General features: G+C 61.5%; 50 protein-coding genes and 1 pseudogene (2 of these 51 cut by a window edge). 27 read left to right on the top strand and 24 right to left on the bottom strand.

Annotation, left to right across the window (positions count from 1 at the left end; translation table 11 throughout):
* Together E5E97_RS02715 and E5E97_RS02710 are read left to right on the top strand one after the other, a co-directional pair.
* Positions 1 to 140, top strand: partial view of a GNAT family N-acetyltransferase gene (locus tag E5E97_RS02715; RefSeq protein WP_118880219.1) — the 3' portion only. The gene continues 346 nt to the left of window position 1, outside the view; 140 of the gene's 486 nt are visible here — the last part of the coding sequence; its start codon lies off the left edge, out of view; the stop codon is at positions 138 to 140.
* Positions 137 to 994, top strand: coding sequence for a GyrI-like domain-containing protein (locus E5E97_RS02710; protein WP_118880220.1), 858 nt, complete (start codon positions 137 to 139; stop codon positions 992 to 994). Before E5E97_RS02715 ends, E5E97_RS02710 begins: the two co-directional genes overlap by 4 nt.
* Positions 995 to 1186: 192 nt before the next feature.
* Here E5E97_RS02710 and E5E97_RS02705 read toward each other — a convergent pair whose 3' ends face one another.
* Positions 1187 to 2086 carry a DMT family transporter gene (locus E5E97_RS02705; RefSeq protein ID WP_017410781.1) on the bottom strand — a complete coding sequence of 300 codons (900 nt, stop codon included), beginning with the start codon at positions 2084 to 2086 and terminating at the stop codon, positions 1187 to 1189.
* A gap of 148 nt (positions 2087 to 2234) precedes the next feature.
* Complete coding sequence (locus E5E97_RS02700; protein ID WP_011707672.1) at positions 2235 to 2675, bottom strand: DUF2214 family protein; 441 nt, start codon at positions 2673 to 2675, stop codon at positions 2235 to 2237.
* Between the two features lie 109 nt (positions 2676 to 2784).
* Between E5E97_RS02700 and E5E97_RS02695 the strand changes: the two are divergent.
* A pseudogene (locus E5E97_RS02695) lies at positions 2785 to 4394 on the top strand (diguanylate cyclase).
* 15 nt (positions 4395 to 4409) lie between these two features.
* On the opposite strand, the gene E5E97_RS02690 reads toward E5E97_RS02695, so the two are convergent.
* Genes E5E97_RS02690 through E5E97_RS02665 form a run of 6 tightly spaced genes read right to left on the bottom strand, consistent with a single transcriptional unit; the run spans position 4410 to position 9681 of the window.
* A complete protein-coding gene (locus tag E5E97_RS02690; protein ID WP_039215951.1) occupies positions 4410 to 5069 on the bottom strand; it encodes an HAD family phosphatase in 660 nt (219 codons plus the stop codon).
* Between the two features lie 39 nt (positions 5070 to 5108).
* Entirely contained in the window at positions 5109 to 6116 is a 1008-nt protein-coding gene (locus E5E97_RS02685; RefSeq protein ID WP_171279845.1) for an ABC transporter ATP-binding protein, read from the bottom strand.
* A gap of 6 nt (positions 6117 to 6122) precedes the next feature.
* Positions 6123 to 6899 (bottom strand): ABC transporter permease, encoded by a 777-nt coding sequence (locus tag E5E97_RS02680; protein WP_171279844.1) that lies wholly within the window; start codon positions 6897 to 6899, stop codon positions 6123 to 6125.
* The gene (locus E5E97_RS02675; protein ID WP_171279843.1) at positions 6892 to 7791 is read right to left on the bottom strand and encodes an ABC transporter permease subunit; all 900 of its coding nucleotides are present in this window, start codon (positions 7789 to 7791) and stop codon (positions 6892 to 6894) included. Before E5E97_RS02675 ends, E5E97_RS02680 begins: the two co-directional genes overlap by 8 nt.
* Entirely contained in the window at positions 7791 to 8624 is an 834-nt protein-coding gene (locus E5E97_RS02670) for an alkaline phosphatase family protein (protein WP_171279842.1), read from the bottom strand. The genes E5E97_RS02675 and E5E97_RS02670 overlap by 1 nt, the downstream gene beginning before the upstream one ends.
* Before the next feature lie 10 nt (positions 8625 to 8634).
* Positions 8635 to 9681, bottom strand: a complete 1047-nt coding sequence (locus E5E97_RS02665; RefSeq protein ID WP_171279841.1) for an ABC transporter substrate-binding protein — start codon at positions 9679 to 9681, stop codon at positions 8635 to 8637.
* Between the two features lie 212 nt (positions 9682 to 9893).
* Between E5E97_RS02665 and E5E97_RS02660 the strand changes: the two genes are divergently transcribed.
* The gene (locus tag E5E97_RS02660) at positions 9894 to 10715 is read left to right on the top strand and encodes a UTRA domain-containing protein (RefSeq protein WP_171279840.1); all 822 of its coding nucleotides are present in this window, start codon (positions 9894 to 9896) and stop codon (positions 10713 to 10715) included.
* A 69-nt stretch (positions 10716 to 10784) separates the two neighbouring features.
* Here the strand turns inward: E5E97_RS02660 and E5E97_RS02655 are convergent, their stop codons facing one another.
* Complete coding sequence (locus E5E97_RS02655) at positions 10785 to 11549, bottom strand: helix-turn-helix transcriptional regulator (protein ID WP_011707663.1); 765 nt, start codon at positions 11547 to 11549, stop codon at positions 10785 to 10787.
* A 451-nt stretch (positions 11550 to 12000) separates the two neighbouring features.
* Entirely contained in the window at positions 12001 to 12915 is a 915-nt protein-coding gene (locus tag E5E97_RS02650) for a LysR family transcriptional regulator (protein WP_011707662.1), read from the bottom strand.
* 257 nt (positions 12916 to 13172) lie between these two features.
* On the opposite strand from E5E97_RS02650, the gene E5E97_RS02645 reads away from it, so the two are divergent.
* The 8 genes from E5E97_RS02645 to E5E97_RS02610 all read left to right on the top strand — a co-directional run bounded on the left by E5E97_RS02645 (position 13173) and on the right by E5E97_RS02610 (position 25658).
* Entirely contained in the window at positions 13173 to 13505 is a 333-nt protein-coding gene (locus tag E5E97_RS02645) for a hypothetical protein (protein WP_171279839.1), read from the top strand.
* A 30-nt stretch (positions 13506 to 13535) separates the two neighbouring features.
* Positions 13536 to 14222 (top strand): pirin family protein, encoded by a 687-nt coding sequence (locus E5E97_RS02640; protein WP_016352232.1) that lies wholly within the window; start codon positions 13536 to 13538, stop codon positions 14220 to 14222.
* Between the two features lie 40 nt (positions 14223 to 14262).
* A complete protein-coding gene (locus E5E97_RS02635; RefSeq protein ID WP_016352231.1) occupies positions 14263 to 14655 on the top strand; it encodes a DoxX family protein in 393 nt (130 codons plus the stop codon).
* Between the two features lie 226 nt (positions 14656 to 14881).
* Positions 14882 to 18235 carry an exodeoxyribonuclease V subunit gamma gene (gene recC, locus E5E97_RS02630; protein ID WP_171279838.1) on the top strand — a complete coding sequence of 1118 codons (3354 nt, stop codon included), beginning with the start codon at positions 14882 to 14884 and terminating at the stop codon, positions 18233 to 18235.
* Positions 18235 to 21843 carry an exodeoxyribonuclease V subunit beta gene (recB, locus tag E5E97_RS02625; RefSeq protein WP_171279837.1) on the top strand — a complete coding sequence of 1203 codons (3609 nt, stop codon included), beginning with the start codon at positions 18235 to 18237 and terminating at the stop codon, positions 21841 to 21843. Before recC ends, recB begins: the two co-directional genes overlap by 1 nt.
* Positions 21840 to 23903 (top strand): exodeoxyribonuclease V subunit alpha, encoded by a 2064-nt coding sequence (gene recD / locus E5E97_RS02620; protein WP_171279836.1) that lies wholly within the window; start codon positions 21840 to 21842, stop codon positions 23901 to 23903. Before recB ends, recD begins: the two co-directional genes overlap by 4 nt.
* Positions 23904 to 23991: 88 nt before the next feature.
* Positions 23992 to 25035, top strand: coding sequence for a DUF262 domain-containing protein (locus E5E97_RS02615; protein WP_171279835.1), 1044 nt, complete (start codon positions 23992 to 23994; stop codon positions 25033 to 25035).
* Between the two features lie 92 nt (positions 25036 to 25127).
* Positions 25128 to 25658: an MAE_28990/MAE_18760 family HEPN-like nuclease gene (locus E5E97_RS02610; protein ID WP_253265136.1), complete on the top strand. Its 531-nt coding sequence runs from the start codon at positions 25128 to 25130 to the stop codon at positions 25656 to 25658.
* Positions 25659 to 26129: 471 nt separating this feature from the next.
* Here the strand turns inward: E5E97_RS02610 and E5E97_RS02600 are convergent, their stop codons facing one another.
* Entirely contained in the window at positions 26130 to 26528 is a 399-nt protein-coding gene (locus E5E97_RS02600) for a VOC family protein (RefSeq protein WP_171279832.1), read from the bottom strand.
* Positions 26529 to 26603: 75 nt separating this feature from the next.
* Here E5E97_RS02600 and E5E97_RS02595 point away from each other — a divergent pair, with 75 nt between their 5' ends.
* The 3 genes from E5E97_RS02595 (at position 26604) to E5E97_RS02585 (ending at position 29280) form a co-directional block, all read left to right on the top strand.
* Positions 26604 to 27512: an AraC family transcriptional regulator gene (locus tag E5E97_RS02595; protein WP_171279831.1), complete on the top strand. Its 909-nt coding sequence runs from the start codon at positions 26604 to 26606 to the stop codon at positions 27510 to 27512.
* 187 nt (positions 27513 to 27699) lie between these two features.
* Complete coding sequence (locus E5E97_RS02590) at positions 27700 to 28701, top strand: sensor domain-containing diguanylate cyclase (RefSeq protein ID WP_171281192.1); 1002 nt, start codon at positions 27700 to 27702, stop codon at positions 28699 to 28701.
* Between the two features lie 159 nt (positions 28702 to 28860).
* Positions 28861 to 29280 carry a hypothetical protein gene (locus E5E97_RS02585; protein ID WP_016352223.1) on the top strand — a complete coding sequence of 140 codons (420 nt, stop codon included), beginning with the start codon at positions 28861 to 28863 and terminating at the stop codon, positions 29278 to 29280.
* A gap of 58 nt (positions 29281 to 29338) precedes the next feature.
* Here E5E97_RS02585 and E5E97_RS02580 read toward each other — a convergent pair whose 3' ends face one another.
* The 3 genes from E5E97_RS02580 to E5E97_RS02570 all read right to left on the bottom strand — a co-directional run bounded on the left by E5E97_RS02580 (position 29339) and on the right by E5E97_RS02570 (position 30496).
* Positions 29339 to 29689 carry a hypothetical protein gene (locus tag E5E97_RS02580; protein WP_076362781.1) on the bottom strand — a complete coding sequence of 117 codons (351 nt, stop codon included), beginning with the start codon at positions 29687 to 29689 and terminating at the stop codon, positions 29339 to 29341.
* A 219-nt stretch (positions 29690 to 29908) separates the two neighbouring features.
* Positions 29909 to 30235: a hypothetical protein gene (locus E5E97_RS02575; protein ID WP_076362780.1), complete on the bottom strand. Its 327-nt coding sequence runs from the start codon at positions 30233 to 30235 to the stop codon at positions 29909 to 29911.
* 81 nt (positions 30236 to 30316) lie between these two features.
* Entirely contained in the window at positions 30317 to 30496 is a 180-nt protein-coding gene (locus E5E97_RS02570) for a hypothetical protein (protein ID WP_146061144.1), read from the bottom strand.
* Between the two features lie 180 nt (positions 30497 to 30676).
* Between E5E97_RS02570 and E5E97_RS02565 the strand changes: the two genes are divergently transcribed.
* The 3 genes from E5E97_RS02565 (at position 30677) to E5E97_RS02555 (ending at position 34386) form a co-directional block, all read left to right on the top strand.
* On the top strand, positions 30677 to 31399 hold the full coding sequence (locus E5E97_RS02565) for a response regulator (RefSeq protein WP_011707648.1): 723 nt from the start codon (positions 30677 to 30679) through the stop codon (positions 31397 to 31399).
* A 4-nt stretch (positions 31400 to 31403) separates the two neighbouring features.
* Complete coding sequence (locus E5E97_RS02560) at positions 31404 to 32795, top strand: ATP-binding protein (RefSeq protein ID WP_017410798.1); 1392 nt, start codon at positions 31404 to 31406, stop codon at positions 32793 to 32795.
* Positions 32796 to 32898: 103 nt separating this feature from the next.
* The gene (locus E5E97_RS02555; RefSeq protein ID WP_171279830.1) at positions 32899 to 34386 is read left to right on the top strand and encodes a transporter substrate-binding domain-containing protein; all 1488 of its coding nucleotides are present in this window, start codon (positions 32899 to 32901) and stop codon (positions 34384 to 34386) included.
* A gap of 34 nt (positions 34387 to 34420) precedes the next feature.
* Here the strand turns inward: E5E97_RS02555 and E5E97_RS02550 are convergent, their stop codons facing one another.
* From E5E97_RS02550 to E5E97_RS02535, 4 genes are all read right to left on the bottom strand, one after another.
* A complete protein-coding gene (locus tag E5E97_RS02550; protein WP_171281191.1) occupies positions 34421 to 36367 on the bottom strand; it encodes a ligand-gated channel protein in 1947 nt (648 codons plus the stop codon).
* 408 nt (positions 36368 to 36775) lie between these two features.
* A complete protein-coding gene (gene cspA, locus E5E97_RS02545; protein ID WP_011707644.1) occupies positions 36776 to 36988 on the bottom strand; it encodes an RNA chaperone/antiterminator CspA in 213 nt (70 codons plus the stop codon).
* Positions 36989 to 37387: 399 nt separating this feature from the next.
* Positions 37388 to 37672 carry a DUF3811 domain-containing protein gene (locus tag E5E97_RS02540; protein ID WP_024946369.1) on the bottom strand — a complete coding sequence of 95 codons (285 nt, stop codon included), beginning with the start codon at positions 37670 to 37672 and terminating at the stop codon, positions 37388 to 37390.
* A 149-nt stretch (positions 37673 to 37821) separates the two neighbouring features.
* Positions 37822 to 38700, bottom strand: a complete 879-nt coding sequence (locus E5E97_RS02535) for a cation diffusion facilitator family transporter (RefSeq protein ID WP_044800976.1) — start codon at positions 38698 to 38700, stop codon at positions 37822 to 37824.
* A gap of 453 nt (positions 38701 to 39153) precedes the next feature.
* Here E5E97_RS02535 and E5E97_RS23660 point away from each other — a divergent pair, with 453 nt between their 5' ends.
* On the top strand, positions 39154 to 39276 hold the full coding sequence (locus E5E97_RS23660; RefSeq protein WP_011707641.1) for a hypothetical protein: 123 nt from the start codon (positions 39154 to 39156) through the stop codon (positions 39274 to 39276).
* An 80-nt stretch (positions 39277 to 39356) separates the two neighbouring features.
* On the opposite strand, the gene E5E97_RS02530 is transcribed toward E5E97_RS23660, so the two are convergent.
* Positions 39357 to 40115, bottom strand: coding sequence for an ABC transporter substrate-binding protein (locus E5E97_RS02530; RefSeq protein ID WP_011707640.1), 759 nt, complete (start codon positions 40113 to 40115; stop codon positions 39357 to 39359).
* A gap of 167 nt (positions 40116 to 40282) precedes the next feature.
* A complete protein-coding gene (locus E5E97_RS02525; RefSeq protein ID WP_011707639.1) occupies positions 40283 to 40861 on the bottom strand; it encodes a single-stranded DNA-binding protein in 579 nt (192 codons plus the stop codon).
* Between the two features lie 523 nt (positions 40862 to 41384).
* Here E5E97_RS02525 and E5E97_RS02520 point away from each other — a divergent pair.
* From E5E97_RS02520 to E5E97_RS02495, 6 genes are all read left to right on the top strand, one after another.
* Positions 41385 to 42044 (top strand): LuxR C-terminal-related transcriptional regulator, encoded by a 660-nt coding sequence (locus tag E5E97_RS02520; protein ID WP_011707638.1) that lies wholly within the window; start codon positions 41385 to 41387, stop codon positions 42042 to 42044.
* Positions 42045 to 42139: 95 nt separating this feature from the next.
* The gene (gene uvrA, locus E5E97_RS02515) at positions 42140 to 44968 is read left to right on the top strand and encodes an excinuclease ABC subunit UvrA (protein WP_118880238.1); all 2829 of its coding nucleotides are present in this window, start codon (positions 42140 to 42142) and stop codon (positions 44966 to 44968) included.
* 140 nt (positions 44969 to 45108) lie between these two features.
* On the top strand, positions 45109 to 46794 hold the full coding sequence (locus E5E97_RS02510) for a diguanylate cyclase (protein WP_171279829.1): 1686 nt from the start codon (positions 45109 to 45111) through the stop codon (positions 46792 to 46794).
* Positions 46795 to 47240: 446 nt separating this feature from the next.
* Positions 47241 to 47852 carry an OmpW family outer membrane protein gene (locus tag E5E97_RS02505; protein WP_011707635.1) on the top strand — a complete coding sequence of 204 codons (612 nt, stop codon included), beginning with the start codon at positions 47241 to 47243 and terminating at the stop codon, positions 47850 to 47852.
* A 218-nt stretch (positions 47853 to 48070) separates the two neighbouring features.
* Positions 48071 to 50050 carry a methyl-accepting chemotaxis protein gene (locus E5E97_RS02500; protein WP_171279828.1) on the top strand — a complete coding sequence of 660 codons (1980 nt, stop codon included), beginning with the start codon at positions 48071 to 48073 and terminating at the stop codon, positions 50048 to 50050.
* A gap of 8 nt (positions 50051 to 50058) precedes the next feature.
* Entirely contained in the window at positions 50059 to 51483 is a 1425-nt protein-coding gene (locus tag E5E97_RS02495) for an ABC transporter substrate-binding protein (protein ID WP_171279827.1), read from the top strand.
* A 63-nt stretch (positions 51484 to 51546) separates the two neighbouring features.
* Here E5E97_RS02495 and E5E97_RS02490 read toward each other — a convergent pair whose 3' ends face one another.
* Positions 51547 to 52338 (bottom strand): GNAT family N-acetyltransferase, encoded by a 792-nt coding sequence (locus tag E5E97_RS02490; RefSeq protein WP_171279826.1) that lies wholly within the window; start codon positions 52336 to 52338, stop codon positions 51547 to 51549.
* A 328-nt stretch (positions 52339 to 52666) separates the two neighbouring features.
* Between E5E97_RS02490 and metF the strand changes: the two genes are divergently transcribed.
* Positions 52667 to 53563, top strand: coding sequence for a methylenetetrahydrofolate reductase (gene metF / locus E5E97_RS02485; RefSeq protein WP_005306036.1), 897 nt, complete (start codon positions 52667 to 52669; stop codon positions 53561 to 53563).
* Positions 53564 to 53625: 62 nt separating this feature from the next.
* Here the strand turns inward: metF and E5E97_RS02480 are convergent, their stop codons facing one another.
* Complete coding sequence (locus tag E5E97_RS02480) at positions 53626 to 54690, bottom strand: DUF3103 family protein (RefSeq protein ID WP_011707631.1); 1065 nt, start codon at positions 54688 to 54690, stop codon at positions 53626 to 53628.
* A 150-nt stretch (positions 54691 to 54840) separates the two neighbouring features.
* Positions 54841 to 55992, bottom strand: coding sequence for a benzoate/H(+) symporter BenE family transporter (locus E5E97_RS02475; RefSeq protein WP_118880241.1), 1152 nt, complete (start codon positions 55990 to 55992; stop codon positions 54841 to 54843).
* Between the two features lie 121 nt (positions 55993 to 56113).
* On the opposite strand from E5E97_RS02475, the gene E5E97_RS02470 reads away from it, so the two are divergent.
* Complete coding sequence (locus E5E97_RS02470; protein WP_041217095.1) at positions 56114 to 56683, top strand: helix-turn-helix domain-containing protein; 570 nt, start codon at positions 56114 to 56116, stop codon at positions 56681 to 56683.
* Between the two features lie 8 nt (positions 56684 to 56691).
* Here the strand turns inward: E5E97_RS02470 and E5E97_RS02465 are convergent, their stop codons facing one another.
* Positions 56692 to 57281: the 3' portion of an NnrS family protein gene (locus E5E97_RS02465; protein WP_171279825.1), read on the bottom strand. The gene runs 607 nt beyond the window's last position; 590 of the gene's 1197 nt are visible here — the last part of the coding sequence; its start codon lies beyond the right edge, outside the window; the stop codon is at positions 56692 to 56694.

Genomic DNA, 57281 nt, shown 5'->3' with positions numbered 1-57281 from the left:
TCACCGTCTACACCGACAATCAGGGGGCGCTGGCGCTCTATCGCAAGTTCGGTTTCGTCGAGGAGGGGCTGGCCCGTGGCTACGCCTTTCGCCAGGGCGAGTATGTGGATGCCCTCTACATGGCGAGGATCCGGCCATGATCGACTACCATCGCCGGCTCATCCCGGTGCTGCGGGCGCTGGAGCAGGATCCGGATCTCTCCATCGAGGCGCTGGCGGAGCGGGCCTGCCTCTCCCTCTACCATTTTCACCGGGTGTTCACCGCCGTGGCGGGCGAGGCGCCGGGGGAGATGTGTCGGCGCTTGCGCATGCAGCGGGCCGCCTGGCAGCTCTGCTACACCGATGCCAGCATCACCGCCATCGCGCTGGGGGCGGGGCTAGGCAGCTCCCAGGCCTTTGCCAAGGCCTTTCGTCGCTACTATGGCTGCACACCGGGCGCGTTTCGCAGTGACAAGAGCAAGAATGGACACCTGGAGAGCAAGGATGGACACGCATGGGATGGCCCGTCCCCTTATGCTGAAGGCCACTCATCAGCAAGGAGCAACACCATGAAAACAGTCGAGATGGACGCCCGCACCCTGGCCTATATCCGGGTCACCGGTCCCTATGGCGAGGGTTATGATGCCGTCTGCGGCCGCCTGCACCAGTGGGCCGCTGCGCGCGGACTGGAGGGCGGGGAGTGGATCTTCATCTACCACGACAACCCGGAGGTGACGCCGCCGGCCCAGTGCCGCACCGATATCGGCATCACTGTGCCGCCCCAGACCCGGGGTGAGGGAGAGGTGGAGACCCAGCTCATCCCGGCCGGCCGTTATGCCCAGTCCCGTTACCTCATCACCGACCGCAACCAGTACGGACCGCGCTGGCAGGAGCATGTGGGTGATATAGTCGCGGCCGGGCTGGAGTTTGGCAGCGGCCCCTGCTTCGAGCTCTACCACAGCGTGAGCAACGATCCCCTGCGCGACGACGTGAGCTTCTGCTCCAGCGTACGCTAGGCGTGCTGCCATAAAACGAGGCGCCCTGGGCGCCTCGTTTTGTTTGGGGTGACTGGCGTTCCGGCATGCCCGCTGTATCAGGGCTGGCTCGGCACCTTGTCCCGCCGGGATTTCCACCACCAACGCAGCCTGATCTGGGAGATCAGGCATATGGGCCAGCATCAGACGACAGGCCGAAGCTGGCCCACTCGGCTAGGGCTGGCTGGGCACCTTGTCCCGCCGAGACTTCCACCACCAGCGCAGCCGGATCTGGGAGATCAGCATACCTGCCAGCATCAAGGCGCAGCCCACCATGGCCCGCTCGTCGAGGGTTTCCCCCAGCAACAGCACGCCACCGATGGCGGCGAACACCGTCTCCAGGCTGAGGATGATGGCGGCATGGGCCGGATGGGCGCCGCGCTGACCCACCACCTGCAGGGTGTAACCCACCCCGACCGACACCAGACCGGCATAGAGCAGGGCCTGCCAGCCGGCCACCGCGCCGCTCAGACTGGGGGTCTCGATGACCAGCGCCGTACCCAGGCTGAGCAGGCCGCACACCACGAACTGAACGCCGGCGAGGCGAATGGGGGCGACCCGGCTCGAGTAGTGATCCAGCACCAGCAGGTGTACGGCCCAGAACAGGGCGCCCACCACCTGCAGCAGGTCGCCGTAGCCGATGGTGAAATCCTCGGTGACGCTGAGGTAGTAGAGCCCCGCCATGGCAATGAGGGCGCCAACCCAGGTGTTGGCCCCTGTCTTGTGGCGCAGGGCGAGCCCGATCACCGGCACCAGTATGATGTAGAGACCTGTGATGAAACCCGCCTTGGCTGCCGTTGTGTAGAGCAGCCCCACCTGTTGCAGCGAGGCGGCGCTGAACAGCACGGTACCGGCGATGAGGCCGCCGGTCAGCAGCAGACGCCGATCACCGGGCTGGGCCCTGGGTTGTCGGGACTTGAGCCACCACAGTAGCGGCAGCAAGGAGGCGGCCCCCAGCAGAAAGCGCAGGCCGTTGAAGGTGTAAGGTCCCATGTGGTCCATCCCGAGTCGCTGGGCCACGAAGCCCAGCCCCCAGATGGCGGCGGCCATCAATAACATCATGTTCGAACGCATAGATTCATCCCTGAAAGACGGACGGGCAGGGCCGTGCCGCAAAACTCCAGCCTCCAAGATAACCGTGCGCGGGGGGATTTGTCTTTAGCTGTCGATGAGGTTGGCAGTGTGAGCGGTTATCCCACGGCCTTGCCGCAGCGCGTGCGGCTCAACCGTTGGCGATGCCGGCCAGCAGGGGGATGAGGGCGAGCAGCAGCAGGTTGCCGCGCAGGATCCAGATCACCCAGAACTGCTGCTGGATGGAGACCATGGGAGCGCGCCCCTGGCGCAGGGAGCGGCGCCAGCGGTAGAAGAGGCGGCTGGGGTAGCCAAAGCTGATGGCCATCACGCAGAACAGCAGCAGCTTGGTGCGGTAGCCCGGATTGGCGAGCAGCACGGACGGCTCGTCGGGGTGGGCGAGCACCTGCAACACCCCGGTGATGAAGATGAGCAACAGAGCCAGCGCCGCCAGGCCATCGGCCAGCAGCAGTTTGCGCACCTGCTCGATGGACATGCCGCGACGGAACAGAAAATATTCGGAGGTGATCGCTCCGGTCAGGGTGATCACGGCGCAGTAGTGCAGCGCCATCAACAGATCCGGGTTCAGCATCCTTGTCGATTACCTCTCGTTGAGCAGATGGTCAGCTTCCCTTTGGACGCCATCTCGTGCTGCTGATATTCTGACACTACGCGTTGTCTGGCAATAGCAGGAGTCAGGATTGGATAAACGAGCGGTCTCCAAAAAAACCTGGTCCCTGGTTGCCCGGATGCGTCTGGGCCTGCTTCTGCTGTTCATCCCGGTATTGATGCTGGGGGTATCTACTACCTGCACATGGAGCGCAGCCTGCAAAACGAGCTGCAACAGCGCCTGCTCGCCACCAATCACCAGCTGCGTCACGTCTTCATCGAACCCTATCTGCACGAGATGGAGCGCCAGTTCACCCTCATTTACGACCAGGTGCAGGTGGCGGACATCAGCGGCCCCCGTCTGCACAACACCGAGACCTATCTGAAGGAGTGGCAGCTCTACAAGGGGGTCATGGCCGATCTGGTCTACATCTACATCGGCACTGCCGAACGCCAGATGCTGATCTACCCCGCCTGGCAGGCGGATGCCAACTTCGATCCCAGGGTTCGTCCCTGGTATCAGCTGGCCAGCCAGCACGTGGGCAAGATGGTCTGGACCGAGCCCTATTACGACTATACCAACGGCAATCTGGTGATCGCCCTGGCGCGGGCCCTGACCGACAAGGAGGGCAAGGTGCGCGGGGTGTTTGCGATGGATGCCATCCTGGCCCCCTTTTCCGCCCAGCTGAATCGCCAGCTGGGGGATGGCTACCAGATGGTCGTCAACCAGTCCGGCAAGGTGCTGGCACATCCTGACACCGCCCAGTTGCTCAAACCCATGGCCCATCCCGAGTGGCTTTCCCGCTTCAGCCAGGAGGACGGCATCTTTCTGGACAAGGCATCCAGCCAGTTCGTGGCCTACAGCAAGCTGCCCGAGCGCAACTGGGTGCTGATCAGCGTGCAGCCGGCGGCCAGCGTGATGGCGGTGGTGGAGCGGGTCTCCCTCAACGTGCAGCTGATGGTGGCGCTGGCCTGCGTGCTCTACGTGATGCTGGCGCTGGTCTGGTCCCGCTATTTTCGCCGCATGCTCGACGAGATCTCCAGCATGATCCGGGCGAGCCGGATGCAGCCCGATGACGTGCCGCAGGGGGGGATGCGCGAGCTCAGACACGTCTATGCCGAGCTGGCGGAGGTGAGCAAGGATTATCACGAGGCGCGCCAGCAGGCCAACCTCGACAAGCTGACCGGCCTCTACAACCGTCGTTTCTTCGACGAACGCGTCAATCGTCTGCTGTTCGAGCATCAGCCGTTCTGTCTGGCCATGGTGGATCTGGACGATTTCAAGCGGGTCAACGACACCTTCGGCCATCAGACCGGGGACGTGGTGCTCAAACGGGTGTCCAAGCTGGGCATGCGACTGCTGGGGGATCACGGCTGGGTCTGCCGCTACGGTGGCGAGGAGCTGGTGGTGCTGTTGGTCAACCCGGATATCCACTTCTGCCAGATGCTGCTGGAGCAGTTCCGCAAGGGGGTGGAGTCACTGGACTGGCGCGAGCCCGAGCTCAGGATCACCTTCAGCGGCGGGCTGGTGGCCAGTCAGGCGGGGATGGATGGCAAGACGCTGCTGGATATCGCCGATGCCGAGGTGTACCGGGCCAAACGCGACGGCAAGAACCGCATCTATCTGGGCAGGCCGGAGGCGAAGAGGCAGGAGGATGCTCCCCCTGCCGACGATGCACTGCTGAGCAAGGAAGAGGCCTGAGGGCCTCTTCTTCATTCAGGAGGCCAGCTGCCAGTCGAGGGTCGGCCAGGCCTGCTCGATGGCGATCTGGCGCAGACCGGGCGCCGGGTTGACCGCATGGGGGTGGGTCACCGCCTGCAGCAGCGGCAGGTCGTTGTGGGAGTCGCTGTAGCCGTGGCTCTCCTGCCAGGGGTTGGCGCTGGCGGCAAACAGCTGGTTGATGCGGGCCACCTTGCCCTCGCGAAAGCTAAGGGTGCCGCGGGTCTGGCCGGTCAGCATGCCGGCCTCCTCGTCGAGCAGGATGGCCACGCAGTGATCCATCCCCAGCATCTGCGCCATGGGGGCCACCAGATGCTCGCCGGAGGCGGAGATGAGCACCAGTTCGTCGCCGCGCTGGCGGTGCCACTCGATGCGTGCCAACCCCTCCGGATAGATACGATCGCGCAGCACCTGCTCGGCAAAGCGGGCGCAGAGCGAGTCGAGCCACTGGCGCGTCTTGCCCGCCAGCGGTTGCAGGGTGAAGGCCATGTACTGGTGCATGTCCATCTTGCCCTGATGGTAGAGGGACATCATCGCCTGCTCTTCGGCGATCATGCTGGCGGGAGCCAGCTCCTCGGCCACCATGTACGCCAGCCAGAGGCTGGCGGAATCCCCGGCAATCAGGGTCTCGTCCAGATCAAACAGTGCCAGTGCCATGGGCGCTCCTCGCAGTAAAAATGGAAATGAAATGCGGTGTCATGCTACCTCACAGAGCTGATCCCGGGCCACCACCAGGGTCACGGCGCAGCCCACCGGCAGCAGATCACCGGCACAGCGGTTGAGGCAATCCACCGTCAGCAGGCCCGCCGCGCAGCTCACCTGATAGCGGATCACGTTGCCGAGCAGTTGCTGTCCGCTGATAACCCCCGGCAGGTGAGGTTCGTCACTGTGAGCGCCGGCCGGCAGCAGGGAGAGAGACTCCGGTCGCAGCGCCAGCTTGCCCTGAAAACGGGGGCCGAACAGGGTGCTGGCCTGCTCACCATCGAGCAGGTTGTAGTTGCCGATAAAGCTCGCCACAAACTCGCTAGCGGGACGGGTGTAGATCTCCTCCGGCGTCCCGCTCTGCACGATGGATCCCTTGTTCATCAGGAAGATCCGGTCCGACATGGTCAGCGCCTCCTCCTGATCGTGGGTCACGAAGATGGTGGTGAGCTCAAGGCGCTGCTGGATCTCGCGGATCTGCTGGCGCAGGCTGCGGCGGATGCGGGCATCCAGGGCCGAGAGCGGTTCGTCCAGCAACAGGATCCTTGGCCGCACCACCAGGGCGCGGGCCAGCGCGACCCGCTGGCGCTGGCCGCCGGAGAGCTCGCTCGGATAGCGGCGCTCGAAGCCGGTCAGCTCCACCAGCTCCAGCGCCTCCTGCACGCTGGCGGCCAGATCCCGCCCCGGCTGGGGCTTCATCTTGAGGCCGAAGGCGACGTTGTCCCGCACCGTCATGTTGGGGAACAGCGCATAGCTCTGGAACACCATGCCGATGCCCCGCTTCTGGGGTTCCTGCCAGGTAATATCTTCACCGGCTACCCGCACCTGACCACCATCCACCGGGGTGAGCCCGGCCAGCGCCCGCAGCAGGGTGGACTTGCCACAGCCGGAGGGGCCGAGCAGAGTCACCAGCTCCCCCTTGCGGATACCGAATTCAATCCCCTCGAACACTTTGGTGTCGCCGTAGAATTTGTGCAGTTGATTCACTTCTAGATGGAACATGTTGATTCACCGATGAAATCTGTTCGCCGCCCAGGTGAGCAGCAGGGTCAGCAGGAAGTAGCTCATCACCAGTGCGCTGGTGAAGTGGCCCGAAGTCGCGCGCATGTTGTAGAGGTAGACCTGCAGGGTCTCGTAACGGGTGCCCACCAGCATGTTGGCAAACACGAACTCGCCGAGCAGGAAGGAGAGCGAGAGAAACAGCGCCGCCAGCAGCCCCTTGCGCAGGCAGGGGATCAGCACCAGCAGGAAGGCGCGGGCGCTGCTCGCCCCCAGCAGGTGGGCGGCATCCATCAGATCTTTCAGCGGTACCCCCTGCAGGCTGTTGGCCAGCGCCCGGTACATGAAGGGGAGCACCACGGTGAACCAGGTGCCGATCAGGATCCACGGCGTGCCGATAATCGGCAGGGCGCCATCGGCGTAGATCTGCAGCAGCCCGACCGAGGAGACCACCGGCGGCACCGCGAAGGGGAGCAGGATCAGCAGGTTCATCCAGGGATCCAGCTTTGGGAAGTAGTAGGCCACCACCAGCACGGTGGGCACCAGCACCAGGGTGCCCAGCAGCAGGGTGGCGAAGCAGACCAGGAGGCTGCGGCCAAACGCCGCCAGAAAGCGCGGGTCACCCCACAGTTTGAGATACCAGTCGAGAGTGAAGCCGTCCGGCAGCAGGGTCGCCCCCCAGCGGGTGGAGATGGAGTAGAGAAAGGTGGCCAGCAGCGGCAGCAGCAGGGCGGCGACCAGCGCCCCCAGCACCCACTTGGGCCAGCGCGGCGTCAAATCATGCATGGGATTGTCCCTTGTTCACATAGCTCTTTTTCAGCAGCCACTGGTTGGCGGCCGTCACCACCCCCAGCAGCACCATCAGGATCACCGCCAGCGCCGCCGCCATGTTGGGCTCGAGGAAGATGTCGCCGGAGACCAGGCTGGCCACCCGGATAGTCACCAGGTTGAAGTTGCCGGTGGTGAGGGCGTAGGCGGAGGCATAGGCTCCCACCGCGTTGGCAAACAGGATGATCAGGGTGCCGAGTAGCGCAGGCGTCAGCACCGGCAGCGCCACGTGCCACACATACTGTCCCTTGCTCGCGCCGAGCAGTGCGGCGGCCTGCGGCCACTCATCCTGCAGCGCATCGAAGGCCGGGTAGAGCAGCAGCAGGGCGAGCGGGATCTGGAAGTAGGTGTAGATGAGGATGAGGCCGCTGCCCGAGTAGAGGTTGAAGCCATCGATGAGGCCCCAGGATTTCAGCAGCAGAGTCACCGCGCCGTTGATGCCAAGAATGATGATGAAGGCGAACGCCAGCGGCACCCCGCTGAAGTTGCCGGTCATGGTGACAAAGGCCAGCAGCACCCGCTTGACCCGCTCGCCGCTGTGGCGCAGCGAAGCCGCCCCGAGGGTGCCGATGGCAAGCCCCGCCAGACTGGCGATGCCGGCGATGCGCAAGGAGTTGCCGAACGATTGCAGGTAGAAGGGGGAGCTCAGGATCTCCCGGTAGTAGCCGAGGCCCCAGCCATCCGGGGTCTGAAAACTGCCCACCAGCACCCACACCATGGGGGTGAGCTGGAACAGGATCATCAAGAGGACAAACGGCAGCAGCACCAGGGCCGGCAGCCAGTGGCGGCGCGGCCGGCGCCGGGTGATGGCGGGTTGATCCGCCAGGATCTCGGTGGTGGCGGGCATCATCAGTGCACCTCCGGCAGGTTGCCAGCCTTGAGCAGCGGCGGGCCGCTCGGCTTGTCGTGGGGCACCCCCAGCAGGTCTGCCATCAGGGCGCAGAGCTGGGTCTGCTGCATGGCGGGGCCGGCGGGCCACTGGGCCACAAACGCATCGCCAAACAGCCAGAGCGGTACCCGGCGCTCCTCGGCCAGGGTGCCGCCGTGGCTCAAGTCGTTGTTCATGCCGTGATCCGAGGTGATCACCACCTGATACCCCTCCGCCAGCCACTGGGGCAGCAGGTCGGCCAGCAGGCTGTCCATCCGGCGCGCCTGATTGCGGTACTGGCGGGAGTCGAGACCAAACTGGTGGCCGGCATCATCCACCCCCATCGGGTGGATCAGCAGGAAATCGGGGTCGTACTGGCTGCGCAGCCACTCGCCGTCCATCAGCAGATGGCTGTCGGGGTAGCCGTCATCCCAGTAGAAGCAGCCGTGCTGGATGGGCAGTCGCTCGTCATGGGTGAAGCGATCGCGGGCCGCTTGCCAGGGGCTCTGGTTGTAGAGCTCGCTCACCCAGTGGTAGGCCGCCGCCGCGGTGCGTTTACCGCCCGCCCGGGCCAGATGGAAGATGGACTCCTGCCGGCTGAGACGGCTCACCCCGTTGTGGGTGATGCCGCTCTCCACCGGCGGGACGCCGGTCAGGATGCACTCGTAGAGGGGCCGGGAGAGGGAGGGGAGGGCGCAGCTCAGGGTTGCCTGCAACCCGTGGCCCGCCTCCACCATGCCCGCGAGGTAGCCCATGCAATGGGCTACCTCGGCAGAGAGGCCATCCACAAGTACCACTATCACCTTGTGTTGCACTGGCCGCTCCTTATTGCATGTTGATCATGACGGTTTCCTGCCACTGGCGCGGCAGGGCCTTGGAGCTCTGCTCCCAGGCGGCGTGATCCTGTACCGGCTTGGCATTGGCGTACTGCTCGGCCGGCAGCAGCTTGGCCTTGACGTCGTCCGGCAGGGTCACGTTGCTGCGAATCGGGCGGGCATAGCCGCGCGCCAGGTTGATCTGGCCGGCGTTGGAGAGGATGTATTCCCGCGCCAGTTTGGCGGCGTTGGGGTTCTTGGCCCACTTGTTGATGATGGTGGTGTAACCGGCGATGACGGAGCCGTCGCTCGGGATCACCACCTCAAACTTTTTGGGGTCGATCTGGTCGCGGTAGTTCAGCGCGTTGAAGTCCCACAGCACCCCCACTTCCACCTCGCCCTTCTCGATGTTGGCGATGGTCGGGTCATTGAGCGACAGACGGCCCTGCTTGGCCAACTGACCGAACAGCTCCAGCGCGGGTTTGAGGTTCTTCTCGCTGCCACCGGTGGCATAGGCCGCCGCCAGCACGCCGTTGTTGGCCTGGGAGGCAACGCCCACGTCACCCAGGGTCACCTTGTAGTCGCCACCCAGCAGGGACTGCCAGCTGGTGGGGGTCGCCTTGACCAGATCCTTGTTGATCAGGAAGGCGATGGTGCCGGTATAGGCCAGCATCCAGTGACCGTCCGCATCCTTGGCCCAGTTCGGAATGTCGGCCCAGGTGGAGGGTTTGTAGGGCTGGGTGACCCCCTGCTTGACCGCTACCGGGCCGAAGGCGCCGCCCACGTCGCCGATGTCGGCGGTGGCATTGGCCTTCTCGGCGGCGAACTTGGCGATCTCCTGCGCCGAGCTCATGTCGGTATCCTGATGCTTGATGCCGTAGATGCTGCCGAGCTGCTGCCAGGTATCCTTCCAGTTGGCCCAGCTGTCGGGCATGCCGATGCTGCTGAGCTGGCCTTCGCCGCGAGCGGCCTTCTCGAGATCCGCGATGTTCTCGGCTGCAAACAGTGGTTGGCTGATGGCCACCAGGGCCAGTGCACTTGCGATCACGCTTTTCATCATCCCATCCCTCTGGACTAGGTCAGTTAAGGTTCGAGAGGGATGCTAGAGGGGAAATATGACGGTGGCGGGGCGCTTTGATGGCAGTTTGATGACAATCGCCCTGTCATGGTGCTGTCATCCACAGCGGTTACAACTCTGAACCCAAGTGAAGCTGGACTACTCCAGCAAGGGCTGAACCAACAAGGGCGAAGCCAGCCGCCGCAGTCAGGATGAGCGACAGGGATATGAGCGTGATTGAATCGAGATTGAGCGAGCGGGTCGCGGCCGATGGCCGCGCCTCCAAGTGTGAACAGATTTGCCAGACCCTGCGCCGCTATATCGGCAGCGGCCAGCTGGCGGCGGGGCAGCAGTTGCCCGCCGAGCGGGCCCTGAGCGAGCGCTTCGCCACCACCCGCATCACCATCAAGGAGGCGCTCTCCAGCCTTGAGGCGGATGGCCTTATCTACCGGGCCGAGCGGCGCGGCTGGTTCGTGGCGCCGCCTCGCCTCACCTACGATCCCGCCATCCACACCCACTTTCACCAGTGGATCGGCGAGCAGCAGCGCACCGCCGAAACCCGGGTGTTGGCCCACGGCAGCGAGCTGGCCAGCAGCGAGCTGTGCCGCTGGATGGGGCTGGATCCTTTTACGCCGCTGTATGAAATCCGCCGCCTGCGCCTCATCGACGGTCGTCCTGTATTGCACGTCAGCCACCATCTGCTGGCCAGCCGCTTTCCCGACATCGCCAGCGCGCCGCTGGCCAGCTCCCTCACCGAGCTCTATCAGCAACGCTATGGCATAGGCCAGGGTGGGGCGAGTCTCGAGATCACCCCCTCGGCGGCGCGCGGCGCCATCGCCCGCGCCCTCAATCTGGCGGAGGGGAGCGCCGTGCTGCGGCTGGTGCGGGTCAACTACGACGAGCGAGGTGCGCTGGTGGATTGCGACATCGAACACTGGCGACCGGATGCGATCCGCATCTGTCTGGATACGCGAGCATTGCAGCCGTCTGCATTCGACAGGCCGGCGCAGATCCAGCTCGCGGATCAGGGATGAGCCAATGAGCCTCGGCGGGCCATGCCTGCGTGGAAAGGAGGGTGGTGGATCCAGCAGGATCCGCCGGGATCAGTTGTCGATATTGGGGATCAGATCGTCGAAGCTCTGGTAGCCGCAGTCGGCCAGCTGCAGCGACATGGTGTAGGTCTTGCTGCCCTCCCGCTGGCCGATGGCGGGGCGGTTGAGCTTGAGCTCCTGGTGCCAGTACTCCTTCATCCGCTCGATCAGCGCCATCGCCTCGCTCTCGTCCAGATGGAGCTGGCACAGCGCCATGTAGTTGTTGGACTTGTGCATGTTCTCCACCAGATAGTCCCCCAGCACGGACATGGCCTGGCGCGCCTGCTGGCGGGCGAAGCGGCTGTGCTGCTCGAAGCTGATCCGCTCGCTGATGAGGAAGTGGTAGCTGTTGTCGATGCCGAGCTGCAGGATGCCGAGCTTCTCCAGCTTGCGCAGATAGAGGTAGCAGGAGGCATCGGTCAGGCCGTACTCCCGTTTCAGATCGATCAGGGTCTTGTCGCGCCAGAAGATGTTGGCGAGAAAGGCGTATAGACCGGGCTCCTTGTGGAATGCCTCGTCCTGCTCCTGGGTGAAGACGGCACGGCGGCTCTGGGCGTCCTGAGTGCGGTCCAGCAGCTCCTCGAACGACAGCCCCACCAGGTGACAGATCTCCAGCAGGGTATCGAACGGCAGGGAGGGCTTGTTCATCATCCGTTTGACGGTGGCGATGGAGACGCCCATGGCTTCTGCCAGGGTCTGATAGCGGATCCCCTTGTCGGTCAGGGTCTTCTTCAGGGTGTCGAGAATATTGTTGGCCAGGGTCTGGCTGTAGGTCATGCAACTATTCCTTTATCTGCATCTTTATGTTGTGTCAGAAACTGAGTTCTTTTTTCGTTATGGGCTCAGATACTGACACTTAAAAAAACCAGAGGAAACAAACCCGGCGTAATCGATGGAAATGGCCAGACCAGTCTGAGTGGAAGGTTGCAGATAGTGATACTCTGCGGTGCATATCCTTCAACCATTCAACATTTTGCTGGTGGCGCATAAAACATCGCGCATAATTCAACACGAATCGGATTCAAGACCTTCCTGGTTGAGAAATCGATTGTTTGCTTCCAATTTAAGGGTTTTTTAAACCGCAAGGTTTTTATTCTTTCCTGGCATTGAGCGGAACTCGCAAGAGGGCCGCTTTTTTCTTTTCTCCGAATTTGCGCCCGCCGTCAAGCGGCGGGGCACCGGCAGCCCGTTGTCGCTGCTTGCGCCCCCTCCTATGTTGCCGCCCGTCTTACTCTCCCTTGCAGGGAAACAGCTTGGGGATCTCCCGAATAAGCCAGCTCTTGGCCTTGCCCATGGTGTCGCGCCGCCAGGCCAGCACGACCTGGATCTGGTGGCGATACTCGGGGCTGATCACCTTGAGCCGTCCGGCCCTGATGTCCTCTTCTATCCAGCTCAGGGGCATGGTGCCGACCCCGATCCCCGCCAGCAGGGCGTCGCGCTTCTCGCCCATGGTGCTGACGGTCAGCCGCGGCTGCTTGTCGAGCAGGCGATAGGTGAGCACCGGCTTGCGCAGCGCCGTGTCGGCCACCGCGATGGCCCGGTAGCGGCGCAGGGTATCATCCGCCAGGGGCTCCGGCTCCTGATGCAGGGGGTGATCCGGGTGGGCGACGTAGAGCATCACCTCCTCCTGCAGCGGCTGGTGCTTGATGCCGGTCATCATGATGTCGGGATTGAGGGAGGAGATGAGCAGGTCGGCCCGGCCATCCTCCAGACACTCCCAGCTGCCCGCCAGCACCTCGGCCCGCAGCCTCAGCCGGGTATCGGTCAGCTCGGCCAGCCGCTCCACCAGCGGGTAGAGCGCCTGCAGCGGCACCAGTGCATCGACGGCGATGGTGATGTCGGTCTCCCAGCCGCGGGCCAGTGCCCGGGTCTCGCCCACCAGGTGCTCGGCCGCCTCCAGCAGAACCCGACCCCGCTCCAGCAGCATGCGGCCCGCCGGGGTGAACTTGGTTCTGTGGCCGCTGCGGTCGAACAGCATGGCGTCCAGTTCGTCTTCCAGCTTCTGCACCGTGTAGCTCAGGGCCGAGGGCACCTTGCCCAGTTCGTCGGCTGCCGCCGCGAAGCTGCCACGGCGGTCGATGGCATCCAGCACCCGGATGGCTTCCAGGGTCAGCGCCCGTTCCTTGTTCAGTTCCTTGGCCATAAATTGCCTTCAATTTTTTTGAACATGTTTGCCAGTTTATCTCGCTAACAAGTTAGGCCAAGTGTCTTTAATATTCAATCAACGCTTAGGCAGGAACGCCAAGCAGCCAAATAAACGGGTAGTTCCAGACTGTGACTCCATCAATCAGGGAGTCTGACTTCGGTGAAAGAACAACACACTATTTGAATGACCTCTTGCATGGATGCATTGATTCTGGCCACAGCGGCCTTGGCAATGACATAAAACCAAGAGAGTGAATGAACATGAAAAACGTAATCAAGATGCTGGCCGTTGCAGGCCTGATGACCGCAGGTTTTGCTCAGGCTTCCGTCCCGGCTGACCTCAACGCCGCCCCGGGCGTGCTGTTTGTGAACTGGCACGCCACCGCCGCGGTGGAAGGCAAGGGCAACCCCATGCTGGAAGTGCGTGACGAGGCTGGCGACCTGGTTGCCTCCGTCCATGCCAACCTGATGGGCAGCCAGCAGGTACAGATCCCGAGCCGCACCCAGGGCAACCTGACCGTGAGCCTGGGTGAGCAGAGCAGCGACTACCGCATTCCGTTCGGCATCGGTAGCGGCAAGCAGCGTTAATCAACCGTATCGGTACGTGAGGAGCACACCATGATGAAATTGAGAGCCGCAGAAGCGCGCGGCAAGGCCAACTTCGGCTGGCTGGATGCGCGCCACAGCTTTTCCTTCGGGCACTACTACGACCCGGACTGGATGGGGCATTCAGTGCTGCGGGTCATCAATCAGGATCTGGTGGCGCCGGGTGGCGGTTTCGCGACCCACCCTCACGCCAACATGGAAATCCTGACCTGCGTGCTGCAAGGCACCATAGAGCACAAGGACAGCCTCGGCCATGCCGAGCAGATCCCGGCGGGGGATTTCCAGCTGATGAGCGCGGGGTCCGGCATCCGGCACAGCGAGTACAACCCCTCGCAGACCGAGCCGCTCTCCCTGCTGCAAATCTGGATCGAGCCGAACGAACACGGCACGACACCCGGTTATCAGCAGAAGAAGATTGAAGCCAATCCGGGCATGACGCTGGTGGCGTCACCGGACGGCGAAGCAGGATCCTTCAGGATCCGCCAGCAGGCCCGCGTCTGGCGACTGCAGCTTGAACCGGGTGAGAGCCTCACCTGGGAGCTGGCCGGCCGACACGGCTACCTGCAGATGATTTCAGGGGAGCTGACTGCCAACGGTCTGGCTGCCCGACCCGGCGACGGGGTTCTCAGTCGTGATGAGCCCAAATGGGATCTGGTGGCCGCGAGTGCCAGCCAAGCCCTGTTATTTGACCTACCCTGAAGCAGTCAGCGGTGATGTGACGCAAAACGAGGATATTGAAATGGACAAGATGAAAGATTTGGCACTGCTGGTGGGTCGCGTTCTGCTGGCTCTGATGTTTGTGATTGCGGGCTGGGGCAAGATCGGCGGTTACGCCGGTACCCAGGGGTATATGGAAGCCATGGGCGTGCCCGGTTTCATCCTGCCGCTGGTGATCCTGCTGGAGCTGGGCGGTGGCCTCGCCATCATGCTGGGCCTGTTTACCCGTAGCCTCTCCGTGCTGATGGCCGGTTTCACCCTGATGGCCGCCTTTATTTTCCACTATCAGCCTGCCGACCAGATGCAGATGCTGATGTTCATGAAGAACGTCTCCGTGGCCGGTGGTTTCCTGGCCCTGGCGGCAGCCGGTGCAGGGGCCTTCAGCCTGGATGCCCGCTTCGGCAAGAACTGGTAAACCCCGCAGGTTCGAGTTTTCCAACGCCTTTTGGCCGGTGCAACTGCACCGGCTTTTTTATGCCCGTCACATTTGCCTGCGGCAGATGACGGCGACGTGATCGGCGACAACAAGCGCCTTTTGCATCTTCCCCCCCGATCCCCGACAATCCCGATACCTGTGAAGTGACGGGGATCCTTGAGGTTTTCCCGCGCTGACCCTTCTTTTGCTCTGGCGGGAATTGCCCATGTTTACCCTCTACCACTCCAATCAGCTGGATCTGCTCAAAGAGCTGCTGGTGAGCCGCATCCGGCAGGCGCCCCTCTCTCACCCCTTCGATCGGGAGCAGATCCTGGTGCAGAGTCCGGGCATGGCCCAGTGGCTCAAGCTGGAGCTGGCCAAGGCCTTCGGCATCGCCGCCAATATCGACTTTCCGCTGCCCGCCAGCTTTATCTGGGAGATGTTTACCCGGGTGCTGGCGGATGTGCCGCGCCAGAGTCCCTACAACAAGGGCTCCATGAGCTGGCAGCTGATGACCATTCTACCCGCCTTGCTGGAGCGTCCTGCCTTTGTCCCGCTCGCCGCCTATCTGAGCGGTGGAGATGAGGAGGATCCTGCCAGGGATCCCGAGCAGGTACGGCTGTGGCAGCTCTGCCAGAAGGTAGCGGATCTCTTTGACCAGTATCTGGTCTACCGGCCGGACTGGATCGCCCGCTGGGAAGAGGGGGAAGGATTGAGTCAGGAGCTGGCCGGGGTGAGCGGTCAGGATTGGCAGCCGGAGCTGTGGCGCGAGCTGGTGGCCCGCACCCTGGCGCTCTCTCCGAGTGGTTACCACCGCGCCAACCTCTACGAGGAGTTTATCCACGAGCTGGCGCGCACCGCCGATCTGCCGGGCAAGCTGCCGCAGCGGGTGTTCGTGTTCGGCATCTCGGCGCTGCCGCCGCGCTATGTGGAGGCGCTGCTGGCCCTCGGCAGCCGGCCGGAGGTGGAGGTGCACCTGTTCGTCACCAACCCCTGCCGCTACTACTGGGGGGATCTGCTCGATCGCAAGACCTTGGCACGGTTGGAGAACAAGCTCAAACCCGGCACCGATATCGAGACCCTGCAGGGCCCCGCCAACCCGCTGCTCGCCTCCATGGGCAAGCTGGGGCGCGATTACCTGCATCAGCTGATGGAGCTGGAGGTGCCGCAAATCGAGGCTTTCGTCGATATCGACGAGGTGGACGCTAGGGGCAATGTCAGCCTGCTGCGCGCCATCCAGAAGGATGTGCTGGAGCTGGCCGAACGGGGCGCCGGTCAGTTCGATCTCGACAGCAGCCACCACAAGAGCCCCATCAGCCCGGCGGATGGATCCTTGCAGATCCACGCCTGCCATGGCCCGATGCGCGAACTCGAGGTGCTGCACGATCGGCTGCTGGCGCTGTTCGAGCAGGACCCGTCCCTCACTCCGAAAGATGTGGTGGTGATGATGCCGGATGTGAACAGCTACGGCCCCTACATTCAGGCGGTGTTTGGCGCGCGCGGCCAGATCCCGTTTGCGGTCTCGGATCGGGCGGCGAGTCAGGAGAGCCCGCTGCTGCAGAGCTTCCTCGCCCTGCTCAGGCTGCCCAACGCCCGTTTCGGGGCAGGGGAGCTGCTCGCCATTCTCGAGGTGCCCGCCGTGCTGCGCCGTTTCGAGCTGGATGACGACGAGTTCAACCAGCTGCGGGTCTGGGTGCAGGAGACCGGCATCCGCTGGGGGCTGGATGACGGCTATCCCGTCCGCTTCGATCTGCCGCCCATGTCCGGCAACAGCTGGCTGTTCGGCCTGCGCCGCATGCTGCTCGGCTTTGCCATGGGGGATGGCGAGCCGGTGGCGGGCATCCTGCCTTACGCCGATATCGAGGGTCAGCAGGGGCTGGCACTCGGCAAGCTCGCCTGGTTTGTCGATTCGCTGGCAGAATTCCTGCCCCGCCTGCAACAGGCGCAGCCGCTGGCCGAGTGGAACGCCTGCCTGCTGGCGCTGCTGGAGCGCTTCTATCTGGCCGACGAGGATGAAGAGCGTCAGCTCCAGCTCATTCGCAGCCAGCTGGTCGAGTGGCAGGCCCGGCTCGGCGAGGCCCGTTTCGAGCAGCCCATTACCGCCGACCTGCTGCAGGATTACCTCGGCAGCGTGCTGGGGGAGTCCCGCTCCAGCCAGCGCTTCCTCGCCGGTCAAGTCAACTTCTGCACCCTGATGCCGATGCGCTCCATCCCCTTCAAGCAGGTCTGCCTGCTCGGCATGAACGATGGCGTCTACCCGCGCACCCTGGCCCCCATGGGGTTCGACCTGATGGCGGTGGCGTCGCGGCGTGGGGATCGCTCCCGTCGCGATGATGACCGCTACCTGTTCCTTGAGGCGCTGCTCAGCGCCCAGCAGGGGCTCTATATCAGCTATCAGGGCTTCAGCGCGCAGGACAACAGCGACAAGGTGCCGTCGGTGCTGCTGGCGGAGCTGATCGACTATGTGCGGCAGGGCTTTGTGCTGGCGGGGGATGAGGATCTGGACGACGAAACTTCCGGCAAGCGGTTGCTCAACCACCTGATGGTGGCGCACCCGCTCACCCCCTACAGTCGCGACTACTTCTACCCGGCGGCGGGTTCACGCCTCTTTACCTATGCTGCCGACTGGCTGCCCGCTCTCAATCCGGTGCGCGGCGCGGCCAACTTCCAGAGCGGCGAGCTGCCTTTACCTCCCGAATGGGGCAAGGAGCAGGGGCTGGAGCTGGCGGAGCTGCTGCGCTTCTATCGCCAGCCCACCAAATATTTCCTCAACCGCCGCCTCAAGGTGTGGTTTGAGCTGAATGAAGCCAACATCGAGGAGAGCGAACCGTTCGAGCTGGATGGCCTGCAACATTATCAGCTGAAAGATCTGCTGCTCGATGCCCATCTGGCGGAAGGAGATAGCACCGAGCGTCGCGAGCGGTTGCAGCTCACCGGTCTGTTGCCGCAAGGGTGGTTCGGCAGCCTGCTGCTGGACGATCTGGATACCGAGATGGGCAAGCTGGCGGATCGGCTGCGGCCCTGGGTTGCTGCCAATGAGTCAGAAAAGCAGGCGGTGGAGATCGATATCTCCCTGACTCAGGGCCAGCTGCAAGGGTGGATCGACACCCAGAAGGGGCGCTTGCTGGTGGTTAAACCCGGCAGCTTCAACGGCAAGGATCTGCTACTGGGCTGGATCCAGCACCTCTGCCTCTGCCTGAGCGGCGCCCCCGGCGACACCCTGCTGTTCGATGCCAAACAGAGTCTGCGACTGTCTGCGCTCGCTGCCGACGAGGCGCGGCCCAAGCTGGCGGCGCTGGTAGCGTGCTGGGCGCAGGGGATGAAGCGGCCGCTGCCCTTCTTCCCCAACACCGCATGGGATTGGCTCAAGGCGATCGAGAAGGATCCCGACAAGCCGGAGGCGGCCGACAAGGCGGCACTCACCCGTTTCAACGGCGGCTGGATGATCAATGGGGAGGGTGCTGATCCTTACGTTGCCCGCTGCTTCCCCGAACTCGATGACGAGGTGCTGGGGCAGTTGCAGGCGCTGGCCCGCGAACACCTGACCCCGCTGCTCAAGGCCCTGGAGGAGCTGAAATAATGGCTAACCCGCTCAATACCCTGCGTTTTCCCCTCCATGGTGAACGACTGATCGAAGCCTCCGCCGGTACCGGCAAGACCTATACCATCGCAGGTCTCTACCTGCGCCTGCTGCTGGGCCACGGCCCCATGATCGGTGAGGGCGCCGATGCCGGTCAGCCCAGCGCCCACGAGCGGCCGTTGTCAGTGACCGAAATTCTGGTGGTGACCTTTACCGAAGCGGCCACCGCCGAGCTGCGCGGGCGGATCCGCGGCCGCATTCACGAGGCGCGCCTCGCCTTTATGCGCGGCCATAGCAGTGACACCCTGCTGGCCCAATTGCTGGTCGAGGTAGACGATCACGAGCTGGCGGCCCGTCGCCTGCTGGCCGCCGAGCGGCAGATGGACGAGGCGGCGGTCTTTACCATCCACGGCTTCTGCCAGCGGATGCTCAAGCAGAACGCCTTCGAGTCGGGCGCCCTCTTCGAGACCGAATTCCTTACCGACGACAGCCAGCTCAGGCTGCAGGCGGTGAGCGACTACTGGCGATCCGAGTTCTATCCGGTGGATAAAACCCTCGCCAGTTCGGTGCGCGCGCTCTGGCCGAGCCCCGCCGCCCTGCTGCGGGAGATGAACGGCTGGCTCGACAACAGCGAGCTGGAGATGCGCCCGCCGGCGGGGGACGAGACCCTCGCCGCTCGCCATCATGCAGCTATGGCCCGCATTGAGGCGGTGAAGCGTGAATGGCTGGCGCAAGGGGACGAGATCCGCCGCCAGACGGATGGGCAAGTAAGTCGCTACACCGGCAAAAACTACGAAGGGTGGCTTGCCAAGATAGCCGACTGGGCGCAGGACGAGGGCAGTGGCTACGCCATTCCCAAGGAGCTGGAGCGCTTCGGCCAGACGGTGCTGGAGGAGAACCTCAAAAAGGGGGGCGCAGTGCCGACCCTGCCGCTGTTCAGCCAGATCGACCAGCTGCTGGCCAGCCGCCCCGGTATTCGGGATCTCATCCTGCAACGGGCGGCCAAAGTAGTGCGCAGCCGGATGCAGGCCAGCAAGCGCCAAGCTCATCAGCTCTCGTTCGATGACCTGCTCAAAGATCTCGACGGGGCGCTCGGCTCCAGTCTGGGTGAGCGGCTCTGCGAGCGGATTCGCGCCACCTACCGGGTGGCGATGATCGACGAATTTCAGGATACCGACCCCCAGCAGTACCGCATCTTCCATCGGCTTTACGGTGGCCATAGCGACACGGCGCTGTTGATGATCGGTGACCCCAAGCAGGCCATCTACGGCTTTCGCGGCGCGGACATCTTTACCTACATTCAGGCGCGGCGAAATGTGAGCGCCCACTACACCCTCGGGCGCAACTGGCGCTCCAGCAGTGCGCTGGTGGGGGCGGTCAACGGCCTGTTCGAGCGGGCGAAAGATCCCTTTATCTACGAGGCGGATATCCCCTTCCTGCCGGTGGAGGCGCAGGGCAAGAGCAAGGCGCTGCTGCTCGATGGCGCCACCGCGCCCGTGCTCCACTGCTGGCAGCTGAGCGGCCAGCCCACCTTCAATCGGGGGGATTACCAGAGCAAGATGGCCCGCGCCACCGCCGCCGAGATCCACCGCCTGCTGACTCTGGCCCGCGAGGGCAAGGCGCTGATAGGTGACAAGGCGGTGAAGGCCGGAGATATCGCCGTGCTGGTGCGCACCGGCGCTGAGGGCAAGCTGGTGCAGCAGGAGCTGGCGCGGCTCGCCATCGCCTCCGTCTATCTGTCGAACCGCGAGAGCGTGCTGGAGCAGGTGGAGGCGCGGGAGATTTTGCTGATTTTGCACGCCTGCCAGAACCCGAGCGAGGAGCGCAGCCTGCGGGCAGCGCTGGCGACCGGCCTGTTTGATCTGGATGCCAGGGCGCTCGATGGGCTGGCCAGCGACGAGCGGGCGTGGGAGAGCGCGGTGCAGGAGTTTATGGAGTACCGCAAGATCTGGCATCGCCGCGGCGTGCTGGCGATGCTGCGGGCCCTGCTGCACCGGCGCAATCTCGCCTCTTCGCTTTTGGCGAGTCCCTATGGCGAGCGGCGGCTGACCAACTTCCTCCATCTCGGCGAGCTGCTGCAACAGGTGAGCAGCGAGCTGGACGGCGAATATGCTCTGCTGCGCTGGCTGGGGGAGGCGGTGAGCCGCCCCAACGGACAAGATGCGGAGCAGGTACTGCGCCTCGAATCCGAGCGGAAATTGGTGCAGATCGTCACCATCCACAAATCCAAGGGGCTGGAGTACCCGCTGGTATTCCTGCCCTTTATCTGCAGCCACAGAACCGCCGAGACCCCGCTCTATCACGAGGCGGACGAGGCGGGCAATCGCACCATTCTCGATCTGACCGGCGCCGAGGGCTCCCTGGCGGAGGCCGACCGCGAGCGCCTAGCCGAAGATCTGCGGCTGCTCTATGTGGCACTGACCCGGGGCGTCTACGCCACCTGGCTGGGGCTGGCGCCGGTGCGGGCGGGGGCGGGCAAGTCGGAGAAGACCGACCTGCACCACACCGCCATCGGCTACCTGCTGCAAAAGGGTGAAGAGGGGGATGCGCAGACGCTGGCGACCGCGCTGACCGAGCTGGCGCAGGCGCTGCCCGGGGTGGCCGTCGGTGAGCCCTCGCTCACCCGTCCGGCCCCGCTGCCGCCAGAAGAGGAGCAGTTGGGCGAGCCGCAGGTGCGCCACTTTAGCGGTTCCCTTGAGCGGGACTGGTGGATCAGCTCCTACTCCGGGCTGGCGGCGCAGGGTCATGGTCACAGCAAAGGTGTCTTGGCCAACCCCGGCTTCGATGACGAGGTGGTGACCGAGGCGGCCGCGCTGGCTTCCGAGCAACCGGAGGAGGCGCCCCAGCCCTCCATCTTCACCTTCCCGAAAGGGGCGCGTCCCGGCACCCTGTTGCACAGCCTGTTCGAGACCATCGACTTTCAAAGCGCCGCGGGAGAACCGTTGGCAGAGCATATCGCCACCTTGCTGGCGCAGGACGGCTTCGACGAGAGCTGGGCGCCAGTGCTGCAACAGCAGGTGGAGGCGGTGCTCGATACCCCGCTGGAAACGGGCTTTAGTGAGCCGGTACGGCTGCGGGATCTGGCCCCCGAGCGCAAACAGGTGGAGCTGGAGTTCTTCCTGCCCATGGGGCGGGTGACGGCACCGACGCTGACCGCCCTCTGCCAGCAGCACGACCCGTTGTCGCGGGGCAACAAGCCGCTCAGCTTTGCCACCGTGCAGGGGATGCTCAAGGGCTTTATCGACCTGGTGTTCGAGTGGCAGGGGCGCTGGTATCTGCTCGACTACAAATCGAACCACCTCGGCATGAGTCCCGCCGATTACAGTCGTCCGGCGCTGGAGCGGGCGATGGCCGAGCACCGCTACGACCTGCAATACCAGCTCTACTCGCTGGCGTTGCACCGGCTGCTCACCCTGCGCCTGCCGGGTTACGACTTCGAGCAGCACTTTGGCGGCGTTTTCTATCTGTTCCTGCGTGGCATGCCGCAGGGGGGCATTTTCCATACCCGCCCGAGCCGTGAACTGGTGCTGGGGCTGGATAAGTTGTTTAGCGAAGGCAGTGAGCTGCCAGCAGCGGGATCCCAAGCATTGAACGAGGTAGAAGCATGAGCGGCACCATGATCAGCACCGCAGCCAGCGCAATGATGGTTGAACGGTTGAAAACACTGGCGCTGGCTGGCCGCATCCGCCAGCTGGATCTGCAATTTGCCCGGCTGGTGGCAGACCTTGGCGGCAGCCCCGAGCTGGTGCTGGGGGCTGCGCTCACCTGCTTCGAGCTGGGGCGCGGCCATGTCTGTTTGCCGCTGGAGATGCTCGCTGCCGGATCCCTGCGGCCGTTCGGGCTGGATCCCCAGCAGAGCCGGGATCTGTTGCTGGATCTGGCGGATCCTGCCCGCTGGCCCGCCCTGTTTGCAGCAAGCCCGCTCGTGGGTACGGAACAGGATGAGGGGCTAACCCCGCGCTGGCCGCTGCGGCTGTGGCACGGGCGGCTCTACCTCACCCGTTACCACGATCATGAGCAGGGGGTGGCCCGCCATCTGCGCGCTTTGAGTGAACGTGCCGAATGGCCGGAGATTGCCCCGGCCCTGTCGCGGCTGTTTGCCCGCGACTATGGGTTGGTGTTCGGGGCGTTGCTCAAGGCCCGCCTCACCCCCGACTTCTCGGCCCGCCACTTTATCGAAAAGTATCTGGATCTGGTGTTCCCCAATGAAGTGGAGTGGCCCGCCATCGAAGGGTTGCTGGCCAGTGCCCAGGCGGCGAGCGACTTGAGCAAGCTGGATACGCTGGTGCCCGAGGCGCTCTGCTGCAACGGTCAGAAGCTGGCGGCGGCCACCGCGGCGGCGCGCCCCTTTGCGGTGATCTCCGGCGGCCCCGGCACCGGCAAGACCACTACGGTCGCCAAGCTGCTCGCTATTCTGGTGGAGACCGGCCTGCAAGCGGGCAAGGCCCCGGCGATCCGGCTGGTGGCCCCCACCGGCAAGGCGGCGGCGCGCCTCACCGAGAGTATCGGCTCTGCCCTGCAGGCCCTCGATCTGCCCCCCGAGTGGGTTGAGGCGATCCCCACCGAAGCGGGCACCCTGCACCGGCTGCTCGGGGTCATTCCGGGGCGCAGCCAGTTCCGCCACCACGCGGGCAACCCGCTGCACCTCGACCTGCTGGTGGTGGATGAGGCCTCCATGGTCGACCTGCCGATGATGGCGCGCCTGCTCGATGCGCTGCCGAGCCACGCCCGCCTGATCCTGCTTGGCGACAAGGATCAGCTCGCCTCGGTGGAGGCGGGGGCTGTGCTCGGCGATATCTGCAGCTTTATCGAACAGGGCATCAGCCCGGCGCAGGCGGATTGGCTCTCCCGCCAGACTGGCTACCGCCTGCAGGGCACACCCGCAGGGGCGACCGTGCGCGACAGCCTCTGCTTGCTAGCCAAGAGCTGGCGCTTTGATCAGCATTCGGGCATCGGTCAGCTGGCGCGCGCCTGCAACAGCGGCGATGCCACGGCGGTGGAATCAGTCTGGGGCGCAGGATTCGCCGATATCAGCCTGCACCCATGGGCCGGGGAGGCCTACGACGCCCTGATTGCCCAGGGGGTAGCCGGTTACGGCAGCTATCTGAAGGCGGCCCGCGCGGGGGAAGATCCCGCCGCCGTATTCAAGGCATTCAACAGCTTCCAGATCCTCTGCGCCCTGCGTGATGGCCCGTTCGGCGTGCTGGGGCTGAATGAACGGCTCGAACTGGCCCTGTCACGGGCCGGCCTGATTGCCCGCGATGGTGACTGGTATGCCGGTCGCCCGGTGATGGTGGTGCGCAACGATCACGGGGTCGGCCTCTACAACGGCGATATGGGGCTCTGCCTGCCCGATGAAAGCGGGCGGCTCAAGGTTTGGTTCGAGCAGCCGGATGGCACCCTGCGGGCGCTTTTGCCAAGCCGTCTGCCACCCCACGAGACCGTCTACGCCATGACCATCCACAAATCCCAGGGCTCCGAGTTTGCCCATACCGTGCTGGTGCTGCCCGACAGCCCCAGCCCGCTGTTGACCCGTGAGCTGGTCTATACCGGCATCACCCGCGCCAAGGCGCGGCTCGATCTCTACGGCGATCGCGCCCTGCTGGCCCAAGCGGTACGGAAAAAGACCGAACGTTATTCCGGATTGGCGGAGAGGTTGGGGGAGTGAATGCTGGATTCGTATGAATAATAACGGTATTGTTGTTCCGTTAAAATTTTAGTGCTGTTATTACAGCTATTTTTTGTGGGTGATGATTATGACAGATTTGGAAAAAGAAATACTTAAAGGAAGAAATAGTCTTTCTGCCGATAGATTAGACATGTCATTTGGCGAACTAATGAACATGTACACAAATAATGAGTTGGTGATTGATCCAGAGTTTCAAAGACTGTTCAGATGGGACATATCGCAGAGAACAAAATTCATTGAGTCGCTATTGCTTGGTATCCCAATACCTTCAATTTTTGTTGCCGAAGATAGCGATGGAAAATGGGAGATTGTTGATGGTTTGCAACGGTTGTCTACAATACTTTCATTTTTTGGGATGCTAAAGCATACACCGGATAAAAATAACTGGATAATGGATTCTGGTGACGTAGTTGAGGGTCTTAAAGGATTAAGCATTACATCATTCCCTCTTAAGTTTCAGCTTAATATTAAACGTTCAGTTTGCCGAATTGAAGTAGTGAAGTGGGACAGTGACTATGATATGCGATATGAGTTATTTAATCGGCTAAATACTGGTGGCTCTCCTCTCACAGATCAAGAAATAAGAAACTGCATATTTAGGGGTATATCTGCTGATTTCACAGACTTAATTAAGAAATTGGCAGCAGATAAAGACTTTGTTGAGTTAATTCAGCCAACAGAGAAACAGGCTGGTGAATTGTATTTGGATGAGTTAGTTCTGCGATTTTTCTCTCTATTCAAAAACCATTCAAGCATTAGCAAAAATCTGTCGGAGTCTATGACGGACTATATGCGTTCTGCAACGAAGAAAGAGATCAACTATAAGTCTAAAACTAGGATTTTCAAACGAGTAGTTAAAGTGTTAAAACCGATAGGGAGAACAGCTTTAAGCAGCAAAAATGGTCAGTTTTCAACAAGTTTGTATGATGGTGTGTTCAATGGCATTGCTGAATATATCGATATGTATGAAACACTTTCGGTAAATGAAATAAATGACCGAATTGAAGTTTTGAAAAATGACGATGAGTTTAAAAAAGCTTCTGGTGTTGCATCTAACTATAAGGAACGCGTAAAAAAACGTATAACTAGAGCGTTGGAGATATTTTCTTGAGTACAGGCTCATTTAATGACTCGTTAAATAATGAGTTTGACGTTTTGCTTGATAGAATGTACAAAAGCAAAACGATACATTTAAGATACAAAATGCAAGAAGACCACAAGGTCTTCTTGCTAAGACAAGCAGTGTTGGTTATATATTCATCATGGGAGGAGTTTGTTAAAAAAGTAATTGCCATGTATTTGCAAGAATTAAATAATGAAAAGCTTCAATATGAACAATTACACGATAATTACATTGCCTATCAAATAGATCAATTGGTTGCTTTTAAAAAACCAAAAACAGATTTTGATACGGTTAAGAAAATAACTAAAGATATTTTCTCTTGTTATAGAAATAACGTTGTTTTTAGCACAAGCATTAATACTGAATCTAATGCCAATCTGAAAGTTGTCAACGGGATTCTCAACAAACTCAACCTTCGTCAACTGTCAGTAATACATGAAAGCCCATTGAATAAGTTGCTGCGATTTAGAAACTCGGTCGCACATGGGGATGAGGGAATACCTATATCACAGTCTGAAATAGATTTATTCACTGTCCATGTCCAGACAGCGGCTTCGGATTTAATTGTGGCTATTCTGGATGGGTATTCTGAAAAAGTGTTTCTAACATGACTATCTTATAGAAATGGTCATATTAAATATAAATCATCAGGCTTGTCTCATATGTTGGGCTTCGCAGGCTTCGCAGGCTTCGCAGGCTTCGCAGGCTTCGCAGGCTTCGCAGGCTTCGCAGGCTTCGCAGGCTTCGCAGGCTTCGCAGGCTTCGCAGGCTTCGCAGGCTTCGCAGGCTTCGCAGGCTTCGCACCAACCTACCGATTGTGTAGGTTGTGGCTGAGCGTAATGAAGTCCAACGTTTACCGCGGAATCTCTTTTTCCTGTCCCTTATCCCCAGCCCTTCTCCTCCTTTTTTAATAAACGGGAGAAGGGAGCAATGCCGTTACCGCTGTCCGATTACGCTTCGCTAATCGAACCTACGTGGTTGGCTATTTTGCCTTCAACCGAATAAACATGACTGGCGATCATATTTCCGGTGCTGCTTTATCCCCTCTTCCGTGGGGAGGGGGTGAGGGGATCGTTCAGGTATTAGATGGTCAGCTCCAACAGGTTGCCCTCCGGGTCGAGGAAGGTGCTTTCGTAATAGCCGTCGCCGGTCCAGCGGGGGCCGTCCAGGTGCTTCACCTCGGCGCCTTTGAGTAGCTTGAGGCGGGCGGTCATCTTGTCCACCTCCTCCACGCTGCCGAGGGAGAAGGCGAGGTGGGCCAGCCCCTGCAGCGGGTGCGGCAGATGCAGATCCGCCGGAAACAGGATGGGGGTATGCATCAGCTCCAGGCTGGCGCCCCCTTCGAAACGCACGAAGTAAGAGCTGAATTGTTTGCTCGGATTGTGGTAGCGCTCATTGGCCTGCCCGCCAAACAGGGTGCAGTAGAATGCCTTGAGTGCCTCCAGATCCTGCGCCCAGATAGCGACATGATGGATATGCATGGCTTGTCTCCTGTGACTTGATGCCCTTAATGCTATGCTGGGGCCTGTCCCTTCGACATGGCTGAGCCCGTCCTGATGATGTCTGAAACTGCCAACACCGATCTTGTCGATGTCTCCCCCGACTGCCGCGAGCAGATCTGCTGTGACAGCCTGTTACCAGCCCTCGCACAGGAGCAGGTGTGGTTGGCGGGCTATCCCCGTCTCAAGACCCGTTACCGCATCGCGCGCCGCTTTGCCGATGTGCACTGTTTTCTGCTGACTTTGGGGGGAGAGGGGGAGGTGCTGGTGGGCGATCGCCGCGAGCGGTTGCAGGTGGGCGAGTGGGCGCTGATCCCGGCCGGGGAGCCGCTCTGCTACCAGCTTGGTGAGCAGGTTAATGAGCCGTTGGATCAGCCGTTGAGTGAGACGGACGAGTGGGCGCTGGTGTGGCTGCTGCTGCGCAAGGATTCCCCCTGGGATGCCTTCGCCAGCCACCCCCGGCTTGGCTGCACCTCCCAGCAGGCCACTGTGCTGCGCACGATCGAGAACCTCTATGCGGAGCAGGAGCGCCATCAGGACCCGCTGCTCAGCGCCCTGCTGGTAGAGCAGCTTGGCTTTTACCTGCGCCGTCTGTTGCAAAAGGGGGAGGGGCAGCGGCGTGGCGAGCGGCTGGCGCTGCGCCTCGAATTGCTGCTCAAAGAGGCGCTGACCGAGCCGTGGGACATAGCGCGCATGGCCGGCGCCCTGCACCTCTCCGAACGCCAGCTCTACCGGCTCTGCCAGCAGCACTTTGCGCTGGCGCCCATGGCGCTGCTGCAACGGCTGCGGCTGCAACGGGCGGCGCTCCTGCTGGCCAGCCGGGCCGACTCGGTGAAGCGGCTGGCCGAGCAGTGCGGCTTCAAGAACGAGTACCACTTCTCCACCGCCTTCAAACGTCAGCACGGCCTGGCGCCCAGCCACTATCGCAGCCTGCATCATCCCGCCTTTAAAACCGGACAAGGGTGAAATATTGAGCCACACTGGTTGCTACTGTTATTCAGACGAACCCGATTGCGGCCGATAACCGGAACAAGCGGGGCGGTTTTCATCGATCAACGGATAGCGGGCTGTGCAGCCGTCTGCCGCTGTCATTTCTCAACATCAGACTGGAATGCCCCGCACCCTGCGGGGCGGCAAGACAAGGATGGTCTCCATGCTGCAGGACAGCGATACGATCAGGATCTCGGACGTCAGCGAGGCCGTGATACACGGTATTCTGGCGGTGGTGAGCGACGGGATCTGGGACTGGAATGCCAATACCGGCTTCGTCTATCGCAACCCGGGCTGGTATCAGATGCTGGGTTACGAGCCCCATACGCTGGGCAACAACGTCTTCACCTGGGAGAGCGTGATCCACCCCGATGACATGGATCGGGTGATGGCCAGCTTCGATGCCTATCTGAGCGGCGCCGCCCCCGACTACCGGGTCGAGTATCGCTGCCGCAGGCAGGATGGTGATTACCTCTGGATCGAGGATTATGGCCGCATCATCGCCCGCAACCCGGATGGGTCGGTGGCCCGGATGATCGGCGCCCACCGCAACATCCATGCCCAGAAGCTGCTGCTGGAGCAGCTGGAGCGGCGCAATCACACCCTGGAGCAGCAGATTGCCGAGCGCACCGCCGAACTGGTGCGGCTCAACGAGGCGTTGCAGCAGAAGGCGGAGGAGAACCGCCAGCTGGCGGAGACCGATACCCTGACCGGTGCTGCCAGCCGCTACCGGCTGGAGCGGGCCATTCGCCAGGAGTGTCAGCGGGCCAAGCGCTTCCAGCAGCCCTTCTGCGTCATCGCCATGGACGTGGATGACTTCAAGCTGATCAACGACAACCACGGTCACCATGCCGGAGATCAGACCCTGATCAACATAGTGGCGCTGGTGCGCAGCCACATCCGTGAAATAGATCTGATTGCCCGCTGGGGCGGTGACGAGTTCATGGTGGTGCTGCCCAATACCGGCCGGGCCGATGGCCGGCTGGTCGCCGACAAGCTGCGGGAGCTGCTGGTGCAGTCGCGGGTCTGCCAGCACTTCGACATCACCATGAGCTTCGGGCTGGCCGAGTACCAGCCGGACGAGCCCATGAGTCAGCTGATGGTGCGGGTGGATCGTGCCCTCTATCAGGCCAAGCTGACAGGCAAGAACCAGATCTGCGAGTAGTCCGTCCATAGCCGGCGTCGGCGGTCCGGTGAGCTCGCCGCCATGTCGGATTATTCTGGTTATCCCCCCCGAATGCGTCTTGACCGCCCCCTCATCTTGACTCCGTACGAGTACGCTGGTCTGATGCGCGCTCTTTAATCCCCCGCGAGAGATGAAACGATGAAAAAGAGCATCCTGGTTGCCCTGACTGCACTGCCCCTGATGGCCAACGCCGGTCTGATGGATTCCCTGACCGACACAGTGACCAGCAGCGTGACCAGCACTGCCAAAGAGATGGCCGGCACCGCCATGGACAGCGCCTCCAATGAAGCGATCAAGAAGGCGCTGGACATCAAGGAAGGCGGCTCCAACAAGCAGGCCATCAAGGACAAGCTGGGCGCACCGGCCAGCACCAAGACCGAAGCCGGTCTGGAAGTGTGGACCTATGACCTGGGCGCCCTGAACAAGGTATCTCCCATGCTGGCAGAGACCTCCAAGACCCTGTTCAAGGATGCCGAAGCCGCTCAGAAGAACGTGCTTATCAAGTTCGAAGGCGAGACCGTCAAGACCCTGAACCTGGTCGACAAGACCAAGGCTTGAGTCTGAACGACGTGCATGAAAAAAGGGGCCCACGGGCCCCTTTTTGCTGCTTGTCGAATTACTGATGCGCTTCGGCGAACTGCTTCATCGCTTCGGCGTGCTTGGTCATGCCGTCGGCGCGCAGGCTCAGGTTTTTCACGAACTCGGCCTTCTTAGCCGGGTCTTCGATCTTGTCGTAGCGCTGCTGCAGGTGAGTCTGGATCTGCTCCGGCGTCATGTTCTGCATGCGGGCCATCTTGTCGTGGCGGCCGCCATGGTGCTTGCCGCCCATCATGCCGCTGCCATCCATCGGGCAGTCGGTCATCATGCCGGGCTGGGCGGTGGTGACGGCTTCGCTGGCGGCATAGGCGCCGAGCGGCAGGCCAAGGATCAGGGTGGCGGTCAGCAGAGTCTTGGTCAGGTTTTTCATGGTCTATCTCCTTGCGGATTGAGTTCGGGGTCGGCTTGCTCGCCTTGACCTCAAGTAAACACCAGACTGGTGTCTGAACTTTGCCAGTTGAAGCCTATTTTGTAGCAGAGTGTGACACGGTGACGCTGTACAGGGCTTGACCGGACGCATGCCGAACGGGAAATAAAAATACCCCGTCAGCGTCGCCCGCTGGCGGGGTATTTTTAGGCTGGGGCGGGCTTAGCGCTGGCGACCGCTGCCGACGCTGTAGGGCATGCGATAGCTGCTGCTCTCGCCGTCCAGGCTGAGGGTCAGGTCACCCTGGGCCCGCATCGGCAGACGCACCTGCTGCATCCCCTGCAACGTGGCAGGCACCCGCTTGAGCACGTCGCCGGTGGCGTTGCGGATCACCAGGGTGGGGTGCGCCTCATTGCTGCTGACGGCATCGTGCCAGTTGACGAACAGCAGACCGGGGGCGGCACTGACGTCGGCGGGGAGGGCTGCCTGGGCCAGGCCGGTGTGGGCCAGGCCGGCCAGCATTAACAGAGTCAGGCTCTTGTTGATCATGATATTGGTCTCCTTGGTATGACTCGCCGCAAGATGGCGGCAGAAAGGTCAGGGTGCGCAGCGCCGCCTGGCAGCCGCACATCATGACGAAGGGGGTTTGGTCGCTCCCTTGGCGTCGCAGCGGCCGGGGGCCCTGTCGGCGGGGGATGTCTGCTGGTGGTCCGGGGGGCTCGCCGGTTGGGGTGAGCTGCCGCTCGCCTTTCTGGCAAGGGCTTCGCTGGCGGCAAAGGCCAGCAGCAAGGGGGTGGTGAGGGCCAGCATGGCCTGTCTACTCCTGCAACCGATTGGATGGCCACAGTAAACAGCCGGCTTGTGTCTCAACTTTGCCGAACGGGCGCTTTTTTGTAGCAGAGTGTGGCATCTTGCTGATCTGGCACACTTTGACACAAACCGCCCGGCAGATTTTCGTATACTCGTGCCAGCTCTAACAGGAGAGGCCTCATGAACCAAAGCAGCACCCACATTCTGGTGGTCGACGATCACAGCGAGATCCGCGATCTGCTGAAGCGTTTTCTGGAACAGCACGGCCTGCGGGTCAGTTGTGCCCGGGATGGCAAGGAGATGAAGCGGCTGCTGGAGGAGCGGGAGTTCGATCTGCTGGTGCTGGATCTGATGATGCCGGGGGAAGACGGCCTGACCCTTTGCCGCGAGCTGCGGGCCAAGTCAAGCCTGCCCATCATCATGCTCACCGCCATGGGGGAGGAGACCGACCGCATCATAGGGCTGGAGATGGGGGCCGACGACTACCTCGCCAAGCCGTTCAATCCGCGCGAGCTGCTGGCCCGCATCAAGGCGGTGATGCGCCGCACCCAGGTCGAGCCGCAGCCGGCGGCGGAGACGCTGACCCGGGATCTGCGCTTCGATCGCTGGCTGCTCGACATCAACCGGCGCGAGCTGGTGGATGAGGAAGGGGTGGGCTTGAGCCTCTCCACCGCCGAGTTCGACCTGCTGCGGGTCTTTCTGGAGCGGCCGCAGCGGGTGCTGAGCCGGGATCAACTGCTGGATCTGGCCCGTGGCCGCGAGGCGGTGGCGTTCGACCGGGCCATCGACACCCTGGTGAGCCGGCTGCGGCGCAAGCTGGAGCGGGATCCCAAGAACCCGGAGCTGATCAAGACCATCTGGGGCGGTGGTTACCTGTTCGCCGCCGATGTGACCCAGGTATAAGGCCGTGGGGATCCTCAAGCGTGGCTGGTCGAAGCTGTGGCCCAAGGGGCTGACCGGCCAGATCATCCTGGTGGCGCTGGCCGGGCTGGTGTTGATCCAGCTGCTCAGCATCCAGATCTACCGCTCGGACAGGGAGGAGGCGCTCGGTTACATCAACAGCCGCAACGCCATGCAGCGCATCGTCTCCGTGGTGCGGCTGCTGGCCCTCTCGCCCCCCTCCCTCTATGACGAGATCATCAAGGCGAGCCGCAGCGAGACCCTGCTGCTGCGCATCGCCGACGAGCCGCTGCAACCGGACAACCGCAGCCCCCGCTTCGAGCAACTGGTGCGCTCCCGGCTGGGCTACCCCTCGACCCTGATGGTGGAGATCAGCGCCGAGCTCAAGCAGGATGCCCAGCGCAGCCGTGCGTGGCAGCACCACAGCCGGATGATGAAGGATCGCAAGGGGATGCCGCCGCCGCAGGACATGCGGCTGTACGGCTCCATCCAGCTGCCGCGCGGTGGCTGGCTGCAGTTCAGCTCGCTGGTGGACAAGGAGTCGGCCAGCTGGTCCTGGCAGACCACCCTCAACCTGATGCTGGTGGCGAGCCTGGTGATCGGCCTGATGATCTGGCTGTTCCGCCGCGCCACCCTGCCGCTCAAGCAGCTGGCTGCCAACGCGGATCGGCTCGGCCGTGGCGAGGACATAGAGCCGCTGCGGGAAGAGGGGCCGACCGAGGTGCGCGAATCCATCCAGGCGTTCAACCGCATGCACACCCGGCTCGATCGTTTCGTGCAGGACAGAACCCGGATGCTGGCGGCCATCTCCCACGACCTGCGTACCCCCATCACCAGCCTGCGGCTGCGCACCGAGTTTCTGGACGAGGGGGAGGACAAGGAGCGGATCCAGCAGACCCTGCAGCAGATGGAGCAGATGCTGGCGGCGACCCTCAGCTTCGCCCGGGAGGAGGGGCAGCAGGAGGCGACCCGGGAGCTGGATCTGGTCAGCCTGCTGGAGAGCCTGTGCGACGACTATGCCGACACCGGCCAGCCGGTCACCTGCCTGGCCGAGGGCAAGCAGGTCTACGCCTGCCGCGCCAATACCCTGCGCCGGGTGCTGCAAAATCTTATCGGCAACGCCATCAAGTATGCCGGCAGCGCCGAGGTGTCGCTGGAGCGTACCGACAGCGAGCTGGTGATCCGGGTCTGCGATCAGGGGCCCGGCATCGATCCGGCCAGGCTGGAGGATGTGTTCAAGCCGTTCGTGCGGCTCGATGAGGCCCGCAACACCGAATCCGGCAGCGTGGGGCTGGGGCTCTCCATCGCTCGCACCCTGGTGCACCAGCACGGCGGCGAGCTGACCCTGCACAACCGGGAGCAGGGCGGGCTGGAAGCGCGCATCAGCCTGCCGCTGTAAGAGCGGCGGGAGCAGGGCGGGGAGGATGGCGACGAGCCGCCTCCCCGTTTTTTATCTTGCACTTATCTGACTGAAATCACGCCTATTTCATACTCGCTCATGCTTGTTCTTCTATGCTGAAGGTGGCGATAATCGATGGCCGCACAGACGGCCAAACAGCAAGGTTGGTGCAGGGATGGCGGGCGATTCTGGTTTTCGGTGGCGAGTCTGGTGCGGGGTGTGGTTGTTGCTCTTGGCACAGGCGTGGCCCGTGTTGGCAAATACGCCGCCCAAGCCGCTCATCGTGACCAACTCCAAGGCTTGGCAGCCCTTCTCCTATCTCAATGAAGAGGGGGAGCCCGATGGCCTGCTGATCGATCTGTGGCGCGAATATGGCAGGGTTACCGGTCGCCCGATCCAGTTCAAGCTGGTGGACTGGCAGGCCTCGCTGGACCTGGTTCGCAACGGCCAGGCCGATGTCCATGGCGGCCTGCTCTGGTCGCCGGAGCGCAATCTGGTCTACGACTACGGTCAGGCCCTCTCCCATGTCGACTCCCAGCTCTTCTTCGCCAACTCCCTGCGCGGCTCGGACGTGAACTACTACCTGTTGCACGAGAGCGTGGGGGTGGTGACGGGGGGCTACGAGGAGTACTACGCCCGCAAGCACTTCCCCACCACGCGCCTGCGCACCTTCGATGACAACGACGCCATGCTGCGGGCGGCCTTCAGTGGCGAGCTGGATGCCTTCATCGCCGATCTGCAGGTAGCCAACTTCTACATCTACACCTCGGCGGATCCCACCCGCTTCATCCCGGTGCGCCATCTCTACAGCGACGAGATCCGCTTCGCCGTCGCCAAGGGCAACCAGGCGCTGCAGCAGGAGCTGGAGCAGGGTTTTGCCCGCATCGGCGAGGCCGATCGGGAGCGGATCGTCCGCAAGTGGATGCACATCGAGACCGTCTACCCGGTCCACCTCTGGCCCTGGCTGCTGGCCATCGGCGGCCTGGTGCTGATGGCCTACATCATCCAGTTGCGGCGGGCGGTGGCGAGCCGTACCGCTGAGCTTATCCAGGCCAACGCCAGACTGGAGCGCCTTGCCGGCACCGACTCCATGACCGGCATCCTCAACCGGCGCGCCTTTTTGCCACTGCTGGAGCAGCGGCTGGCCAGCGGTCAGGCCTCGGCCCTGCTGCTGTTCGACCTCGATCGCTTCAAGGGGATCAACGATCACTTCGGCCACGGGGTCGGGGACGAGGTGTTGTCGGCCATGGTGGCGCAGGTACAGCGGGTGCTGCCCGCCAGCGCCCTGTTTGCCCGCATCGGCGGGGAGGAGTTTTGCATCAGCCTGCTGGTGGCGGACATGGCGACGCTGCAGCAGTGGGCAGCCAGGATCGGGCGGGAGGTCAATAGCCACAAGTTGCCAACCAGCGCCGGGGCGCTCGGCATCTCCATCAGCACGGGGGCGGTGTGGGTGCCGGCAGGAGGTGGGGCAGAAGGTCGACGGGTGTTGTTGCAGGCGGATCAGCTGATGTATGGCGCCAAATCGCAGGGGCGCAACACCTGGCAGGCGGCCAGCTACGTGAAAGAGGCGGCTGGCGAGGCGGGGAAATAAAAAACCGCCGCCCAGAGCGGGCGGCGGCGGGTCATCAGAAGTTGTAGGTCATGCCCAGGGTGTAGCGGCGACCATCCAGCACGGTACCGAAGCTGGTGTAATCCACCGTCTTGTCGAACAGGTTGTAGACGCCGGCGGTGACATCCAGGTGTTCGTTGGCCTTGTAGACCAGACCGGTGTCGAAGAAGGTGTAGGAGGGGCTGCCCTCGGCCATCTTGACCCGGCTCAGGTAATCGGAGGTCTTGCTGCGGAAGTTGACCCGTGACCAGAGGCTGACGGTCTCGGTGGTCTGCCAGTCGACCGTGGTGTTGAACATGTGGCGCGGCATCTGGTTCAGCGGCTTGCCTTCCATCGCCCCACTCTTCTGCTCGGACTGGGTGAAGGTGTAGCTGGAGGCCAGCGACCAGGCGTCGTTGATGGTCCAGTTGGCTGTGCCTTCCACCCCGCGCATGTTCGCCTTGTCGACGTTGATGCGGTCGCTGATGAAGTCATAGGTGTGACCGTTCAGGGTGCAGGAGGGGTTGCTCTTGCTTTCGCAGCGGCGGATCTCGGAGATCTTGTCCTCGAAGTCGGTATTGAACAGGGTCAGCCCTGTGTTCAAGCCTTGTTGACCATCCCACAGCAGGGCGATCTCCTGGCTCACGCTGGTTTCCGGTTTCAGTTCCGGGCTGCCGACCAGCATGCCGTCCTGGGTGCCACCGCCGGTGGCCTGGCCCCAGTTGGCGGCCGACATGCGCAGATCCGGTGAACGATAGCCGGTGGAGACGCCCCCTTTCAGCGTCCAGGACTCGGCCAGGTGCCAGACCCCGTACAGACGCGGGCTCCAGTGGGTGCCGTAGTTCTGGTCCTGATCCATCCGCACGCCGCCGGTCAGGGCGAAGGTGTCGGTCAGCGACCACTCATCTTCCACGAACATGGCCCAGCTCCAGCGGGTCAGCTGATTGGCGCGGTTGGCCACGTTGAGCTGGTTGCCCTGATCCTGCAGATCCTCGTAGCGGTACTGGCCGCCCACGCTCAGATAGTGAGCCCCCAGTTCAAACTGGGTGTGGGTATCGGCGATGGTGTTGATGAGCTTCATCTGGCGGCCGGGGTTGGTGTTCTCTTCCCGCTGCAGGTAGCTGGTGGAGGAGCCGAAGTCATAGCGGCCGTCGTGGGTGATGGCGAAGTTGGTGCGCTCGTAGGTGCTCAGGCTGGGCTTTGACTTGGCCGAGAGCGATTCACCCGGCGTGCGGTTGCGATCCTGCAGACCGCGACTGGCCTCGAAATCGAAGCGGTTGTGCTCGTCCGGGGTCAGGCTGAAGACGGCCGTACCGCTGCGCATCTCCTGCTCGGCGAAACCGTTCTGGAACTGATCCTCGCCACGGTGGGAGAGCTGGCCGTTCACCCGCATCCCCAGCAGTCCATCCACCAGGGCGCCGGCGGTATAGGCGTTGGTCTGGAAGATGTCGCCGGACTCCTTGTTCTCCTGGAAGGTCGAATCGGCATGCAGCGAGCCCTGCCAGGCCGTCATGCTGGCGGTTTTGCGGGTGATGACGTTGATGACGCCGCCCATGGCGTCAGAGCCGTAGCGGGAGGACATGGGGCCACGCACCACTTCGATCCGCTCGATCGCCTGCAGCGGCGGCAGCCAGCCCTGCTCGATGCCGGGGCCGTCGCTGTTGGGACGGGTGCCACGGCTGTCGACCCGTTTACCGTCGACCAGCATCAGCGTGTACTTGGAGCCCATGCCACGAATGCTGATATCGCTGCTGCTGCCACCGCCGGTGATCACCACCCCGGGCACATCCTTCAGGGCGTCGGTCACGTCGCGATAGGCGCGTTTCTCCAATTGCTCGCGGGTCACCACCGAGATGGAGGCGGCGGTATCCTCGATCTTCTGCTGGAAGCCGGAGGCGGTCACGACCATGACCTCCTGCTCGGCGGCATAGGCGTGTGATGCGAGGGCGGCGAGAATGAGCGTGGTCAGCTTGTTGCGGTGCATTGTTATCATGTTGGCCTGAACTCTTTTAGTAAGAAGATGCATTCATCCTTTGGGTGAATCGATGGGGCGGTCTCATCGCATCCCGCGTGAAACCAGGACCAGAAAAGGTTCAATTGGATAATCACCAAGTCGGTCGGCAGGCATTGTAGTGATCACTGGATGATGTGTAAATGATAATTAATCTCATTAATATTGTGCGGTTATCCTCTCACCAGCAGATACGGGATGAGGAGCATGTGTGGCGCGGTGACGGGAAGCGGGGGCGGGACAGTGAGAAGGCTGAGAGGGTCGGCAGAGGGGGAATGGCAAATGGCAGACAACAAAAAACCCGCCGAAGCGGGTTTTTTCAATTCTTGCAGCGGATCGTACCAGCCGGCATGAGCAGGCGGACCGGATCCCCGGCTTGAATTACAGAGCTACTACGTTAGCAGCAGCCGGGCCTTTTTGGCCTTGCTCGATGGTGAACTCAACGCGCTGACCTTCGTCCAGGGTCTTGAAGCCCGGGGTCTGGATGGCGGAGAAGTGAACGAACACGTCTTTGCTGCCGTCGGTCGGGGAGATGAAGCCAAAACCTTTCTCGGCGTTGAAGAACTTGACGGTACCAGTCATTTTGTTGGACATGATAATTTCCTTAAATAGTGTTTAAAGTGCCAAATGGCAATCTATGATTTTTCGTCAGCAATACGTATGGGGAGCACTAAAGAAGGAGAATTATTTGATAAGAAGAATCATGGATAATTCTTATACTAATCGCTGCTTTACTAAAATGACTGCCTAACATAACCAGGTCTGAACTACCGAACCATCGCAAAAGATTAAAACATGCCCATTTTCTTAAAGCAAATTTTATCTCGCTGCGAGTGGTCGGATATCGACGCAGCCACTCCTGGTGTGGGTGTCTGCAGCGCAGGATCCTGCGGCGTTGCAGGTCGCTGGACACACCATGGCAGAGGGTTGTTCTCCGCCATGGTGTGAGTTGGCTGGTTGAGGTAGGGGGCGCTTGAGCGGGAGGATTGGCCGTCAGCGTTTGCTGCGAAACTTGTTGCTGACGGAATCCACCCAGCTGAATGTCTCTGGCAAAACCTGCTTGCTGGCTCGTTCCTTGGCCTTTTCCCGTGCCAGTTTGGCGGCCACTTTGGCGGCGGCAGCACGGTCTGCGACTATCTTGAGTCTGCCTTCCTCGCGGATGCGGTTGCGCTCGGCATTGCTCAGTTGATGATCTGCATTGGCCTGTGCTTTTTGGAGCAGCAGGGTGATCTCGGCCTTTTCGGCGTCGGTGAGGTCCTTCATTTCCAACTTTTTCACGGCGTGCTCCTGATGGCGGGAATAGTCCACCCTAGCACACCTGCCGGCCGTTTATTGCACAATCGACGCCGTTTTCGAATACCGCTCCACCGGATGGCCGTTGTCGAAGGGAATAGCCCGTCGCATTCCCCTCGCACGGCTCAGCGCCGTTAACCATGCCCGCTCGGTTCAACATGGATCAGCACGACGGCGTGGGGCAGGTGCCGCATGATGCCCTGCTCTATCCGATCGCAGATGGCGTGGGAGTGCTCGATGCTCATCTCTTTTGGCAAGGTCAAGTGGAAGTCGATGTGGCGACGGCGCCCGGCCTGACGGCTGCGCAGATCGTGAAAGCCGCCATGCTCCGGGCAGCACTCCTCGATCACTCTGGTGGTGATGGCCAGCTCTTCCTCGTTCATGCTGTGGTCCAGCAGGGGTTGGAAGGCCTGCTTCAGCATGGCGATCGCCTCCTTGAGGATGAACAGGGCGACACAGATGGCAACAATGGGGTCAAGCAGATAGAGGTTGTAGCCCAGTCTGGCGGCAATCCAGATACCGAGCAGGCCGACGGCGACCCCGAGCGAGGTCAGTACGTCAGCCTTCAGATGCAGTGCATCGGCGGCCAGGGCCACGGACTCTTCCTCCTTGGCCACCCGGTAGAGGTAGGCGGAGACGCCGCTGTTGACCAGCGCCGAAAACAGCATGACCAGCACACCGAGACCGACCCCCTCGATCGGGGTTGGCGTGATCAATTTGCCGACGGCCTCGAATATTATCCAGCCGGCTGCCAGCAGGATCAGCAGTGCTTCGATCACACCGGAGACGTTTTCAATTTTGTCATGACCGTAGGGGTGGCGTTGGTCGGGGGGAATATCCGATTTGCGTACGGCCACCAGCGCGATCAATGCCGCCACCAGGTCCATGGCCGAGTGAATGGCCTCGGAAATAATACTGACGGAACCGCTCAGTATGCCGGCAAATATCTTCATGATAATCAAGGTGATATTGGAGCAAACTGAGACCAAGGCCGCTCTGGTTTTTCTGGTCATGGGACGTCCTTATTCTCGCTGGAATATTTTCACAAATAGGGTTGGATAATATCAGCTTGTCCAGGGAGGCGCTGCTTTGGGTTGTAACTTTTTGTTTCTGGCGATAGTGAGAATGCTTATCTAAATTATCTCTCATTATTTAAAGAGAATTCATTTTGGCATTCAGTGGTTTATTTCACATCATCATGAAATAAATCTGTTTGGCGTTATTTTATAAGGAATAAATCGCTTCTCCGGCCGTTCATTCCCCGCCCGGATCGGGTCAGCGGAAGCCGGTGAACATCTGCTGCCACTGGGTGATGGGATGAGGGTGGATTCTTGCGCAAGATTAGGGGTATGCTGGACTGAGTGCGATCGCAGGATCGTCACTGAAAGCGTACTGTAGTCTACGATTCGGATGGCATGCTGGAACCTGGGTTCCAACTGTCTGGGTAACATTTTTGGAGTTTGATGATGAGTAACAAAGAACATCACAACGGCAAAGATGCCAAGAAAAAACCGCAGATGTCACTGAAAGAGAAGCGCGAAGCCAAACGTCAGAAAGCAGATCTGAAAAATGGCGGCGCGATGAAGTAACGCTCCCCATGCTGTAGTTCCTTTGGAGCCAGTAACAAAAAGCCAGCCTTTTCGGGCTGGCTTTTATGTTTTCAGGAGGCTCAGGGCGTGGCCCCGTAGCGGGCAAATATTCGCTGATAACGGCCATCGGCCCGCATGGCATCGAGCCGGCGATCGAACCAGCGCTGCTGCGCCGCCTGGCGAAAGGCAAAATGGTAGTGAGTCGGCGCAAACAGATCGTATTGCCGAACCCGGCCGGGAGCATAGAGCTCTGCCCCATATTTGCTGTTGGCCAGCTGTGCCAGATAGTAATAGAAAACCCGCTGCTCCAGGATCACCGCATCCACCCGCCCCAGCATCAACCTGTGCACCTGCCCCTGCTGTTTGGCGACCTCCTCGTAACGGGGATTCTGGTCAGCCATGCTGGCAAAGGCACCTCCCAACACCTGACGGGCCCGCTGGAAGGCACTCACCCTCAGCGTCTTCATGTCGTCCAGGGTGCTGATGTGGGTTTTATTGAGGGTGAACACCCGATTGTGGAAGGCGATCACCGGCTGCGACAGGAAGACGTCGTGCAACATGCCAGGTTTGACGTTGATGATGGCATCGAGCTTGCCGGACTCCAGCATGCGGAAGGTGCGCTCCAGCGGCAGATATTCGAATTGAGGCTCATAGCCGCTGTCCCGAAACGCCTCTCTCATCAGGTCGAGCTCGATCCCGCGACCCTCTTCTTCAATGACATAGGGCGGGATGGCGAAGCTGACCCCCACTCGCAGTGGCTCGCCTGCCAGCAGCAAGGATGGCAGCAACAGGGTGGCGCAAGCCGCCACGCACAACAAGATTCGATACCAAGACCCCATGCGTTCTCTCTGGCAACTGGATTGCCCCGATCATAATCCCAAGGCGAATGATATGGGGACGTATGACTGGCAAGACCGGCCAGGAGGCTGGATTGCGCGCCACGTCTGCGTCAATAACAGGCAAAAAAAGGCCCTGCATGAACAGGGCCTCCGGGATCTGACGTTGCTTAGAACGGAATGTCGTCGTCGAAGTCCATCGGCGGCTCATTGTACACCGGCGGTGCAGACTGTGGTTGCTGGGCCGGACGAGCGTAGCCGCCCTGTTGCTGCATGTTCTGCTGCGGAGCCTGGGCAGGACGCGCCTGGTTCATCGGCTGCTGGGACTGCATGCCCTGCTGCTGACCCCAGTTGCCCTGAGACTGGCCACCCATGCCTTGGCCGGCGCCGCCTTGCGGACGGCCACCCAGCATCTGCATCACGCCGCTGAAGCCATCGACCAGCACTTCGGTGGTGTAACGCTCCTGGCCGCTTTGATCTTGCCACTTGCGGGTCTGCAGCTTGCCTTCAACATAGACTTGGGAGCCTTTCTTCAGGTACTCGCCAGCCACTTCGGCCAGCTTGCCCATGAAGACAACGCGGTGCCACTCGGTGCGCTCTTTCTGCTCACCGGTCTGCTTGTCGCGCCAGGTGTCGGAGGTGGCCAGGGTGATATTGGTCACGGCACCGCCGCTCGGCATGTAGCGCACTTCCGGGTCTTGCCCCAGGTTACCGATCAGAATGACTTTATTGATGCCTCGACTGGCCATAATCTCTCTTCCACCCTTTATATACCGGCCGGGCCATATGCCCGGGCCAATTCAACATATCGTTTGTTTTCTGTGAGATAGGCGATGCTGCAGGGCGGCCCCGCCACTCATGTGATGACTGTGTCCGGTTCAGCGCGCCAGTTGGCCGCCTCCCCGTTTTCAGATTTTGCCCGCAATAGTAACAGTTGGGGAGAAAGAGCGCACATCTTCCTGACGCTCCATCCCATGTCCGCCGGACGAAGGATTAACTTACACGAGGCCGACCTTGGCCAGCAAGTGAACAGCAACGGGGAGTCATATCATCGAACGGTCGAGACGAGAAGGGGGGCCAGAGGCCGGTGTGACAGCCCCTGTCCGGCCAGGGGCCAGTATTTCACCCAAATGGGGGGGGGCGGCTAGTTATTTGTATTGCTTGGAAAATTGGTGAGTTTCAAAGGAGGCGCATCGGCGTCTAATACTTTTTTAATGCTGCAGCCTGCGGGGGGCTTGGTACTCTCTGCTGCCGAAAAACACCATGGCCGGAATGTTCAAGGACCAGCGCTTCATGATCACCCCATATCCCATCGTATTGGTAACCGAAGACAATGCGCAGGCGACCAGCTTTCAGAGCTACCTGGCCGAACAGCTGGCTCTGCCCATCCTGCTGGTGAGTGCACTGGAAGCCCTGCCTCAAGCGGATGAACTCGAGCCGCATCCGTTGTTTCTGGTGGATCTGGATTACCTCAAGTCGAGCCAGCAAACGGGGTGGCCACGGGAGATCTCCAGCCGCTTCGGGGAAGCCAATACCGTGCTGCTCAATGCCCCCACCAGTACGGATCGGGAGTTGCTGCTGATGTGGCCCCATACCAGCGGGCTCTTCTTCTGTCAGGATCCGCTGGATCGGTTGGTGCTCGGCATTCGCAAGGTGCTGGAGGGGGAGTACTGGATCCCGCGCCATCTGCTGTGCGATCTGGTCAACTACTACCGCAAGGGCGGGGAACACCACCTGCGCAATCAGACGCTGCTGACCGTGCGCGAGCAGGAGATCATCCGCTACCTGATGACGGGGGCCTCCAATACCGAGATCGCCGACAGCCTGTTCGTGAGCGAGCACACCATCAAGTCCCACCTCTACAATGTCTTCAAGAAATTGAACGTGAAGAACCGTCTGCAGGCGGTGAGCTGGGCCAAGGAGTATCTCTGAAATCGATGGGGATGATGGATAAAACCTGTCTATTCATCCAGTAGTCTCTATGCCATACTGACTCGCTCAGGTTTCCGTATCGAGCGTGCAACAAGATGGAAAAGATCGTGGTCCGGGGTGCTCGCACCCACAACCTCAAGAACATCAATCTGACCCTGCCCCGCGACAAGCTGATCGTGGTCACCGGCCTCTCCGGTTCGGGCAAATCCTCTCTGGCGTTCGATACCCTCTATGCCGAGGGGCAGCGCCGCTATGTGGAGTCACTCTCCGCCTATGCCCGCCAGTTCCTCTCCCTGATGGAGAAGCCGGACGTCGACCATATCGAGGGGCTCTCGCCCGCCATTTCCATCGAGCAGAAGTCCACCTCCCACAACCCGCGTTCGACCGTCGGCACCATCACCGAAATCTACGACTACCTGCGTCTGCTGTTCGCCCGGGTCGGTGAGCCGCGCTGTCCGACTCACGCCATTCCGCTCGCCGCCCAGACTATCAGCCAGATGGTGGATCAGGTGCTGGCCCAGCCGGAGGGGAGCAAGCTGATGCTGCTGGCCCCGGTGGTGCGCGATCGCAAGGGGGAGCACACCAAGCTGCTGGAGAATCTGGCGGCCCAGGGCTACATCCGTGCCCGTATCGACGGCGAGGTGTGCGATCTCTCCGACCCGCCCGCGCTGGAGTTGCACAAGAAGCACACCATCGAGGTGGTGGTGGACCGCTTCAAGGTACGGGATGACCTGGCCCTGCGTCTGGCCGAGTCGTTCGAGACGGCGCTGACCCTCTCCGGCGGCATCGTACTGGTGGTACCGATGGACGGCGAGGAGGGGGTTGCCCCCATGACCTTCTCCGCCAACTTCGCCTGCCCGGAGTGCGGCTACTCCATGTCGGAGCTGGAGCCGCGCATCTTCTCCTTCAACAATCCGGCCGGTGCCTGTCCGACTTGTGATGGTCTGGGTGTGCAGCAATATTTCGACCCGGCCAAGGTGATCGGCGATTCTGCCATCAGTCTGGCCAACGGCGCCATCCGTGGCTGGGACAAGCGCAGCTTCTACTACTTCCAGATGCTCAAATCCCTCTCCGAGCACTACAAGTTCGATCTGGAGACGCCGTGGGAGGATCTGCCGATCAAGACCCAGGAGGTGATCCTGCGCGGTTCCGGTCGCACCGAGATCGAGTTCCGCTACATGAACGATCGCGGCGACGTGGTGGTGCGCAAGCACCCGTTCGAGGGGATCCTGCACAACATGGAGCGGCGCTACCGGGAGACCGAATCCAACTCGGTGCGTGAAGAGCTCTCCAAATACATCGCCAACAAATCCTGTACCAGCTGCGGTGGCAGCCGGCTGCGGGAAGAGGCGCGCCACGTCTTCGTCGACAACCGCAACCTGCCGGCCATCGCCGAGCAGTCCATCGGCGATGCGCTCGCTTTCTTCGAAGGGCTGAACCTCACCGGCCAGCGCGCCCAGATTGCCGAGAAGATCTTGAAAGAGATCGTCGAGCGGCTCGGTTTCCTGGTGAACGTGGGTCTCAATTATCTGAGCCTGTCGCGCAGCGCCGAGACCCTTTCCGGTGGCGAGGCCCAGCGGATCCGGCTGGCCAGCCAGATTGGTGCCGGTCTGGTGGGAGTGATGTATGTGCTGGACGAGCCCAGCATAGGTCTGCACCAGCGCGACAACGAGCGGTTGCTCAAGACCCTCACTCACCTGCGTGATCTCGGCAACACAGTGATCGTGGTGGAGCACGACGAGGACGCCATCCGCCTCGCCGACCATGTGCTCGACATCGGCCCGGGGGCCGGGGTGCACGGCGGTGCCATCGTCGCCCAGGGCACGCCGGAAGAGATCATCAATAATCCAGAGTCGCTGACCGGTGACTACCTCTCCGGTCGCAAGCAGATCGCCATTCCCGCCGAGCGTACTCCGCTTACCGGCAAGTGGCTGAAACTCAAGGGGGCGAGCGGCAATAACCTGCGCAACGTCAACCTGGATCTGCCGATCGGGGTGATGACCTGTGTCACCGGCGTCTCCGGCTCCGGCAAGTCGACCCTGATCAACGACACCCTGTTCCGCATCGCTCATCGCGAGCTGAACAAGGCCACCGAATCCACCCCGGCGCCCTATCGCAGCGTGGAAGGGCTGGAGCACCTGGACAAGGTGGTGGATATCGACCAGAGCCCCATCGGTCGTACCCCGCGCTCCAACCCGGCCACCTATACCGGCCTGTTCACCCCGATCCGCGAGCTGCTTTCCGGCACCCAGGAGGCGCGCTCGCGCGGCTACCAGCCGGGTCGCTTCTCCTTCAACGTGAAAGGGGGACGCTGCGAGGCCTGTCAGGGGGATGGGGTCATCAAGGTGGAGATGCACTTCCTGCCGGATGTCTACGTGCCGTGCGACGTCTGCAAGGGCAAGCGCTACAACCGCGAGACGCTGGAGGTGAAGTACAAGGGCAAGAACATCCACGAAATCCTCGAGATGACGGTGGAAGATGCCCGCGAGTTCTTCGACCCGGTGCCGGCGGTGGCGCGCAAGCTGCAGACCCTGATGGACGTGGGCCTCTCCTATATCCGGCTCGGCCAGTCGGCCACTACCCTGTCGGGCGGTGAGGCGCAGCGAGTCAAGCTGGCGCGCGAGCTCTCCAAGCGGGATACCGGTCAGACTCTCTACATTCTGGATGAGCCGACTACCGGGCTGCACTTCCACGACATCCAGCAGCTGCTCAAGGTGCTGCACCAGCTGCGGGATCGCGGCAATACCATCGTCATCATCGAGCACAACCTGGACGTCATCAAAACCGCCGACTGGATCGTCGATCTGGGGCCGGAGGGGGGCGCTGGCGGTGGCCGTATTCTGGTGACAGGGACGCCGGAGCAGATGAGCCGTTGCGAGGATTCCCATACGGCCCGCTTCCTGGCGCCGCTGCTGGCGCGATAATCCGTTCAATAATGTGACAAGGGGCCCTGGGCCCCTTGTTTTTATTGTGGTAATTCAGTGACCTCCAGACGGGCCGATACTCCATACTTGGGGCAAGGCCCTTCTCATTTCGCATTGCCATTCAAAGGATATTGGCGCCCATGGCTCAACCGTCCCGCTCCATCGATCATTTGCTGGCCTACTCCATGTTCCCCGTCTGGGCTGGCGCCATCCTGATGCTGCTCATCGTGATCGCGCTGGCCCAGGTGCCGGCGGCGCAGCGGGTCGAGGAGCGGCGGATGCAGGATCATCTGCAGCGGGTGGTCAGGGCCGTGCAGGGTGACATCAATGCCATCAATGCCTTCACCCGGGATTGGGGGATCTGGGACGAGAGCTATCACTTCCTGGCCAGGCCCAATCAGGGCTATATCCACTCCAATCTGCTGGTCGACACCCCGATGCGGGACTTTGAGCTCAACGTGCTGAGTTATATGGATTTGCAGGGCTCTGAAATCTGGACTCGCACCCTGCTGCCGGAGGCGCCTGATACGGACACCACCCTGCTTCCCTTCTTTCTGGATGACCTCAAGCTGCAACTGCTGCGTGAATCGCGGCAGGGGGGGATCCACAGTCTGAGCGGGGTGAGAGGATCGTTATGGGGGCCGCTCATCTTCTCGCTGCAACCGGTGACCAATACCCTCGGCGATACCAAACCCAATGGCTATCTGCTGGCGACCCGTTGGCTGGATGAACGCTATCTGGACGATCTGGCGGCGCGGACCGCGCTCGCCTTGACCATTGCTCAGCCGAGAACTGGCGAGCATCTGGGTTCTTTCAAGCCATTCAAGCCATACATGAGCTACCGGCTGGTGGATCTGGGGTTGCAGCGTGTCAGGGGGGAGGGGCTGCTGCTGGACAACGACGGTACCCCCGTCTTGACCCTGATTGTGGAAGAGGAGCGTGACGTGTTGCGGGGGGCGATGGAGGGAGCGATCTGGACCTTCATCGGCATGCTGCTGATAAGCTTCGCCTGCATTCTGATGGCGCTGTCCCGCTTGCGCGCCATCGTGCTCGGGCCGATCGGCGAGCTGGTGGGGGCGCTGCACAAGTTTGCCGAAAAGCAGGATGTGAGCGTGTTGCCGATCATCGACAGCAGTCAGGAGATGGCTCTGCTCAGTCGCAAGTTCCGGGAGATGGCGGCCAGGATCAGCTTGCACCACAGCGCCTTGCAGGCTTATTCATCCCGGATGGAGACGGCCGCCTATACGGATCCGCTGACCCACGCCTTCAACCGGCGCTACCTCGATGAGTGGTTGCTCAATCGCGATGCGCTGGCGGCAGGCAGGGTGTTGCTGATCCTGGATCTGGATCACTTCAAGCAGGTCAACGATCGCTTCGGCCACGACATCGGCGATCTGCTGTTATGCCAGCTGGCGGAGTTGCTGCGGGGGGCCCTCGCTGAGGAGGAGCCGCTGATCAGGCTGGGTGGCGAGGAGTTTTTGCTGCTGCTGACCGGAGATGAGCCGACACGGGTTGCCCAGCGGGTCGAGCGTCTGCGCCGCAAGATTGCCGAGTGCCGCTTCGGGCGCGAAGAGTTGCCGCTCTGGATGACGGCTTCACTGGGGTTCTGCGATTACCCCCTGCATCGGGAGCTGGAGGATTCGTTCTGGAATCTGAGCTTCAAACTGGCGGACATGGCGCTGTACCGGGCCAAGCAGGAGGGCAGGAATAGCTGGCGCGGATATAGCGGGGAACTGGGGCCGGCGCAGTGGGATTTGAACCCGGAGCAGATTGTGGCGGGGGAGTGGCTGCGGTGTCAGGCGTCTCACTCCAGCCAGTCGGCCTAGTGGGTCAGAATTAATAGCGCCATGCCGAGAACGAATCCCAATAAAATAAACAGGAAGGAGCCAATACCCCAGATAGCCGCCAGTATGGCTACTATTTTGTCCCTTCTGGTTTGTGGTTTCATAAAGAATTTCTTACAGCCCGGCTACATGGCTCGCAAAAATACTCTGGTTGAGCGAGTGAAACAACCGTTTTTAGCCGTTTAAAGCTCCGATAAGGTGCATTTAAATTATCTTTTAATGTGGCTGGTTTGGTTTTGAATTGACGTATCAATATGTTTTTATTGTTTATTCTTCCAATTATCAGCCATATCTTGTGAGTCTTAAGCTGCTGTACACATCTATCTATTTCTTGGTAACGTTTGAGCTAAATCAATAACTCTGCATTCACATCCCTTTATAGTTTTCAGGCTTGCAACATATAAAACGAAAACTAAAAGGAAAACGTGATGAAAAAGATCCTTCCTCTGATGATCGCGGCCGCGCTCGCTTCTCCCGTCGCCATGGCCCACCAGGCTGGTGATATTCTGGTGCGCGGCGGCCTGGCCTTTGTTTCTCCGCAAACGAGCAGTGACAACGTGCTGGGTACCGGCGAGCTGGAAATCGACAGCAATATGCAGCTGGGTCTGACGCTCTCTTATCTGATCACTGACAACTGGGGTGTCGAGCTGCTGGCTGCCACACCCTTCTCCCACTCGGTATCCACCGCCGGTCTGGGTGAAGTGGCCAAGGTCAAGCACCTGCCGCCGACCCTGATGGCGCAATACTACTTCGGTGATGCCAACAGCAAGGTACGTCCCTATATCGGTGCCGGTATCAACTACACCACCTTCTTCGATGAGCAGGGCCGCGGCGCGCTGGATGGCACCGACGTGAGCGTGGACTCCTCCTGGGGCATGGCCGGTCAGGTCGGCCTAGACATGGCGATCAATGATCGCTGGTTCGTCAACGCCTCCGCCTGGATCATGGATATCGATACCGACGTGCACACCGCCGTGGGTACCATCAACACCTCCATCGATCCCATGGCCTTCATGTTTGGTGTCGGCTATCGCTTCTGATAGGACACAGGGTTGGCCCCCCACGGGCCGTTACAGCTAGCATGTCTCTTTGGCCCGGCACAGTCCGGGCCCTTTTACGCGTAAAGCGTCCCCCGTCAACTGTGATCCAACCCCATATAGATCAATAAAATACCCTCCGTCTCCCCTCTATAATTCGCCCCTTGTGCCGATAGTGTCTATGTTCACGTTACCTTTCCCCCACGAGTGAGGATGTCTCCATGGGTTTATCTATTGTGCAGCGGATCATCGCCGGATTTGTGTTGATGCTGCTGCTGTTGATCCTGCTGGGTGTGATCAGCACCTTGAAGATCAGGGGCATCAACGACGGCTTGTCACAGGTCTCCGACCGGGCAACCCCGTTGGTGATTGCGGTGGCCGGCCTGAAAGGCGCCCTGCAGGACAGCAACCGCTGGGTGCTGGTCTACCGGACCAGCGAGGATGCAAGCCAGCTGCCGCAGCTGGCCAGCCAGTTCAAGGAGCAGCAGGCGCGTTTCAGTCAGCTGAGCCAGGAGATGGACAAGTTTAGCGGGGTGGCCGAGGCCGGCTCTCGTTTTCAACAGGTCGATGCCGCCACCAAGCAGTTCTACGGCCTGGCTGAACAGGTGCTCTCCCAGCACAGCCAATGGGTCAATGCCCAGGATCAGCGCCACAAGCTGGAGATTGCCTTCATCCGGCTGGAAGACACCTACCAGTGGGCTGCCGATCTACTGTTGCAGCAGACCGCCAGCAAACGCTCCATGCGCAACAAGGCTGAACTCATCACCTCGGGCATCGCGCGCGATCTGAAGAACATTCGCCGGGCCGATGCCAAGACCGATCTCAACGAGCTGGAGAAGGTGCTGAGCAAGGACATCGAGATGGCCCGCAAGCGGCTCGATCGGGTGCTGGTGCCGGATGACGTGAAGCAGCGCTTCGTCTCCAACCTTGACCGGATGCAGGAGCTGGCACTCGGCCAGCAGGGGCTGCTGGCGACCATGCGCAATGCCCAGCAGCTGGCTGCCTCGCTGCAGACCCTCAATCAGCAACTCGATGCCAGCCTGATCAACAGCCTGGGCCTGCTCGACGAGATGGGACAGTCGGCCGGCTCGATTGCCAGCCAGAGCCGCACCACGGCGGATGATGCGGTCAGCAGCGCCAGCTTCTGGATCCTGGTGGTGGCCGCCATCTCGGCCGCCGCCGCCCTCATCATCGGCTATACCACGGCGCGCAGCATTCAGCGTCCGCTGCAGATGATCAACAAGGAGCTGGATTACATGGCAGCCGGGGACATGACCCGCCGCATCAATTATCGCAGCAGTTGCGAATTCGGCGCACTCTCCCGCTCCATCGATACCCTGGCCGGCAAAACCGGCGAGCTGCTCTCCCAGATCAATGCCGGCTCCCGTCATCTGGTGGAGGAGGCAAGCCGCGCCGCCGAGATAAGCGAGCGGGCCGTGTCCCGGGTACAGGATCAGAAGAGTCAGACCGATCAGGTGGCTGCCGCCATCACCGAGCTGGAGGTGAGTGCCACCGAGGTGGCCCGTTCCACCGATGGCACCAAACGGGAAGTGGATCTGGCCGATGATGAAGCCCGCAGCGGTCGCCAGAAGGTGGCGACCACCCGTCGCATCACGGAGCAGCTGGCAGGCGCCATGGAAGAGGCCGTTGGCATCACCTACAAGCTGGGTGAGTTCAGCAACAACATCGGCAGCATCCTCGATGTGATCCGCAGCATCGCCGAGCAGACCAACCTGCTGGCGCTGAACGCTGCCATCGAGGCGGCACGGGCCGGCGATGCCGGCCGTGGCTTCGCCGTGGTGGCAGACGAGGTGCGGGCACTGGCCAACCGGACCCAGACCTCGACCGAAGAGATCCAGGCGATGATCGAGAACCTGCAGAGCTCGAGCAAGCTGGTGGTGGAGGTGATGGGGCGCAGTCAGGAGCAGACCCACAACTGTGTCGAGCAAACCCGGGAGATGGATGCGGCCCTGCAATCCATCGCCGACCGGATGAGCGCCATCAAGGCGATGGCGGATCAGGTGGCGCACGCCGCCCAGGAGCAGATCTCGGTCAGCCAGGGGGTGGCCCGCCATATCTCCGGCATCGCCGAGGTGGCCTACGAGACCGAACGGGAAGCGCGGGAGTCGGCCGGCAGCAGTGAAGTGCTGGCGGAGCTGGTCGCCAAGCAGCAGCAATTGATCGCACATTTCAAGGTTTAGGAGGGCTTATGTCTAACAAGTGGATCGGGGCCCTGAGTCTCCTGTTGTGTGGTCAGCTGATGGCCAGCGAGCTGGTGATCGAGAGCTGGCGAATTGATGACAAGGCTTTGTGGGAGCAGAAGATCATTCCTGCCTTCGAGGCCTCCCACCCAGGCATCCAGGTGAAGTTCAACGGGGTGCAGAACGTCGACTACATGCCGACCCTGTGGGCCAGTCTGAAAGAGGGCAAGGCGGGGGATCTCATCACCTGCCGGCCGTTCGATGACTCGCTCGCCCTGTTCAAGGCGGGCCATCTGGCGGAGCTGACCGAGATGTCGGGGATGGAGAACTTCCCGAGTTTTGCCCAGTCGCCCTGGCAGACCGACTCCGGCGCCCAGACCTTCTGCGTGCCGATGGCTTCGGTGATTCACGGCTTCTTCTACAACAAGAAGATTTTCAGTGAGCTAGGGCTCACCGTGCCGCAAACCCGGGATGCCTTCTTCGCGGCGCTGGACAAGGTGAAAGCCGATGGCCGCTATGTGCCGCTCGCCATGAGCGGCTCGGAAAGCTGGGTATCCTCAGAGCTCGGTTTTCAGAACATAGGCCCCAACTACTGGAAGGGGGAGGATGGTCGCCTGGCGTTGATCGGGGGGCAGGAGCGTTTTGACAACCCGCCCTACGTCAAGGTGTTCGAGGAGCTGGCACGCTGGCGTCCCTACCTCGGCGAAGGCGGCGAGAGCCGCGACTATGCTGCGACCAACGAACTGTTCACCTCGGGCAAGGCCGCCTTCTACGTGGCGGGTTCCTGGGAGATCGCTCCTTTCACCGGCAAGGTGGACTTTGGCGTGATGCGCCCGCCCGTGGCAAAACAGGGCGATGGCTGCTTCTTTACCGATCACACCGACATCGGGATGGGCATGAACCCGGCCAGCAAGAACAAGGAGGCGGCCATGGCCTTCCTACAGTGGTTGACCACGCCCCAGTTCGCCGAGCTCTATACCAACTCGCTGCCCGGCTTCTTCTCCCTCTCCAACCACTTCTTCGAGGTCACCAACCCGGCGGCGAAGGAGATGATGGAGTGGCGGGATCAGTGCGACTCCACCATCCGGGTGGCCACCCAGATCCTCTCCCGCGGTACGCCCAAGCTGGGTGACGAGCTGGCCGAAGTGAGTCAGGCCGTGTTGCTCGGCAAGATGGAGCCCAAGGCGGCAGCCGATCGGCTGGAGCAGGGCCTGAAGGGCTGGTATCCGCCTCATCAGGGCAACAAGGTGAAAGGGGCCGATTGCCAGTGTGACGCCCCTGCCGCCGCGCCCGCAGTATCGGCCGCCGCTGCGACCACGGAGCCTCCTGCCGCTGCCGCTGCCGCTGCATCTGCCGCGGCCGCGCCGTTGCCGGCTCCGTCGGCCGAGGTGGAGCAGGCGCTCTCCAACGAGCTGGAAACACCGCAGCAATAGCTGCCGGCAGATAAACAACGGGAGGCATCAGCCTCCCGTTTTCTTTGCTGTCAGTCTGTGAAGTCACTGCACCGAGTGGGGCCAGCGGCAGAGGCTGCCGATGCGGGCCACCGGAGCGAACCCGAGCGAGCGATAGACGCGCTGGGCGTGATAGTGCTCGTCGGCCACTATGATGAGCCGGTCGACCCGCGTCAGCCCGTGCTTGGCAACCTGGCTCAGCAGCTGACGGCACAACCCCTGATTGCGCCATGCCTGCCTTGTGCGCACCAGCTGGAAGCGGCCCAGAGTATCGGTAAAGAAGAGGCCGCAACTGGCGACCAGCTGCTCCTGCTGCCAGATCCCCCACCACTGACCCAGCCCGTCCCCGATCATCGCCTCGTACAACTGGCGGCGTGACTGCAGATAGGGCAGGTAGCTCTGTTCCGAGTGGCCGGGATCCCGCTCCTCCAGTTCAAAGGCCAGCCACTCGTCCCAGTCGGCCGGTGTAAAGGGGCGCGCAGCCACCGTCGCGGCTGGTGGTTGCCAGTCGGTGGCCTCCAGTGCCAGCACCACGCACTCCATGTACTGGTATCCCGCCGCCACGAAGCCGGCAACCCGGCTGTTCTGGCCGGCCGCGAGAGGCCACTGGAAGGTGCGGTGTCTGACTCGAGGATCCTGCCCGATCAGCTTGTCGAAACTGGCCTCGAGCCAGCCCTTGTCGTGATCGCTGGGGGGAAAGGGGAGCAGCAGATAGTTGCCGAAGTAGTAATCGGGAGCATCGGGAGTGCGCACGGCCCAGAACTGCTCATGGTCGACCACGTTGCCTTGATAGCGATCGAACAGCAAGTCGGTGGCAAAGCCGGGGTGGGTGTCCATGATGATGCTCCTGCGAATGGTTCAATTGGTTATCGGCAGGAAGGGGAAGAGGTTGAAAAGGGGCCGGAGAAACCTCCGGCCAAACAATCACACGCAGATTCAGAACGTCCAGGACGATCTGCGTTCATCATAACGCGACTCGCCGGATTTTGGGATGGGGTGCCAATCGTTACTTTGGCTTTATTGCCAAATAAAAATCGGCGGCCTTCCTCTCGCTGTAAAACAGTGTTGACTTTGTGCCATTTTATCATAAAGATAGAAAGACGTTTAGACGTCCAAGCATCCGTTTTGACGTAGGAAAATGGATTGCAGGGCAGGGAGAGAGCAGATGGGATTTCACAGCGCACGTCAGGTTGAGGCACTCAACCAGAGTCTGGCAGATTTGAGTGGCGACATATCGGTCAGTTTCGAGTTTTTTCCGCCCAACAGCGAAGGGATGGAAAATACCCTGTGGCAATCCATCGAGCGCCTGAAAGTGCTGGAGCCCAAGTTTGTGTCGGTGACCTATGGCGCCAACTCGGGTACCCGGGATCGCACGCACAAGGTGATCAAGGACATCAAGGAGCGGACCGGTCTGATCGCCGCCCCGCACCTGACCTGTATCGACGCCAGCCGCGATGAGCTGCGCACCATTGCCCGCGATTACTGGAACAGCGGTATCCGCCATATCGTGGCGCTGCGCGGTGACCTGCCCCAGGGGCTGGAGAAGCCGGAGATGTATGCCACCGATCTGGTGGCCCTGCTCAAGGCCGAAGCGGACTTCGATATTTCGGTGGCCGCCTACCCGGAAGGGCACCCGGAAGCGCGTAGCGCGCAGTCGGATCTGCTCAATCTCAAACGCAAGATCGATGCCGGTGCCAACCGCGCCATTACCCAGTTCTTCTTTGACGTCGAGACCTACCTGCGCTTTCGGGATCGCTGCGCCGCCATCGGCATCGATGCCGAAATCGTGCCGGGGATCCTGCCGGTTTCCAACTACCAGACCCTGGCCAAGTTTGCCGGTTTCACCAACGTGAAGATCCCGCGCTGGATGCATCAGCGTTTCGAGGGGCTGGATGATGATCAGATGACCCGCAACATGGTGGGGGCCAGCATCGCCATCGATCAGGTACGGGTGCTGAGTCAGGAAGGGGTGAAGGATTTCCACTTCTATACCCTGAACCGCTCCGAGCTGACCTACGCCATCTGCCATACCCTGGGGGTGAGGCCGAAAGGCCAGCCGTAACGGATCGCGGGCACAAAAAAAGCCAATGAGTCGCTCATTGGCTTTTTTGTTATGGCGACCAATCAGGGTCTGGTGGGGGCGATCTCTTTGGGTTCAAGATCGATCACCGCATTGCCGGCGGCGCCGGGGTACTGGTGATAGCTCTGGTCCTGCTCCAGGGTGTAGAAGGTATCCAGATAGTCATCGTTGTTGGTCATCCAGGAGTCGGGCAGCGCCTTGACGATGCGACCGCCGAGATCGAGGAAGGGCAGTGCCTCGGGCACGCCGCCAGCCGTGAAGGCCAGCTTGAGGGCATCGATGAACAGGCCGCTCAACTCCTTGTAGTTGACGTTGTCGTCCTGCTCCATCATGACGATGTCGACGGCACCCCAGCGATAGCGATCCCAGTAGACCAGGATCTGGTTGGGGGTGTAGTCGGTGTTGTCATAGTCGAGATAGGGCATGTCGACGATATCGACCACGGGCTCATCCCGGCTGGGATTGACCCCTGCGACCACCGCATACACCTCGGCCGCACCCAACAGCCAGGGCTCCTGATCATCCTTCAACCGAATTTTCTTCAGGATGCTGGTTTTGAGCGGGGCCGTGCTGGCAGCCGCACGGGGAGCCACCTGCATATCGGCGGCAGCCAGCGCCTTGCGGATCACCTTGAGGCCGGCGTTCTTGGCCTTGACGGGATCAGCCTCCACGACCAGGACCGGACGGGCCGGTGCCTTGTCCACATCCAGATAGACGGGGTTGCCGGCGCTGTCGAAGGCTTCGATGGCGCTCCAGCTCTTCTCATCGCCGCTCGGTACATAGGCGACCAGCGGCTCGACACCCTGCTGCAGCGCGGCGGCCTGTTCCGGGTTGGCCAGTCGCAGCTGCATCAGCTCCTTGACCTCGCCGTCCAGCCCTTGCCGGCTGATGGCTGCCTGGTTGGCATCCCGCGCCTGGCGTTTCAGGCGCGGACTGGCCTTTTGCAACAAGTTGGGCAGCGGGCTCTGGTACTCCTGATTGCTCAGGAGCGGCAGCAGGTTTTTCTGCTGCAGCGCGAGCTGGCGGGCCAGTTCCCGATCGGTGTCGGCAGCGTGGGCGGTGGTGGCGCCCAGCAGTGCCAGTAACAAAATGACAGCCTGATTCCTCATTATTATTCTCCAGTTTATGAGTCTGACATGAGGCACGCATCGGGGAAGAAGAAGTGCCTCGACACCACTTAATGGCAATTAGTTTCAGCTGTGAACCAATTTTTCTGAATTATGTGCGGTGTCTCACGGGGGGCTCCCCAGATGGTCAGGTCAGTTTCTCCGCTGGTTGACTTGATACAGGATGATGCCGACGAGCAGTCCCCAGCAGGCGGCACCGATACCGAGCAGGCTGATGCCGGAGGCGGTGATGATGAAGGTCAGCAGGGCAGCCTCACGGGCATCGTCGTGCTGCAATGCGGTGTGCAGGCTGCTGCCGATGGTGCCGAGCAACGCCAGCCCGGCGACACAGGTCACCAGTGCCGCCGGGAAGGCCGTGAACAGCGCCGCCACCGTGGCCCCGAAACAGCCGGTCAGCAGGTAGAAGCCGCCGGCCCACACTGCCGCGGGCCAGCGCCGGTTGGCGTCCGGATCCACCTCTTTCCCCATGCAGATGGCCGCAGTGATGGCCGCCAGGTTGAAGGCATAGCCGCCGAAGGGCGCCAGCAGCAGACCGGTGAGGCCGGTCCAGGTGATGAGGGATGAGGTGGCGGGCTGATAGCCGTGGGCCCGCAAAATGGTAATGCCCGGCATGTTCTGGGAGGTCATGGTGACGATGAAGAGTGGCAAGGCAATGCCGAACAGGGCACCAAGGGAAAACTCTGGCCAGGTCATGACCGGGCCAGCCAGTTGCCAGTGGATGGTGTCAAGCTGCAGCTGGCCTCTCAGCAGGCAGATGAGAATGCCGGTCGCCAGTACCAGCACCATGGTATAGCGTGGCCAGAGATGACGGCCGAGCAGGAACGCCAGCAGCAGGCTGCCGAGCAGCAAGGGATCTGCCGGGGCGACCTTGAACAGATCCAGCCCGAACTTGAGCAATACCCCGGCCAGCATGGCCGCCGCCAGCTGGGCCGGGATATGACGCATCAGCCGATCGAACCAGCCGCTGATGCCGCACAGGGTGATCAGCAGAGAAGAGATAACGAAGGCGCCGATGGCCTCGGCCAGGGTGAAGTTACCCAGGCTGGTGATGAGCAGGGCGGCACCCGGAGTCGACCAGGCGGTCAAGACGGGGATGCGGTAATAGAGGGAAAGGCCGATGCAGCTGATACCCATGCCGATACCCAGCGTCCATAGCCAGGACGCGAGCTGGGCTGCATCGGCCCCCGCTGCCGTGGCTGCCTGAATGATCAGGATGACCGAGCTGGTATAGCCGACCATCACGGCGATGAAGCCGGCGACCAGATGAGGAAGGGCAAAGGGCATGGTGACATCCTTGTGGGGTTGTGACGGTTTGTGCGTTATTACGTACAATATTGCTTCAGACTATATCGTTGTGCGTTATAGCGCACAAGGCGATTCAAGCAAGCACAACAAAGAGGCAGTCATGCAAGAGATGAATCAGCATCTGGCCCAACGTCTGAAGGGCTTGCGCAGCGAACTGGGCTGGAGCCTGGATGTAGCGGCGCGGGAGACGGGAGTGAGCAAGGCTATGCTGGGCCAGATTGAACGGGGGGAGTCGAGCCCGACGGTGGCCACCCTGTGGAAGATTGCCACCGGCTTTCGGGTCTCCTTCTCCAGCTTCATCGAGCCGACCCCGGCAGAGCAGGGGGAAGTGCTCTATCGCACCGCAGATGCGATTCGCCAGCAGCCGGCGGGAGAGGGCATGCAGGTCGCCCCTCTCTTCCCTTATGAGGGGCGCTTTGGATTCGAACTGTTTGAGCTGACTTTGTTGCCTGGTTATCAGCGAGAATCAGAACCCCATGAACCCGGGGTGACCGAACATGTCATCGTCATCAGTGGCCTGATGGAAGTGCTGGTGGAAGGGGAGTGGCGCTCATTGACGCAGGGGGAGGCGGTGCGTTTTGCGGCCGACCGCCCCCATGGCTATCGCAATCTGGGAGTGGCCCCTGCCATCTTCCACAATCTGATCCACTATCCGGCCAGCAGAGCTTGACCCCCGGGTCAGCCTGGACGCCCATCAGCCCGGGGGCCGGTCAATATGGGAGCATAGACCCAGACAAATAGACCATATGCCAGGCTCCAGGCCAGGCCGCTCAGGTTCCAGCCGTGCAGGGTATAGGCCGGCCAAAGCAGCGGGATCAGCACCCGGATCAGGGCCGCCATGATCACCAGCGCGAAAGCGCACTGGATCCTGCGCCCAACCTGCAAGGCCCGGCCGCTATGACCAAGAGAGACCCGGGCTATCATCCCCAGGATCATGGTGCCCATGCAGCCGGCACTGAGCAGGTGGCTGGCCAGCGACAGGCTGATGGGCAGGCCGGCAGCCAGAGCACCAAGGGCGAGCAGACCGAGAGGAATAAACAGGTAGGCGAGGTGCAGTGACCACAAGAGGGGTTGGCCAAGAGTGGAAGGCAGCCGCCAACGCAATTGGCGCCACAAGTGCAAAACGGCCGCCACTATATATAGAGGAAGCAGGTAGAGGCTGGTGACCCATGGGGTGGGCAGCAGCAGCCAGCTCACCAGGGTGAGCCACAGCGTGGCAAGGGCTGCGCGCTCCAGCCAGAGAATTGGGACGGCTTTTTCCATCCCGG

The sequence above is a fragment of the Aeromonas sp. 2692-1 genome, assembly GCF_013085505.1.
Classification (GTDB): domain Bacteria; phylum Pseudomonadota; class Gammaproteobacteria; order Enterobacterales; family Aeromonadaceae; genus Aeromonas; species Aeromonas hydrophila.
The sequence above is the reverse complement of the archived record's forward strand: the minus strand, read 5'-3'. Positions and strand labels throughout refer to the sequence as shown.

Excerpts from the sequence above, each read along its gene's own strand:
- E5E97_RS02710 (WP_118880220.1), top strand. The coding sequence starts at position 137 with ATGATCGACTACCATCGCCGGCTCATCCCGGTGCTGCGGGCGCTGGAG.
- E5E97_RS02705 (WP_017410781.1), bottom strand. The coding sequence starts at position 2,086 with ATGCGTTCGAACATGATGTTATTGATGGCCGCCGCCATCTGGGGGCTG.
- E5E97_RS02700 (WP_011707672.1), bottom strand. The coding sequence starts at position 2,675 with ATGCTGAACCCGGATCTGTTGATGGCGCTGCACTACTGCGCCGTGATC.
- E5E97_RS02690 (WP_039215951.1), bottom strand. The coding sequence starts at position 5,069 with ATGGCACTGGCACTGTTTGATCTGGACGAGACCCTGATTGCCGGGGAT.
- E5E97_RS02685 (WP_171279845.1), bottom strand. The coding sequence starts at position 6,116 with ATGTTCCATCTAGAAGTGAATCAACTGCACAAATTCTACGGCGACACC.
- E5E97_RS02680 (WP_171279844.1), bottom strand. The coding sequence starts at position 6,899 with ATGCATGATTTGACGCCGCGCTGGCCCAAGTGGGTGCTGGGGGCGCTG.
- E5E97_RS02675 (WP_171279843.1), bottom strand. The coding sequence starts at position 7,791 with ATGATGCCCGCCACCACCGAGATCCTGGCGGATCAACCCGCCATCACC.
- E5E97_RS02665 (WP_171279841.1), bottom strand. The coding sequence starts at position 9,681 with ATGAAAAGCGTGATCGCAAGTGCACTGGCCCTGGTGGCCATCAGCCAA.
- E5E97_RS02660 (WP_171279840.1), top strand. The coding sequence starts at position 9,894 with ATGAGCGACAGGGATATGAGCGTGATTGAATCGAGATTGAGCGAGCGG.
- E5E97_RS02655 (WP_011707663.1), bottom strand. The coding sequence starts at position 11,549 with ATGACCTACAGCCAGACCCTGGCCAACAATATTCTCGACACCCTGAAG.
- E5E97_RS02650 (WP_011707662.1), bottom strand. The coding sequence starts at position 12,915 with ATGGCCAAGGAACTGAACAAGGAACGGGCGCTGACCCTGGAAGCCATC.
- E5E97_RS02645 (WP_171279839.1), top strand. The coding sequence starts at position 13,173 with ATGAACATGAAAAACGTAATCAAGATGCTGGCCGTTGCAGGCCTGATG.
- E5E97_RS02640 (WP_016352232.1), top strand. The coding sequence starts at position 13,536 with ATGATGAAATTGAGAGCCGCAGAAGCGCGCGGCAAGGCCAACTTCGGC.
- E5E97_RS02635 (WP_016352231.1), top strand. The coding sequence starts at position 14,263 with ATGGACAAGATGAAAGATTTGGCACTGCTGGTGGGTCGCGTTCTGCTG.
- recC (WP_171279838.1), top strand. The coding sequence starts at position 14,882 with ATGTTTACCCTCTACCACTCCAATCAGCTGGATCTGCTCAAAGAGCTG.
- recB (WP_171279837.1), top strand. The coding sequence starts at position 18,235 with ATGGCTAACCCGCTCAATACCCTGCGTTTTCCCCTCCATGGTGAACGA.
- recD (WP_171279836.1), top strand. The coding sequence starts at position 21,840 with ATGAGCGGCACCATGATCAGCACCGCAGCCAGCGCAATGATGGTTGAA.
- E5E97_RS02615 (WP_171279835.1), top strand. The coding sequence starts at position 23,992 with ATGACAGATTTGGAAAAAGAAATACTTAAAGGAAGAAATAGTCTTTCT.
- E5E97_RS02610 (WP_253265136.1), top strand. The coding sequence starts at position 25,128 with ATGCAAGAAGACCACAAGGTCTTCTTGCTAAGACAAGCAGTGTTGGTT.
- E5E97_RS02600 (WP_171279832.1), bottom strand. The coding sequence starts at position 26,528 with ATGCATATCCATCATGTCGCTATCTGGGCGCAGGATCTGGAGGCACTC.
- E5E97_RS02595 (WP_171279831.1), top strand. The coding sequence starts at position 26,604 with ATGATGTCTGAAACTGCCAACACCGATCTTGTCGATGTCTCCCCCGAC.
- E5E97_RS02590 (WP_171281192.1), top strand. The coding sequence starts at position 27,700 with ATGCTGCAGGACAGCGATACGATCAGGATCTCGGACGTCAGCGAGGCC.
- E5E97_RS02585 (WP_016352223.1), top strand. The coding sequence starts at position 28,861 with ATGAAAAAGAGCATCCTGGTTGCCCTGACTGCACTGCCCCTGATGGCC.
- E5E97_RS02580 (WP_076362781.1), bottom strand. The coding sequence starts at position 29,689 with ATGAAAAACCTGACCAAGACTCTGCTGACCGCCACCCTGATCCTTGGC.
- E5E97_RS02575 (WP_076362780.1), bottom strand. The coding sequence starts at position 30,235 with ATGATCAACAAGAGCCTGACTCTGTTAATGCTGGCCGGCCTGGCCCAC.
- E5E97_RS02570 (WP_146061144.1), bottom strand. The coding sequence starts at position 30,496 with ATGCTGGCCCTCACCACCCCCTTGCTGCTGGCCTTTGCCGCCAGCGAA.
- E5E97_RS02565 (WP_011707648.1), top strand. The coding sequence starts at position 30,677 with ATGAACCAAAGCAGCACCCACATTCTGGTGGTCGACGATCACAGCGAG.
- E5E97_RS02550 (WP_171281191.1), bottom strand. The coding sequence starts at position 36,367 with ATGCACCGCAACAAGCTGACCACGCTCATTCTCGCCGCCCTCGCATCA.
- cspA (WP_011707644.1), bottom strand. The coding sequence starts at position 36,988 with ATGTCCAACAAAATGACTGGTACCGTCAAGTTCTTCAACGCCGAGAAA.
- E5E97_RS02535 (WP_044800976.1), bottom strand. The coding sequence starts at position 38,700 with ATGACCAGAAAAACCAGAGCGGCCTTGGTCTCAGTTTGCTCCAATATC.
- E5E97_RS23660 (WP_011707641.1), top strand. The coding sequence starts at position 39,154 with ATGAGTAACAAAGAACATCACAACGGCAAAGATGCCAAGAAAAAACCG.
- E5E97_RS02530 (WP_011707640.1), bottom strand. The coding sequence starts at position 40,115 with ATGGGGTCTTGGTATCGAATCTTGTTGTGCGTGGCGGCTTGCGCCACC.
- E5E97_RS02525 (WP_011707639.1), bottom strand. The coding sequence starts at position 40,861 with ATGGCCAGTCGAGGCATCAATAAAGTCATTCTGATCGGTAACCTGGGG.
- E5E97_RS02520 (WP_011707638.1), top strand. The coding sequence starts at position 41,385 with ATGTTCAAGGACCAGCGCTTCATGATCACCCCATATCCCATCGTATTG.
- uvrA (WP_118880238.1), top strand. The coding sequence starts at position 42,140 with ATGGAAAAGATCGTGGTCCGGGGTGCTCGCACCCACAACCTCAAGAAC.
- E5E97_RS02510 (WP_171279829.1), top strand. The coding sequence starts at position 45,109 with ATGGCTCAACCGTCCCGCTCCATCGATCATTTGCTGGCCTACTCCATG.
- E5E97_RS02505 (WP_011707635.1), top strand. The coding sequence starts at position 47,241 with ATGAAAAAGATCCTTCCTCTGATGATCGCGGCCGCGCTCGCTTCTCCC.
- E5E97_RS02500 (WP_171279828.1), top strand. The coding sequence starts at position 48,071 with ATGGGTTTATCTATTGTGCAGCGGATCATCGCCGGATTTGTGTTGATG.
- E5E97_RS02495 (WP_171279827.1), top strand. The coding sequence starts at position 50,059 with ATGTCTAACAAGTGGATCGGGGCCCTGAGTCTCCTGTTGTGTGGTCAG.
- E5E97_RS02490 (WP_171279826.1), bottom strand. The coding sequence starts at position 52,338 with ATGGACACCCACCCCGGCTTTGCCACCGACTTGCTGTTCGATCGCTAT.
- metF (WP_005306036.1), top strand. The coding sequence starts at position 52,667 with ATGGGATTTCACAGCGCACGTCAGGTTGAGGCACTCAACCAGAGTCTG.
- E5E97_RS02480 (WP_011707631.1), bottom strand. The coding sequence starts at position 54,690 with ATGAGGAATCAGGCTGTCATTTTGTTACTGGCACTGCTGGGCGCCACC.
- E5E97_RS02475 (WP_118880241.1), bottom strand. The coding sequence starts at position 55,992 with ATGCCCTTTGCCCTTCCTCATCTGGTCGCCGGCTTCATCGCCGTGATG.
- E5E97_RS02470 (WP_041217095.1), top strand. The coding sequence starts at position 56,114 with ATGCAAGAGATGAATCAGCATCTGGCCCAACGTCTGAAGGGCTTGCGC.